The organism is Chryseobacterium sp. FP211-J200 (assembly GCF_001643375.1).
GTDB lineage: Bacteria > Bacteroidota > Bacteroidia > Flavobacteriales > Weeksellaceae > Epilithonimonas > Epilithonimonas ginsengisoli.
The window spans coordinates 1-54,788 of sequence record NZ_LSHB01000023.1; the positions used below are offsets into that span (position 1 = coordinate 1).

Consider the following 54,788-nt stretch of genomic DNA (forward strand, 5'->3'; position numbering starts at 1 on the left):
CGTACATCGGCTTTGGGCGGTCATATTGACGCTTGTGACGAATGCGGAAATATCAGCATCAGCTACAACTCCTGCCGAAACCGGCACTGCCCGAAATGTCAGGGCAAAAACCGGGAGAAATGGATTGGAAGCAGAGAGGCAGAACTGCTTCCTGTGCCTTATTTGCATGTGGTTTTTACGCTTCCGGAAGTTTTAAATAAAACCGCACTTCATGCTCCGAAAATGTTGTATGATATTTTATTTGAATCGGCTTGGGAAACGCTGCAAACCTTTGGTGAAAATCGAGGTTTAAAGATGGGAATGATCGCTGTTTTGCATACTTGGGGACAGGATCTGAGTCTGCATCCGCATTTGCACTGCATCGTTCCGGGTGGCGGCGTGGATGAAAACGGAGTTTGGAAAAACATCAGAAGCGACGGTAATTTTTTGTTTCCTGTAAAGGCTTTGAGCAAAGTTTTCAGGGCTAAATTTTGTGAGAAACTGAAGGGTCGGTTATCATTAAAATGTAATAAAAATCAGACGGAAAATGATGAAAATCAATTTGAAAACCGAAAAAATGAAGCAGAAACTTATGAAAAACTCAGACAAAAACTTTGGGAAAAACCTTGGATAGTTTTCGCTAAAAAACCCTTTGGCAGCCCGAAATCTGTGGTGGAATATTTGGGAAGATACACTCACAAAATCGCGATCAGCAACCAGAGAATCAGGAAAGTTGATGCTGAAAATGTAACGTTGGAGTACAAAGATTACCGCCAGAAAGGCGTCAAAAAGCAGATGGTTTTGAGCCATGAGGAGTTTATCCGCCGTTTTGCGATGCATATTTTGCCGAAAAGATTTGTGAAAATCCGCCATTACGGTTTTCTCAGCAGCACGTGGAAACGGATGAAGCTTAAAAATCTGCAACAGAATTTAGGCATTCAGCCCAAGGAAAAACTACCACCCAAAGCTTTTCAGCCGAAATGTAGTTGTTGCAAAGTTGGGAGTTTGGTAACGATTGCGACGTTCGATTTGCGCGGTCCGCCACGTTGGTTTTTGGGGATGAGTCAAAACTTTGAAAAGCCTAAAATCTAGCATTTTGGGTAAGGGAATTTATGCCCGAAAGTAAAGGAAAACACGATAAAACCTGGAAAAACCACCAAATTCACCAACAAAAAAAGAGACCTTTCTGAAAGTCTCCTGTATATCTTTAAAATCCTTCGTCGGTAAACCCATAATGCTGAAAAAAGCTCCCGAAGCTTCCGTTCAACAGGGTTTTCATTGTTCGTGCTTCGCACGCAACGAAAACTTAGCTATTATAGGCAGTGGTTATTTGTGAGCTATAAACCTAATTCAATTGATTTGATATTAAACAGATTTATTTGCCCAATTTTATCCTCATGTACAACAATCGTTAACTTTGCAGGATGTTTAAATTTCATTTCACTTAATTTAAACGTCCAAAGCATAATTTTTAATAAGTCTTCATCGCTGATATTCTTATGTTCCTTAATTCTAGTTATTCCAGAACCGAAAATTGGAACTGATACCGTTTTTTGAGCATAAACGCGATTTACTCTATCCCAAAAGTTAATTAAAAATTCAATGTATTCAGGCATAGTAAGAATTGCCTTGTTATGTTCATCAAACTTAGTAAATGCTGTCAAAATAAAATCTTCATAGACGAAAATGGTACTTAATTTGAACTTTACCAGTTTTCCTCCAAGTCTTCTATAAGTTTGATTATCAATTATGTCTAATTCGTCTGAATTAGCTACTATAAAATTATCAAGCTTATCTACGTTGTCAAGGAAATTCTTTTTTACATAAATTCCGTTGAGCGAACTATTTGATATTATTTTATCATCTACTACAGTGTCAAAATATTCATTAAAAGGAATTACTTTAAAACCTTGTTCATTAAATAAATTGCCAGATTTAATGTGTACTTCACTTCCATCTATATGTCAATATTAATACTTGCAAGATTGTTTGCTCGGTACCAAATAACTAAATAAATTACAATAAGTACACCGAAAGTTATATAGCCAAAGTATCTTAGACAATCTTTGTATTCATCTGGAACAATATTAAAAAGTAATACAAATGATAAAATACCGGAAATTACTGAAAAATAAAACCAAAATTTATTTCTAACATTTTTATCTAATAATTTAACTTTCATAGTTTTAGTTGTAAAAATAGTCATTAGCTTCTTTCCCAGAATCTACTCTGAAGTTCGTATTGTTTAACGCTGTTCGAATAGTATCTTTACTCATTGGTATATGTAGTACGGGAACTTTTGATTTTGAATCTCTAAAAATAGGTAACTTATTCCATAAAGTTGTTACGGTACTATTCAAACTTGTTTTACCACTAGTGAGTAAATCATCTTTAGTTTTTAAATCAGGATATATTACAATTATAGGAAGTCCGAGAGTATTAATGCCGTAATCTAGTTCTTCTTTTAATGCTTTTGAATTCATTGTGTCATTACTTAAAAATAGAACGATATTTTTGGAATTTTTTAGTCTTTCTCGAAGTCTTGGTTTAAGTGTCGATTCCCAATCACTACTGTCACGAACATTGTAAGTTGTGTCATGAGCATTGTTAAAAGGAAATGAACTGTCCGAACCTTTCCATGCTTTTAATATATTGTAATAGCAAAAATCTTTAGTCGCATTTGCTCCAAGTGAAGATTCGTTAAATGGTTCGCTGACATAAAATGCGGTATAATTGTAAATTTTACTCATAAATTTATACTTGTTTTGGTTTTAAGTGTTGTTGTAATACCATTGCCTATAACACTCAAATATACGCAATTATCAATATGGAATCAAAATTTACTTTTTTTTCAAAGTATTGGTTTTCAAATCTATATTTAATTATAATCAATTGTAATTACTTACAAATGTTTAACATAATTGGTATTTAAAGAATCGTGTTTTGAGATTTTAGTAGTGTAATCTCACCCATCTTAAATACATTCAAAAGTAGAATTTTTGAATGATAATTTTTCAAAAAATATTTTAAAATTTAAAAAAAAATATTTTTTTTGATTGCTAAATTTTTCTACATTTATAAGTAATCAGGAACATTTCTTTTCATATGAAAGATTCAACTGAGAGTTGAGCCTTTAATACATTCTTAGGAGAATTTGAAAATCTTAAATTTCGCTTTATTAAATTCTTATTTGATTTGAGAATTAAAAGAACTTTCCATTTCTTTGAAATTTTCGGCTACCTTCCCCATATCTTTTCCTACTTTCTCGTTTAATATTTTTGCATAGATTTGTGTAGTTGCGATATTCTTATGTCCCATCATTTTGCTCAGACTTTCAAGCGGAACACCTTCACTGAGAATAAGGTAGCAAAAGTATGGCGTGCCAAATGGAATGTTACTTTTTTGTTTTCAAGACAGGAAATCAATTGGGATATCTTATTAAGGCTCTCATTGCAGTTATTATTGGCAGGTACTGGGAATAACAGTCCATTTTTGGAAAAACCTTCATATTTATTGATAATCATTTTTGGAATATCTAAAAGCATCACATTGGATGAGGTCGATGTTTTTTTCCTGCGAATGATAATCCATTCCTTGCCATCAAAAAACTTTTGAATATTGCTTTTTTTCAATCCTTTTATATCAGAATAAGAAAGCCCAGTGAAACAGCTGAAAACAAAAAGATCTTTTACCAGTTCGTCTTTCTTTTTAGCACATTCAAAACTAACAAGTTGTTCCAACTCACTTCGTAAAAGATAACCACGATCTCTGTCTTTCTTAGTGTTTTTGTATTCACTGAATGGATTGCTGGAAAGATGTTTCCTGCTTATTGCCAGTCGGCACAATGTTGTTAGCCCGATCATATAGACCCAGATTGTATTGTGTTCCAGACTTTGGTCATTACGAAGATAGTAATCGAATTCCTGAATAAATTCACAATCAATAGTTTTGAAAGGAATATCAGAAGTTTTGTATTTTGAAAGAGCAAAACTTCTGAGGTGAATCAAAAGACTCTTGTATTTCCCTAGAGTACCGTATGCCCTAAGTCCACTATCTACTTTTTTCTCAAAGTCCAGTAAAAATTTATCGTAGAATTTAAAAAATGTCAGCTCTCCGCTGTCCATACCAAGAAAAACATCTTTCAGCTTATTGCTGTTCACACTTCCATCACTATCCATAATTTTTGAGTGGCACCTTTCAATACCCAAACGTATGCTGTCAAGTCTAGTGTTTAGACTCTGTGCCTCTTTGCTTTTGCCTGAAACCCTCCCGTATTTCAAGTCCCACGCAGAAGCAGAAATATCCAGTTTTGCACTGAATGTGGATTGCTTGCCATTGACAGTTATCCTGCACATAATTGGCACAAGTCCGTTTTTCTTTGGTGCATTCTTTTTAAGGTAGAATAATACCTTGAATGTTGATCTCTTTGTCGCTTCCATAACTCACGATTTCTTAATGTTAAAATTAAAATATATAGAGCTTGGAAACAATATGAAAAAGAATGCAATAAACTGAAAAACAGTTATTTAAAAATCATTTAGAGATTTTTTAAAGTAACGATTTAGTAACCCAACTTTTGTATTCTCGTGCATTTTATTGCTTTCTACTGCAATACCAAAAAGTGAAAAACAGTTACAAATCCTTTATTTACAACTGTTTTACCTGTTTTATATCTTTGATGTTTTTTATCTAAAACTTTATTTTAAAATCGTATTTTTGCAATCTATATTTTATATATAACAATGCTAGAGAAAATTGATGACCTATTGGTAGAAGTGCAGAATTTCCGATCTTCCACCAAAGATGAGATAGAACAGTTCCGATTAAAATTCAATGGAAAAAAAGGGATCATGAATGATTTCTATGATTCTTTGAAGCAGATTCCTAATGAGCAAAAGAAAGATTTTGGACAGAAGATCAACATCTTGCGAAACGCTGTGAATGATAAGCTTGAAGATTTAAAATCATCTTCGGAAAGTAAGATTATTCTTGAAAAAGAAGATCTTACAAGACCTGCTTTTCCTTTGGAATTGGGTTCTCGTCATCCAATCAATCTGGTTAAAAACAGAATCATTGAGATCTTCAAATCTATCGGTTTTGCAGTTGCAGACGGACCTGAGATCGAAGATGACTGGCATAACTTCACCGCATTGAATCTTCCGGAATATCATCCGGCGAGAGATATGCAGGACACGTTTTTCATTGAGCAAGATCCTGATGTTCTATTAAGAACACATACTTCGTCTGTTCAGATCCGTTATATGGAAGAGAACGAACCGCCGATGAGAATTTTGGCGCCAGGAAGGGTTTTCAGAAATGAAGCTGTTTCTTCCCGTTCGCATTGTATTTTCCACCAGATCGAAGGACTTTATATTGATGAAAATGTAAGTTTTGCAGACCTTAAACAAACCATTCAATTCTTCACGACAGAACTTTTCGGAAAATCGAAGATCAGAATGAGACCTTCCTATTTCCCTTTCACAGAGCCAAGTGCGGAAGTAGACGTTTATTGGGGATTGAACTCTGAGACCGATTATAGGATCACGAAAGGAACTGGTTGGTTGGAGATCATGGGTTGTGGAATGGTCGATCCGGCGGTTCTTAAAAACGTGAACATCGATCCAGATAAATTCTCAGGCTATGCTTTTGGAATGGGAATAGAGAGAATCGTCATGTTGCTTTATCAAATGAGCGACATCCGAATGTTCTTCGAAAATGACGTGAGAATGTTGGAACAATTTAAGAGTTTATAATCATTCTATTAAATATATTAAAATCCTGTGAAAATCCAATTCACAGGATTTTTTTTCATACTTTTATAATATATCATCTGCTAAATCACATTTTATACTCAAATACTTATCAAAAAATTTAGCCGATAAATCAATATCTTTATGATATTGCTTATTTTTGCATTTTATAAATATTATTTAAATAATGCTTATATTCAAAAAAACAAAACCGACCACAAATGACCTCTAATAAAGACCTTTCTAAATCATCAAACTTTAAATTCAGAAAAATAGTTCATTACTCTCTTATCATTTGTATTCTTTTTGATACAGTTGATCATCGCAGGGTATTTTTATAACGAATTTGTAAACAGAAAAAATCTGACCTTCATTGAAAACCAATTGAAAGATGTCCGTTCTTTGGAAGATCTGACAGATAATTCCCGAAAGGAGCTTATCAATTCTCAGGATTATTTTCAAAAATATCTGATCACTGACGACAAAAAATTCTTGAATTCCTATTTCCAATCCGTCAACAGACTTAGTCAAAACCTAGATAGCATCAATCAATTCAAGGATAAAAATCCGAGATTGCGAAAAATTGTTTCCAGAAAGCAAGAAGACACCATTGAATTAAGAAAATTAAAACTTCTCGTAGATTCCAGCTTTCAATTTTCTACAAAATCGAATTTTAAAATGCAAGATGAATTGCCAAAATTCAAAAAGATGGATTTTAATTACAATTTCGAGAAATTTGACATTCAGCAGCAAACCTATGCAGATACCATTGAGAAAAAAGGTCTATTTGGAAGGCTTGGTGACGCCATTGCAGGAAAAGTGAATGTGCAGAAAGAAAGCACCGTGATCACCTTGAAAAATGGACAAACTACGGACGCTTCCAAAATGAATCGGAACTGGACAGTCTCATGAGATCGATCAACAATCATTATTCTAAAGAGGTACAAAAGATACAGGTCAACGTTACCAAGAACAATGATAACAACGGAAAGTTCTACAAAACCTTCAATAACATGCTGATCTACAGCAACGACCTGATGAATATCTACGAATTTGCAATCAGAGATTCCAAGTTCGAATTGGAAAAAGAACTGGCGACTCAGAATTCTGCAAGCAACAAGATCAGAATTTATCTGGTTTTGGGATCCATGGTTCTGATGTTCATTGTTTCGATACTCATCATGTACTTGACACGGATGGCATTTATCTATGAAAAAAGATTGAACTCTGCCAATCAACAAATTAAAGAGAATCTCAATTTCAAAAATAGGATATTGGGAATGCTGAGCCATGAATTGAGGTCACCACTTAAGATCATTGGTATTTTCATCAAAAGGATCCATAAGAAAACCGAGGACGAAACGGTAAAAGAATATCTGAAATCGATCAGTTTTACGAATGATACTTTACTGATGCAGGCCAATCAGATCTTGGAATATACAAAGAATCAACAAGTGCAAAACAAGTTGATTCCTGTCACATTCAATCTTAATAATGAGATCACCTCTATACTAACCGCAATCGAACCTTACATAGAAACGAGAAATAATAAATTTGTCATTAATAAAGATATTGATCCTGATATTGTTGTGCACTCTGACAATACGAAGATCAACCAGATCTTTATGAATATTCTTGGGAATGCCAATAAGTTTACGGAGAACGGCCAGATCACAGTGAACACTTCTGCAAAATATCTGGATGAAAAAACGGTAACTTTGACAACAGAGATCGTCGACACTGGTGCGGGAATTTCAAGATCCGACCTGGAGAAGATCTTCGAACCGTATTATCAAGGCGTATTGTCAGAAGATGTGGAAAATCTGGGTGCAGGTCTTGGATTGAGTTTGTGTAAGGAGATCGTAGAACTTTATTCCGGGAAAATTTCGGTAGACAGCGAATTGAATGAAGGTACAACGGTAACCTTCTCTATCAATTTGAATATTAATAAATGAATCAATTAGATAAATCGATCACTTTTCTATTGGCAGATGACCACAGTCTTATCAGACAAGGAATCGTATTCATGTTAGAGGAAATGGAATTGGACTTTGATGTACACCATGCTTCCACCTTGCAAAAAGCCTTGGAATCTATCAAAGCCAACCCTATTGATATCGCCATCATCGATGCCCATTTTCCTGATGGAAACAGCTTGTCTATCCTATCTGAAATTAAAAACATCCGACCTGAAACCAAGATCCTGATATTCTCTGGAATTGATGAGAACACACAGTCTCTTAAATTCATCAACGCTGGAGCAAACGGATTCTTAAGCAAACTGAGCGAAGAAGAGGACGTGAAAAAAGCCATCTTTGAGATCATCCAGAAGGGCGAATATATCTCGCCTACCACACAGGCACTGCTAATGAGTTCTTTACGCAACAAAAACTTGATCAATCCTTTACATTCCCTTACGGAAAGGGAATTGCAGATTGCAGAAATGTATGCAGAAGGTTTGGGAAATCTAGAGATCGCCAACAAGCTGGACATCAAACAAAACACCGTGAGTACGCTCAAGAAAAGAATATTTGATAAGCTGGGAGTCGATAATTTTGTAGAACTTATTGAACTGATGAAAGATCACCATTAATCACTCTATTCATTTTTCACAAATAATCTGAGACCTATTTTTCGAAAGAGGTCTTTTTTGTAGATAAATATCTACAAGCTCATCGATATACATCTAAGCTGTTTATGACATTCCTATTCGAGATGTTGGTATTTTTGTACCAAGATAATCGACAATAAAAACACAAATGAAAATTGGATTCTGAAAACACAAATGATGAGACCACAATTGTTGACGATTCTGAAAGCAAATGATGAACAAGGATTGCATCACAACATTGAAAAATATTGTAAGTGATTCTAAAAAGGGCAAAAACACAAATTAAAAAAGCCTAAAACAAATGATGAAAATAAGTATCAGATTTTACAGAGTCTTACGGCTCTGTAAAAGATACTTACAAAAACGAAACACAAAGATTCTGAAAATACAAAGATGATTTTAAGACACAAATGATGACTTTTTTATGATCATAATTACAGATCTTTCGGCTCTGTAATTATGATCTTTTTAGTAAAAAACAAAGGTCATGATTTGAACAATATTCCGAAAAAGGCGATCAATACGATCAATTTAAAAATATTGAATAAAAAATCATTAATTTTTAACCACAAATCATTTTAATTGTTTACATTTATATAACACAAATGAACAATGAAAATCAATAATAAAAAAGAGATCGCAATTGCGATGTATGGATTTTTCCTACTTATTTTAGTAGACCTTGTATTTCTTGTATTTGCAAAAAAGATATTTGTGATATCCAATTTGTACCTGTACGGTTCTTTTTTTTCACTTTTACTTTTTCGCATCTGGAAAATTGTTACACTCAAGATTTTCTCTTTGGAGGTTTCGGAGCATATTTTCTCCATCAAGTACACACATCCTCCTGTTAAAAGTAGACAGCCTGCATTAGAAGTGCCATTGCAAAAAGTCGTTTCTGTAAAAACAGAAAAAGGTGTCATGAATTACATAATGGTCATCTGAATCAATTCGAGAAGGGGAATCAGAAACTTCTATTACAGGCTTGGCAGACTTCCTGAAAATCAAAATGACAAGTTCCAAAAAATATCAGAATTCATTGCGTCCGCACGTACGCAACCAGAAGTAGCATAACCATTTACCTAATATTAAAACATCAATTTATCCATAAGGAACTTAACCTTTCCTGATCCTGTGAAAAAGATTCGCAGGATTTTTTTGTTTAAAAACCATACTCAAGCGAAAATATCCTACATCAATTTCGATAGCGTTCTGTTTGTCCAATTTTGAAAAATAAATAATTGCTAACTTTAAAAATAAAATTAAATATGAAAACAGAATTCGAAGCAGTACCGCTTACAAAGAATGAATCCAAAAAACGTTTCGAAATAGAAGTTGACGGATATTTTGCTTTTATCAATTATGGCGAAACAGATAACCAAATTGCATTGGTCCATACAGAAGCTGATCCAGAATTGGCAGGAACTGGTGCTGCAGCAGCCGTCGTAGAGAAAACCTTGGAGTTCATCAAAGAAAGTGGCAAAAAACTATTACCCTTTTGTCCGTACGTATTTGCATTCATCAAGAAACATCCAGAATGGAAAATCATTGTTGACGAAAAATTTGCTGCTTACGATAAACTTTAAAATCAGAACCTATGAAAATATTTGCATTTGCAGGAAGTAACTCTTCCACATCTATTAATAAAGAGTTGGTAAAATTCGTACTGAAACGTTTTCCGAACGAAGAAATCAATCTGATCGACCTCAATGATTATCTGATGCCTGTTTTCTCTGTCGATCTTGAGAAGAAAGGCTTTCCAGAGGAAGCACATAAGTTTCTAAAAAACATAGAAGAATCTGATGTCATCATCTGTTCTTTGGCAGAAAACAACCGTTCGTACAGCGCGGCTTTCAAAAATATCTTTGACTGGGCTTCCAGGATCAATGTGAAAGTTTTCCAGGACAAACCAATGTTTCTGATGACGACTTCACCAGGCGGTTATGGCGGAGGAAATGTGATGGCAGAAGCTTCAAAATTCTTTCCACAATTCGGAGCAGATATCAAGGAAACTTTTTCTTTGCCTAAGTTTTACGAAAATTTTGACCTGGAAAATGGCATCGTAGAACCGGAATTACTAAGTACAATTGAGTCAAAAATTGAAAACTTCAAAGATCAGATCTAATGGACACACACGAATATAACGCTGACGAAATAACCGTTCTTTGGAAACCAAAAGTATGCATCCGTGCAGGTGTTTGCGTAAAAATGCTTCCAAAAGTTTACAATCCAATAGACAGACCTTGGATCAAAACAGAAAATGCGACCGCAGAAGAACTCAAAGATCAAATTACGAAGTGTCCATCAGGCGCTTTGAGCTATAAATTAAATTCATAAAAATGGGTGTGAAAGTAAAAGCGACCTTAGGGACAGAAAAATATTATACAGAAGTTATCGCCGGAGAAAATACATTGATAACGGATGAACCTGTTGACAAAGGTGGAGGAAATAAAGGCTTCAATCCTTTTGAGATCCTTGCAACCTCGCTCGCAAGCTGTACTGCAGCAACACTACGAGTGTACATCGACAGGAAAGGCTGGGACATCCCGACCATCAATGTGGAAGTGGATCTGGAAAATTTTCCTCAAACTAGAACGGCTCAGTTTTGTAGGATCATCGATTTTGGAGCCACAGAAGTTAGCGAAGAGATCAAAGACAGACTTTTCAAAATTGCAGACGCCTGTCCCGTCCATAAAATATTGACAAATAATATCGAAATTTTAACTAAAATCTAAATAAAAATGCTGGAAATAAAACAAAATAACAAAGATACAAAAGGTGAATTCGTAGCATTCTTTGACGGAAAACAAGCTGGGTTGATGACTTACTCTTGGGCTGGCGCAGAGAAATTCATCATCGATCACACAGAAGTACTACCGGCTTACAATGGTAAAGGTATCGGAAAGGAATTGGTCTACAAAGCTGTTGAATTTGCGAGAGAAAATAACTTGAAGATCATTCCGCTTTGTCCTTTCGCAACCGCGACATTTAAAAAGAATGAAGAGATCAGAGACGTATTGTAATGATAAATTATAAGTAATAAATGATAATATAAATCCATTTCAAATTTTCTAAAAATGGATTTATTTTTTTAATATCAACTGGATATGCAGCCCGACTTATCTCATCTTTTCTATTTTTTTATTTGAATCGATGAACCACTTCTTTAGGTTTGAGTGGAACTCTTTTTTTGCGGCTGGAATGCTAAGGCCAGAAAAAGCGGGAGCGGAAGGCGGAAAAGCTGCCCAAATTATTTAAAACCAATTCTTAACTCTGTTATAATCCAGGAAATAAGTAATCCTTAAAGAAAAATTGTTGATCATCGGTGCATCAAAAAGTTCATTGAAATTATTTTTGAATCGCATTCTTGAAACTTCCAGATAGTTGCTGGTGGCATTTCTGTACAGCAAAGTTAGTTGACTGCCCGGCGCAAACCACCACGAATAGCGCAGATCCACATTCCAGGAGTTGTAGGTCCTAGCAAGATTTGGGCTGTAAAATGTATTTTCATTCAGCCCTCCATCATTTTCCAACGTGTAAAATTGTTTGTACGTAACATCAGAAAAATAGTGGCGGAAAGCGAGGGACAAAGACATTTTTTCATTGAAGGTATATTGTCCGGTCAAGGAGTTTTCATAGGTGCTTCTCTGACGTCTTCCCATATAAATTTGATTGTCCTCTTTTCCTGCAAACCCAACTTCGTTATTGCTAAAAATAGGATTGAATTTCCATATCAAATTGAGCTGATCCGAAGCTCTGTAACGAAGATATAATGAAGGAATCACAAGATTTCGACCTTTCTGGTCATAGGCGTAATAGTCAACGGAAACATTGTACTGAAGTTTTTTTCGACTGTCACTTTCGAAGAATAACCAACTGTCAAAATAGCCGGGGACCTTCAAATATCTACCAAAAGTTCTTGGCTCGTAGATGTCTTTTTCTCCGTACGGCGTGAACTCAACACCACCACCAAAACTTTGAAACTTCTTGTTGGTGAATGAGTTATTATGATTGAAAACTAATTTTTGATTAAGGAAAGGTTCCAATCTGTGATAATAATTTAGATTGAAATTCAGGTACATATTGTTGAGATTTCCTTTTGGCTGAAGGATCCTGTAGCCATACCAAGCATTATGATTTCCATAATTGGTCAGAGTCGAAAATCCCAGGTCATTGATATCCCAGTTTTTATCAACCAAATTAGCATTCACTTCGAAGCGGTGATTACCGGAAAATTTCCCGACACCTGCGCTTCCTCTCGCTCCAAAAGTAGTTCCGTTATCTCTTACCCAACTGCCTTTCAGATTTCCGTAATAATTATATGTATTGCTTTTGTTGGTAATGTTCCAGAGCAATCCAGTCGCGTTGGCATCACGGAACTCGCCCATTCTCATCGTACTCGTATTGACAAAAGTGACAGACGAATTGCCGCCAAACCGCTGATCGAAGACCAAAACATTATAATTGGTCCAAGGCTCAACGGTTTCTTTTCTCGTTGCTCCGGTTTCATTATTTTGAATGGTTGCTTCCATCTTCTCGGTCACACCATTGAAAATTCCGATTCCGAGACCTTTTTTAGTCCTTCCTGAGATTTTAAAGGCATTGAACAATTTTACTTTTCCTGGATATTCCGTCAAGGTTTCATTTTCGCCGACAGTTGGATAGATCGATGGTTCGCCTCCTACTCTTCTGGAATAGAACATATCGCCTTTGCTGAAAAGCTCTGTACCTTCCATAAAGAATGACCGTTGCTCGGAAAATTGTTGCTCAAAAGGTGTTAAATTTAAAATCGAATTATCAAAGTTGGCCTGTCCAAAATCTGGGATCAAGGTCATATCGAAGGTGAAAGCATCATTGATCCCATATTTCAGATCCATTCCGCCATTCACATTCATTTCTGTTTTGCCATCAAAATTGTTGACATAAGTTGAAAAATAAGGCGTGAAGGAAAGTCTGGTCGGGGTTTTTACGTTTTCGATTCCATTGAGCACACCATCATACAAAGTATAATTTCCCTTTTGATTGTCCACGTGATTCCAATCGTACATCGTATTGGTTCTCTTGATCTTTCTGATCATATTGAGACCAAATTTCTGCAAATCTTTTTTAGGAAAACGAAGCTCGAAAAAAGGAATTTTCATCTCAACCGCCCAGCCTTTTTCATTGATCTTCACAGCGCTGTACCAAACGGCATTCCAGGACATATCCTCATTCTCGGTCGTCAATTTGCCATCGACCTGAACACCAGCAGCGGTAACGATGAACTCCAAACTCTGCTGGTGATCATTATAACCATTGATGATGATCCCGAAAAAATCGTCATTGGCTATGTTGTCTCTCTCCGTCAGTTCCTTTAAAATTTTGGAAGGATCAGGATCGAACATTTGGGCGGCAATGTACAACCCTGTATCGTCGTAGAGGAACTTAACTTCGGTTTTCAAACTGTCTGGCTGAGGCTTTCCGTTGTTTGGCTGACGTTCTACAAAATTGGTCGCAACTGGAACATTTTTCCAGATCTCGTCATCCAAAATGCCATCTATCTTTAAAGTTTGATCTTTCTTTAAAGCATTCAGATTTTTTCTAGAAATACTATCAGAAGTGATTGTTTTTTGTGCAGCGATCTGTCCAAAAAAAAGAATCAAAATGAAGATATTGAATTTGGTTTTCATAGTAAAGGTTATTCTTGAGTTAGACAAACTACAGAACAACTCTATTACATCAAAAATAAAAAAAATCAGACAAACGCCTGATTTTCAATTTAATATTGTTTATACAATTAGATTTCAATTAATATCAAATCCCATTCCTTGATTTTTGAAAAACCTTTGTCTGCTGTCACTATCGGAATTCCATAAACCAGAGAACTCGCAGCAATAATAGCATCAGGCAATTTAATTGAATATTTCCTTCTCAACTCAATTGTTTTCTCTTTAATCTTTGAATTCAATTCAATCTCAAAACAATCATTGATTAGTTGTTTCAATTGGGTTTCGTCAGATTTTGTGATTCCCTTATATCCAAGTAATTCAATTTCAGAAATAAAAGAAACGCCAAAATTATATTCAAGAAATGGTTCTATTATTTTGTTTCCTTCGTGAATATAAATCAGAAAATTGGTATCCGCAATAAAATCAATCTTCATCTTCTCTTATTGCAATTTGATATTTCAAGCCGTCAATATCTCTTTTTAATTTCCCAAAATGCTTTGCCAGATTTCCTTGAGAATTGCTTTTTTGAAGCTTTTCCTTGAGAATTTTTGAAACATTTTTGGAATTATTTTTATCTATAATTAATGTCATTTGCATGTATTTATTTAATCAAATTTACAATTTATTTCAATACATTATAATTCCAAAAATATTAAAACTTATATCGTCTAATTAAGGTTTGTAACCATCCTTCAAAGTCACCGTTCTGTTGAACACCAAAGTCTCATCAGAAGAATCTCTGTCCTTCATATAATAACCAATTCTTTGGAACTGGAAATGATCTTCTAAAGTGGCGTCTTTCAAACTCGGTTCAGCAAATCCGTGCGTCACTCTCAACGATTGAGGATTGATGAATTGGATGAAATCTACTTCCTTCTCCGCATCCGGCTGTTCTGTGGTGAACAATCTCTCGTAAGTTCTGATCTCGATCGGCAAAGCATGTTTTGCAGAAACCCAATGCAGCGTTCCTTTCACTTTTCTAAGACTTGCCTCGGTTCCACTTCCCGATTTAGAATCTTCATCATAAGTTGCAAAAATCGTAGTGATCTCGCCGTTCGCATCTTTTTCAACACGATTGGCTTTGATGATATAACCCGCTTTCAGACGAACTTCTCCGTCCAATTTCAGTCGGAAGAATTTCTTATCAGCTTCTTCTTTGAAATCTTCTCTCTCGATGTAGATCTCTCTGGAGAAAGGCACTTGTCTTGTTCCTGCGTTTTCGTCTTCAGGATTATTTTCCGTTTCCAACCATTCTTCTTTATCTTCTGGATAATTTTCGATGATCAATTTAACAGGATTTACAACCGCCATTACACGGGTAGCCACTTTGTTAAGGTCTTCTCTCACACAGAATTCAAGTAACTGAATATCAATCAGGTTCTCTCTTTTTGCAACACCAACTTTCTCGATGAAATTTTTGATGGCAGTCGGTGTATAACCTTTCCTCCTCAAACCAGAAATTGTTGGCATTCTTGGATCATCCCAACCAGTAGTGATATTTTCTTGAACCAATCTTTGAAGTTTTCTTTTCGAGGTCACCATATAAGAAACGTTCATCCTTGCGAATTCTCTCTGCTTCGGCGCCACACTTTTGTTATCATAAACCTGACCCAAATACCATTCATACAATGGGCGGTGGTTCTCAAATTCCAATGAACACAAAGAGTGCGAAATTTGTTCTATGTAATCGGATTGGCCGTGTGCCCAATCGTACATTGGATAGATCTTCCATTTTTCGCCGGTTCTGTGGTGCGGTTTTTTCAGGATCCTGTACATCACCGGATCACGCATATTCATATTCGGGGAAGCCATATCGATCTTGGCGCGCAAACTCATCGCACCTTCCTCAAATTCTCCATTCTTCATTTTCTCGAACAATTCAAGACTTTCTTCAACAGGACGATCTCTGAATGGCGAATCCACACCTTCCTCAAAAGGATTTTTTCTCTGTGCTGTAATATCTTCAGACGATTGCTCATCTACATAAGCTTTGCCTTGTTTGATAAGTTCCAAAGCCCAATTGTACAGTTGTTCAAAATAATCTGAGGTGTACAATTCCTGGTCATATTGGAAACCCAACCAATCGATATCTGCTTTAATGGAATCTACAAATTCCTGCTCTTCTTTTGCAGGATTGGTGTCATCAAAACGAAGGTTGACAGGCGCATTATATTTCTGTCCCAAACCGAAGTTGATACAGATCGCTTTTGTGTGACCAATGTGAAGATATCCGTTTGGTTCCGGCGGAAATCTGAAACGCAGTTTAGACAAGTCCAAGCCGTTTTCCAAATCGTCTTCTATAATTTGCTCAATAAAATTGAGGGATTTTTTTTCTTCTTCTTCCATAATCTGAACGTGAAGTGCAAATTTAACTTAATTTCCTCAAAAAATAAAACGAATCCTGTTTATAAAATTTCATCATTTTCAATATAAAAAAAGCTTCCGTAAACCCTGTTTATTGGCTTTTAAATGTTAAATTTGTGTGAACTTTAAACATTTGGTCATATAGAGTTCATTTTTTTTTAATTTTGACATATTAATAAATCGAAATGAATCGTAAAAAAATCCTTTTAATTGATGATGAACAGGACATCTTGGAAATCATCTCTTATAATTTGGAAAAAGAAGGCTATCAGGTTTTCACTGCCGGAAACGGAAATGAGGGAATCGCCAAAGCAAAAGAGATCTTGCCAGATCTTATCTTACTAGACGTGATGATGCCTGAAAAAGATGGTATCGAGACCTGTCAGGACCTTCGCAAGATCAAAGAACTTCAAAAAACATTGATTGTTTTCTTATCAGCTAGAAGCGAGGAATTTTCCCAATTAGCTGGCTATCAAGCCGGTGCCAATGATTACATTGTCAAATTGATCAAACCAAAAGTTCTGATCTCCAAAGTGGCAGCACTTTTACAGCTAGGTGCCAATTCCAATGAGAATTCAAACTATATCGAGATCGGCGATCTGATCATTGATAAAGACAACTTCAAAGTTTCAAAGGCCAAGGAAGAGTTTTTGCTGCCAAAAAAGGAATTCGATCTGCTTTATCTTTTGGCTTCTAATACTGAAAAAGTATTTAAAAGAGAAGAAATTTTGGAAAGAGTTTGGGGCAACGACGTGATCGTTGGAGAAAGAACAATCGACGTCCATATCAGGAGATTACGAGAGAAGCTGGGAATCAATACGATCCAGACGCTTAAAGGAATAGGTTATAAATTAGTAGTTTAAGGTTTTCTGAAAAGAAAATCTTTTTTTTGAAATGAGATTTAGAAATTCGGTAAAGATCAATTGGATATCTGCTGCAGCATCATTTTTACTGGTCGCTGTTGTGGGCGTTGTGGTTCTGATGTTTGAATTTTACACAGATGATTCCTATTTCAAAACCCGTGATTTCAATTATTTCCTAGCCTTCACACTTTGGTTTCTGTTCGTCCTCAATTATTTTGTGTTGGAATTCCTATTCAGTTTTTACAGCAGAAATCAAATCAGAAGAATCACCAATATCCTTCCGGAAGACATCATCCATGATTACGACACAGATCTAGGCTTCAAAGAACTCGGCGAAAAGATGCACGAGATGAATCAGAGAAATGCCGAAATGGACCTGATGAAGGAAATGGAAGACTACCGGAAAGAATACATCGGAAATGTTTCGCACGAGCTGAAAACACCACTGTTTTCCATCCAAGGTTATATAGAAACATTGCGTGATGGCGGTGTGGAAGACCTCAGCATCCGCGACAAATACCTCCAACGAATCGACAGTTCTGTAGAACGACTTCTGAATATAGTGAAAGACCTGGACATGATCAACCGTTTCGAGGCTGGACAGATCGAACTGAAATATTCTACTTTTGATATTAATCATCTGATACAAGAAGTCTTTGACCTCTTGGAAATGGAAGCCGAAAGACAATCGATGACCATGCAACTTCAAACGACACAGTCGCAATTATTCGTTTTTGCTGACAAACAGCGAATCTCGCAGGTTTTGATCAATCTCATATCAAATGCGGTAAAATATGCCAACCGAGAAGAAGCTCAGATCATCGTTTCCACCAGAGAAGGTGTCCAAAATATCCACATCTCTGTAGAAGACAACGGAATGGGGATCAAGCCAGAAAATCTGCCAAGGATCTTCGAACGTTTCTATCGTGTGGAAAGCAGTAGAAACCGGAAAGAAGGTGGATCTGGTCTTGGACTCGCTATCGTAAAACACATTATGGAAGCCCATAAACAAACGATAAGTGTAGAAAGCGTCTACTTATCTGGCACCAAATTCAAGTTCAAACTGGCCAAATCTTCTATTGAAAAGATCAGGAAAATAAAGGCCAATTTCATCGAATAATTTTAAGTTCCAAAAACGCTGAATTTATAAAAATCTTTTTTGAAAAAAAATTTACAAGAAATTTTTATGGAATTTCATTTGTTTTATATTTGCATCATTAATCAAGCTAATAAAGTTAAAGTAAAACAACAATGGTTTATAAGATAAGAGTAATTCTAGACGCAAAGGATACGATCTTCAGAGACATCGAGGTGAAAGGCAAACAGACACTTTGGAATCTGCATCTGGGTATCAAAAGTGCGTTCAGCTTACCAGGTGAAGAGTTGTCTTCTTTTTATTTTTCTGATGATGAATGGAATGAAGGAAAAGCTGTTCCTTTGGAGGACATGAGCGATGACGGTGATGGAGAGATCATGTCAGACGTTTATTTACCGGAAGGTTTCCCTGCGGTTGGAGAAAAGATGAGATTCCAGTACGGATTCATAGAGCTTTGGGATTTTTTCTGCGAGCTTTTGGAAATTATCGATGAGAAACCAGCGGTCAATTATCCAATTACGGTCTATAGATTTGGAAATGTGCCTTTGAAAGCGCCTAGCAAAACAGGTTCTGCCAACGGAAAAAGCAAAAATTCTGCAATGCCTTTGCTGGAAGATGATTTTGGAGACTTCGAATCTGAGTTCAAAGCTTCAAGTTTTGAAGACGAAGATGATGACTACAACGATGATGAGGAAGAAGATGGCTACAACGACGTTTTCGAAGAAGACGATGAAGATTAAGAATCTTTTCTAAAAATATATTTAAAAAGCCCGAATTGTTCGGGCTTTTTTATTTATAAAATTAAGATTATTCTCAAAAAAAAAATTTTTACTAAAGACCGTCCGTACATTCAACATCACCTCTCCTCTCCTTATTCTTCATCAGCACATCAAAGGTTTTCTGCAACTCGGCGATTGAACAATTTTTCATCTCTTTGTTAGGGACATTTTCAGATTGTGGATTGCTGGTAGCATTGGATCTCAAAGTATATTTTTTCTCAAGACATTGAATCGTTTTATTGTCAACAAGGTAAAAACGTTGCTCCGTCACATCATCTTTTGTGATAGGTTTTTCGGGAGTTCCACCGTCAAAACTCCAGACCGTATCATCTTTGAAAATAAAATAAGGCTTTCCCTCATTCACAAAATAATTTTCAGTAGAAGAGAAATGACTGTCCGCCTGGAAATGCTTGATGGCTTTTAAAACACCTTTATCAGAATAATAGACCACATTTCCAGAGATCTCGTCACACTCATATTTGAAACCTACCGAATCCAGCTTCTTCTCAACCAATTGGGAATTGACCTTGCTATATTCATGTTTGATGCCATCTACGGAACTGAGATCGTTCTCCAGACTAAGTGAATGCGATTTTACCTTTGAGCTGATAGCATTGGAAGAATTAGAAACATTTTTGTCCTTTTCATCCTTGCAGGAAATGGTGAAGATAAGCGCGGAAATTAATAATAGATTTTTCATTGATGAATGTTTTGAAGTTGTAAAGGATACTAGCAAAAAATGTGCAATTGGCCTCAAACAAAAAAAATGCCCGCATTTCTGCAGACACTTTCTCTAACTAAAACTAAACTTAAAACTTAATATTTTCTTAAGGATTCCCGTACATGTTGGATTCTCCACCGTCGATGGCGATCACCTGACCGGAAACGTAGCCATTCTCATCACTTAGAAGATAAGCTACAAGGTTTCCGACATCTTTCGGGTCACCCAATTTTCTTGTTGGATTGTGTGATGCATATTCTGCTTCAGCTGCTTTCGGGTCACTCGGATTTACTTGATTGAAGGCTTCGGCAACCATTGGCGTTAGGATTGCTCCCGGTGCAATGGCGTTGGTCAAGATATTATATTTACCATATTCCAAAGCGGCATTTTTCGTCATACCAGCTACGGCGTGTTTTGTTGCGACATAAGCCGTCTGATTCAACACACCACGGATTCCGCCTACCGATGCTACATTCACGATTCTTCCACCTCCATTTTTCTGAAGTTCCGGGATGATGTATTTCATGCCGTAATAAACACCAAGAAGATTGATATCAATCACTTTTTTGAAGACATTGATGTCGTAATCTACCAATGATGCTTGTTTCCCTTCGATGCCGGCATTGTTATAAAGTCCGTCTACTTTCCCGAAGGTCTTCACAGTTTCATTTACATAATTTTTTACCTGTTCTTCAACAGAAACGTCCGCTTTCACGGTTAAGAATTTGCTTTCCGGATACTTGGATTCCAATTCCGATTTGGCTTTTCCCAAAGCTTCTTCGTTATAATCTACCAAGGTGATGTCTGCTCCTTTTGAGGCCAACGACTCTGCAGCTGCAAGACCTAGACCCATGGCTGCACCTGTTACTATGATTGTTTTTCCTTTAAAATCTGACATGATATTGTATTATTGTTTCATTGCTTCATTATACAACAATGACACCTTTTGATTTTTAATTGTCTTAAAGTTTTCATAAAATTTAAGTCCTCCATAAAACCCCAAACCAAACGTTCTAAATTCAATAAAAAATGATGAAAGAGATTTTATAAAACATTAACAAAGCTACATTTCTTGGCCTTTCTTATTTTTATTACATTTACAGAATAGACAAACAAGAATTCACAACCTCAAGAGAAACTAAGATGAAAAAGCTGATTCTTATCCCGGCACTCGCCGCTTTATTAGTATCCTGTAAAACCCAGCAATCAACTGAAAGAACAACTATGGAAAACCCGCAAGATTGGAAACGAACCACGAATATATATGAAGTCAATGTAAGACAATACACGCCGGAAGGCACTTTTGCCGCTTTCGAAAAAGAACTTCCAAGATTGAAGAAGATGGGTGTAGAGACCCTTTGGTTCATGCCGATCACCCCAATTGCACAGCTCAACAAGAAGGGAACTTTGGGTAGCCAATATGCGGCTTACGATTATACGACCATCAATCCTGAGTTCGGAACCTTGGAAAACTTCAAACATCTGGTGGACGAGGCTCACAAAATGGGCTTCAAAGTGATCATCGATTGGGTAGCAAACCACACTGGTTGGGACCACGTTTGGACAAAATCCCACCCAGAATATTACCTGAAAGATGCGGACGGAAGTTTCCACAAAGCCAGCGGAATGGATGATATCATCGAACTTGATTACTCTAATAAAGAAATGCGTCTGGCAATGATCGACGCGATGAAATATTGGGTCAAAGAGACCAACATCGATGGATTCCGTTGCGATCTTGCAAGCTGGGTAGAAGTTGACTTCTGGCAACAGGCAAGACCAGAAGTGGAAAAACTGAAACCACTCTTCTTCCTAGGTGAATTTGACGAGTTGGAAGCACCAGAATACGGGAAAGTTTTCGATGCCAGTTACAGCTGGAAATGGATGCACCTTTCCCAAGATTTCTACCAAAAACATTTGCCACTATCTGACTTGAAAAATCTTTTGGAGCAATATTCAAAGATCGGAGACAACTCCATGAGAGCTTGGTTCACGAGTAACCACGACGAGAATTCCTGGAACGGAACAGAATATGAAAAGTATGGCGACTTCGCTCCAGCATTGGCCGTTTTCTCTGCCACTTGGAATGGTGTCCCATTGTTGTACAACGGTCAGGAATTACCCATGAAATCCAAACGTCTGGAGTTCTTTGAAAAAGACCCGATCCCTTGGACAGGCAAATATGAATTGGAAGATTTCTACAAAACACTTTTCGCTTTGAAGTCCGAAAATCCAGCATTGAGAGGCGGCGACCCAGCGGTAACGACTTTCTGGGTGAACACCACTTCCAATGACAAGATCCTGGGTTACCTTAGAAAAAATGGAGACCGTGAAGTTTTGGTTCTGATCAATACCACCAAAGATCCTGTTAATTTCAAATTGGAAGATGACAACTCGGTTGGAAGCTTCAAAAATGTGTTTTCGAAATCAAAAACCGAACTCATCAAAGGTTCTGATGTAAGCCTTGAATCCTTTGGATACTTGGTTTACGAGAAATAGCCTTAATTAGACTTTAAGATAATAGAGTTTTTTTTTAACTTCATTCATCTAATCCATAAAAACCTTTCAGCTCAAATTGGAAGGTTTTTTTTAAAATCAAAACATATGAAAAAACTAGCAATCATTGGTTACGGCTGGTTAGGAAACCATATTGCAGAAAGATTATCGGACCGATATGAGATCTTCCCGACCACAACCACACCATCCAAAGCAGAAGAGCTCAACGCAAAAGGTTATCACGCCACTTTGGTCAGTTTCCCCAACGAGTTAGATACAGCAATGAAGGAATGGGAATTTGCGTCAGAATTGGATGCCATCATTATCAGCGTCCCATTTTCGGGAATCAGAGGGATTCAAATTTCAATGAATGACAAAAGGCAAAATCTCCTCAACTTCCTTGGCGATTACAAGGGACAATTATTTTTGATGAGCTCCACGGGCGTTTATCCTCAAACCGAAAAAGAATTTGCTGAGGATGACCAACCTGCTGAAACTGTCGAAAGCGAAAATTTTATTTTGGAACAATTCCCCCAGACCAACATCCTGAGATTGGCCGGACTGATGGGCGGCGAAAGGCTTTTGAAGAATTACAATATATCTGACCTTCATCTTTTGGTCAACCACATCCATTACGCCGACATCTGTTCCGCCGTAGAAAAGATGCTGGAAAAGCGAACACAATCCAAAGTCTACAACATCGTGGCGCCCATCCATCCTAATAAAGAGGAAGTCATCAATGCGCAGAAAGACCTACCCTACGCCGGCGAACGAACCACTGTTGGCAGAACCATCTCTCCTGAAAAGATGATTGCAGAATTGGACTTTGAATTCCAATATCCGGATCCGCGGTATTTTCATTTGTAAATATTTTCAGGCACTTTCCAACCTTTGGACTGTAAAATGCATCTTACCATAAAAAGACATTATTATGACATCGTCATCATTTTGAAACTGAACTATCGATAAAGATCAAACGATTGCATAAGGCGTAAAACAAATAAGATATACTTATGAAAGTTACCATCCCAAAACCGTGTCATGAAAACTGGGCCGCTATGACGCCCGAAGAAAAAGGCAGATTCTGCCAGGTCTGTTCCAAGAGTGTGAGAGATTTTACCAACGCATCTGACCAGGAAATTATCGATGACCTTTCCCAGAACTCAAACATCTGCGCCAATTTCCGGGTGGATCAGCTGGATAGAAACCTCAACTATTCTTTCCTCAATTCTTTGTTTGCAAAATTTGCGGTGGGTTTTGTACTCACATCTGGTGGCCTTGTCGTGGCACAATCGCAGACACAGCCACATCATCCCGTGAAAACAAATACGCCAACAAAAGTAACAGGTGAAATAGTAGTTGCACAAGTTCCTAAAAAACCTATCAAAATCGACAGAAACTCAGGTTTTGCACTTGGCAAGATCGCATCAACAGGCGTTAACCGACCAGATGCACCAATTTATATCCTTAATGGAAAGATTATCAACGAAAATACCTTTTACAAAATAAATCCCGACACCATCCAGAAAATGAAAGTTTTAAAAGGCAAAGACGCCACTTCCAAATACGGCGCAAAAGCAAAAAATGGTGTGGTGATCATTACTTTGAAGGGGAAAAAGAAAAAGAAGTAGGTTTTTGTTACTTATTTTAAATGAGAAAACCTCGTTGGCAGGTTTAATTTGAACATTATTTAATAAATCTATAATTTATCAGGAATCTTTAATCCTTTTTTGTAGTTCTCTATATTAGAATAACTTTCATATCTATCATAAAGCGACTTGAAAAACCAACCATTGATAATAAAAAGAACAAAACTAATTAATAAACTTAATAATATATTTTCCTTGCAATATTCAGTTGTTTTGCCAATTTTGAAATCATTATAATAAAATGCACCAAAAATAATTGCAATTAAAAAAGTAACAGAAATTGCAAGTTTTATTTTAGCATTATTTCGCCATTTCTCAATTTTTGTATCAATAAAATTATCAACTTTTATTGTGTAAATTTCCTCTTCTTGTTTTTTAATTTTTAAATGTGCCTCACTTAAATCGTTTTTATCTTTATCAATTTCCTCAATTTTGCGTTTATATTCGTTCTTTAATTCTATAACTTGATTATTTTGAGACTTAAATGTCTTAAAAACAATATCAATTTTTCTTATTTGTTCCTTTTCAATAATTTTCTGTGAGTCTGCCTCCTTTTGAAGTCTTTTAACAAACTCTTCTTTGTTTGTATTTGCTAATTGATTTATTTCTTCTATATCAATTAACTGCTTATTAGTTATTCTTGTTGCCACTCTTACTATGTCAGCATCTGAAATGTTTTCCTCAGCGTATTTGGATATATTATCATCTAATTCCTTCAACAATCTTGATTTGGGTAGATTTTTGTTAAGCGTTAATGAAATAGAAGAAGTTAAACCAATATTTGCGAGTTCTTCAACATCTATTTTGGTATTGATTGCAGGACTGCTTAACCAAAGAATATTTAGAAGATCATCAGCTTTTATTGTTTCAGGTTGTTTTTTATCTGTTATTCTTAAGTTCTCTACATAAAAAGAAGTTGAATTATTTACAAACCAACAATTGACCTTTTCAAAGTCATAAATATTACGACTTCGTTTCTTTTTAACATAAGTTATTATTGTAGCATCATGTAATGCACTGTAATCAGTATTTCTTACAGTTTTAAAAAAAGCATATTCTGATGAGTTTTTAGCTTCTCTAGTATAATTATCATGATTATAATAAATATTAATTTCAAAAACTTGTAATTCTCTAATCAAATTATCTGAAATTCTTTCTAGATCAACCTTTGATAGGTTTCTACGATCACATGCATTGTAAACATCTTCAGGATTAACCTTCCTTTGTAAAAAAGATCTATCAAAATTAGAAGCTTTGCCTTTTAAAAGATTTTCAGTTTCATCAATGGTACACTTAAATACGGAAATTTTATAACCTATCGATTTTGCAATTGAAATTAATGTTCTACACGTATGTGTTGATTCTGGAGTATTTAAATCAAGTAACCCGATAACAAAATTTGTATCAAGAACAAGCTCAACATCATTCTTAATATTTTCTGGTTTAAATTCTATATAACAAGTTAAAATTGATCCAATATAAATGTCCTTTATTAGATCATAAATAGGTTTTGACTTTTTAAAAAAATTCACAAATTGTGCTTCTATTGTATAATCTTCACCATTCATTTCACTATTGTCAGATAAATATTTCGATAAAGTAAATTTATTTTTTTCGATAAACTTAAAAATCGATTCAGAATCAATAATAACATCTTTATTCATTGATTCTTTAAATTCCTTAAATAAATTTTCAATTCTCTCAATATCTTCATTTTTTGAATTAATTACATCATCAAAATCTGTAAAAGAAAATCTTAATATTTGAAAACTGCCGTCATTATTTAGTACGAAATTAGTTTTTTTTTCAGTATTAATTTCTTTTGCGATTATGTGTAATATTTTCTTTAGAACGGGCAATGGAAAATCAATCGAGTACTCTTTATCAGCTGTATTTTTGATTTCAGAAATATTTTTCCCTTCAAAAATTCCTTGAGAATTTATAATTGATAACGTTCTTTTAATTAAAGGAACGAATATATCTATAGGACCTTTTATAACATCATTATTGTTTCTTATATATGCAAGTAGACTGTACGTTAATGCTCTATTTTTATTTTTCACGGTTTTGTTTTTTTTTAATTTATCTAATTTAAAATCAGACGGTACATATAGATTTAGTTTTCATCAAATATAAAAAATAATCAATCATTTTACCTTACCGATTTCCAAAAACGACAAAAAAAAAAAAAAATATAACCACTCTGCCAAAATGTCAAAAACCATCCAAAACCCAAAGCAAAAAAAACACACTTAGGTAACGGAAAGGTAACAGCGATGTAACGGAAACCATCTCCAAAGATACTCTGTCAAAATGACAAAAATCAATTGGAAGTTCATCTTCCAGAAAACAAAAAAGCAGTCTATGAAAGACTGCTTTTCTATTTTTTAAAAGTGAGAGAGTTTATAATTTGACCGCTTTCATAGTCGCTTCATAATTGGGCTCGTGGGAAATGTCGCTCACTTGTTCTTCATAAACGATCTTGCCAGTCGGATCTATCACCACCACGGCTCTGCTCAAAAGGCCTTTCATTGGAGAATCGGTCAATTCTACGCCGTATATCTTTCCAAAGTCAGACCGGAAGTCAGACAGCATCACCACATTTTTGATGCCCTCTGCCCCACAAAATCGCTTCTGAGCAAAAGGTAGATCTTTGGAGATACAAAGCACCACCGTATTGGGAAGGCTTGCGGCATCCTCATTGAAGTGACGGACAGACGCAGAACAAACACCTGTGTCTACACTGGGAAAAATATTCAGAATCAGGAATTTCCCTTTGTAGGAATCCAAATCTTGGTCTTTCATATCCACACCTGCCAAAGTGAATTTCGGCGCCGGCTTATTCACCGCCGGCAATTGGGAATAGGTATGCACGGGATTCCCACCCATCAGTATGGTATTGGCTGTCTTAGATTTTTGAGCAAAAAGAAAGGCCGAAACACAGAACAGCGCACCGAAAACTATTTTTGAGAACATATTTTTAATTTTAAACAAATTTATCTCTTTTTATTAAAGATTCAGATCAATAGAATTTTAAATTTAAAGTAAGAATCTAACAGCCTAAATCATTTAACAATCCATTAGTATTTTTTGGAATCATTCTTGAACCTACTCCCAGAAAATCCCCTATTATGGAAGCAAGTACAATCAAGACCATCGCAAAATACGGCTTAGGCGCCATGCTCATCACAGCAGGAATCGGACACCTGACGTTCGCAAGAAAAGAATTCCAAGCTCAGGTCCCAGAGTGGGTACCGTTGGAAAAAGATGATACCGTTGTCTATTCCGGAATCGTGGAAATCGCCATGGGAGCCGCCATCATCGCCGCACCTAAGAAATACGAATCGCTAGTAGGACAACTCGCAGCCGGATTGTTCACCGCCGTTTTCCCAGGAAATTATGCGCAGTACAAAGAGAGAAGAAACGCCTTCGGACTCAACTCGGACAACAAAAGATTCGCTAGGTTGTTCATGCAGCCAGCGTTGATCGCCTGGGCTTTGAAGTCTACTGATAGCAAATAATTTTACAACTTTTAGATCTTCGACTCCGCTCAGACCGACATCTAAATTGGATTCTAATTGAATGTCATGCTGAGCGGAGTCGAAGCATCTTCACAATAAAACGATAACTCAACAATATGTTGAGTTTTTTTGATTCCCGCATAGAATAAATCTATGTTAACAGCTTCCCAGAATCAATCTTTATCTCTAAATTTATTGTCATCAAATTCAAAAACCTAATTAACAACAATCAACAAACTATGAGTTCAGAACACCTCACCTTCAAAGACATATTCAAAAGCGAAAACGAGATCCCCGAAGAATACAAAGTTCCCATCATCCACCAAAGAGAATATCTCCTCAATGGCGAACTGGTACAATGGAACGGCGACATCACCGAAGTCTATTCACCCATCTGCATCCCAACAGAAAACGGACTGGAAAGAAAACTTCTCGGCAGCATCCCGAACATCAATCCACAAGACGCGATGGATGTTTTGGAAGCCTCTGTAAAAGCTTACGACAACGGACTCGGGGAATGGCCAACCATGTCGGTAGAAGGTAGGATCAAATGCATGCAGAAGTTCGTCTACCTCATGATCAAAGAACGTGACCTGGTCATCAAACTATTGATGTGGGAAATCGGAAAGACACTTCCAGATTCTACCAAAGAATTTGACAGAACGGTCGATTACATCAACCAAACCATTGACGCTTTAAAAGACCTAGACAGAGAATCATCAAGATTCCAACAAGCCGAAGGCACGATAGCCCAAGTCAGAAGAGCACCGCTTGGCGTAGTTCTGAGCATGGGACCTTTCAATTATCCGTTGAATGAGATTTTCACGACTTTGATCCCGGCTTTGATCATGGGAAATACTATCTTATTTAAATTACCGAAACACGGTGTTCTCGCCCATTATCCATTATTAAAAGCCTTCCAGGAAGCATTCCCAAAAGGAACGGTGAACACACTTTACGGAAAAGGCGCCAAGATCATCACCCCGATCATGGAAAGTGGAAAAGTGAATGTCCTAGCCTTCATCGGATCGAGTAAAGTTGCTAATGGATTGAAGAAACTTCATCCAAAAGTCAATAGACTAAGAGCAATCTTAAGTCTTGATGCAAAAAACGCAGCCATCGTTACAAAACACGCCAACCTTGACATTGCCGTCAGTGAGATCATTCTGGGTTCACTTTCCTTCAATGGACAACGATGTACTGCTCTGAAACTGATCTTCGTCCAAAAAGATGTCGCTGAGGAATTCACTCAGAAATTAACAGCCGCCGTTTCCGCTTTGAAACCAGGTTTGCCTTGGGAAAAAGATGTGAAGATCACACCACTTCCGGAAGTCAACAAACCGCCTTATCTGGAAGAATGCATCCAAGATGCGCTATCAAAAGGCGCAAAAGTCCTTAATGAAAACGGTGGTTATAACGAAGCTTCCTTCGTCTTCCCAGCTGTGGTCTATCCCGTGAATGACCAAATGAAATTGTACCACGAAGAGCAATTTGGTCCCGTGATCCCGGTAGTTCCTTTTGATGCTATCGATGAGCCAATCGATTATCAGGTCAACGCCAACCACGGAATGCAAGTCAGCATCTTCAGCGAAAATCCACAGGAAACTTCCAACCTCATTGACGCGTTTGTCAATCTTGTAAGCCGTGTCAACATCAATTGCCAAGCGCAAAGAGGTCCGGACGTTTTCCCATTCACCGGAAGAAAAGACAGTGCGGAAGGAACTCTTTCTGTCTTCGATGCGTTGAGGTCATTCTCGATCCGATCGTTGGTGGCTGCGAAAATCACAGATTCCAACAAAGAGCTTTTGAACTCGATCGTAAGAGACCACGATTCTAATTTCCTGAGTACGGATTATATTTTTTAATCGTATTAAAATTAAAAAAAGCCTTCTTCAAAGAAGGTTTTTTTGTGCATTGATTTTAAAAATATTAATTTTATAAAAAACAAACACAAGCATGAAATTATATTCTGCGATCATTTTCGTTTTGATCAATTTAAATCTGTCAGCACAAAATTTGATCCCATTCAACGACGGTGGAAAATATGGACTTTGCGATATCGAAGGTAAACTTTTACTGGAACCAAAATACGATGAGACTCGATTTTTTTCTGCAAAAACAAATGGCTACGCGGTCCAAGAAAATGGAAAATATGGTTTGATGGACAAAGATCTGAAGCTGGTGATTCCATTCCTATCTATCAATCCCATTTCCGAGTCAAAAGATGGTTATCTGGTTTATATTTCTGATAAGGAAGTACAATATTATTCCAAGAATTATCAACTGACACAAAAGAAGAACTTAGAAAGCAGAACTGGAACCTATGGCCCACTTGAGACCATTAAAGACGAAGATTTTTCCGATTCTTATTCCAATGAGAAAGTGTTGGCATTATTTAATAAAAAATATCCTAACAAGGGTAAGATCAATGTTGTCTCCGCAAATAACACCTACTACGAACTATGCTCAAAAACTGAAGGCGACTGCAATCCTTTGGGAGTTTTCCTCCCCAGGATCTCTGTATTTCTAATGAATAATGAAAAAGACGTCTATAAAAATGTAACTTGGAATCCTACCATCTCAAAATATATTATTTTAGTAAAAAATGGCTCCGAAGAATACGTGATCGATCAGGATAAAAAAGTGATTTTCCCATCCAAAGAATATGATAGACTTTACATTCAGAAAAATTACATTGGTTATAAAGATAAAAACTCAAGTTCCAAGAAAAGTGTTACACATTATTACATCATAAGCTCCGGAACCACTATAGAAAACAAATTTTCTGCTTTCAATCCTGCTAAAACTTTAACGATCGACGGTAGAAAATTTGAAATATTCCGAGCAACAATCAATGATTATAAAACGCATAGATCGGACAATGTCTATATTGGGGAAAATGGCAAATCCTATTTCAAAGTGGATTATGAGTTTGATAATTGACTCAACTGATTGCTTTTAAAAACAAAACACCTCTAAAAATATCCTAAAATCCTACAATCAATTTCAGTATTGCTTTTTTTTGCAGTATTTTTGAGGTTTAAATTTCTGAATTGAAAAAACTAGATCAATATATTGTCAAAACCTTTTTCGGACCTTTCCTTTTTATTTTCAGTGTGTTGTTTTTCATCTTCATTGTCAATATTATCTGGACGCAAATGTCTCAGTTGACAGGAAAAGGACTGAGCTATGGTGAGATCCTGAAACTTCTTTTCTACCTCGGAATGAGCGTTGTGAGTATGGTTTTACCTTTGACGATCCTGCTTTCTTCCATTATGACATTTGGGGATTTTGGAGAACGGTATGAACTTGCGGCGATGAAGGCTGCCGGAATCTCACTACTTAGGGTCATGATGCCTTTGCTGATCACTGTTTCCTTTCTTGCGGGCATTCTTTTCTTATTTTCCAATAATATCATCCCGGATTTTCAGCGGAAGGCGAAAAATATGTTATTCAACATCGTCTCTTCCAAGCCTGCCATCAACTTTACACCAGGTGTTTTCATCGATCAGATCTCCGGTTACTCGGTGAAGTTTGATAAGATCTATGGGGAAAATGGGGAAAAGCTGGAAGGTGTTTTCCTGCACAAGAACGCAAGTCCTTATGATGACCAGCAAACGATCATTGCCAAGAAGGGGAAATTTGCACCTGCTGTGGACAGGAATTATCTTAAACTGATCCTTTATGATGGCTATGTTTATGAAGACAAGATCTCCGGTAAACCTTTTGAAGAAAGAAAAAAACAACCCAATCAGTCGGTGAAATTTGACAGTTTGGTCTACCACTTTGACATCAGTGAACTGATAGAGAAAGGAATCGAAAAAGAAAAGATCACGGACGACTATCGTTTCCAGACCTACACAGAAGTAAATACCACGCTTGAAAAAAATAGAAAAAGCAATATATCGTCTTTAAGTTCAATGGCTTCCCCTGTGGTTACACAAACCAACAATTATATCCAATACATTGATAAATTAAAATCAAAGGATAAGGTCATCAAGGAACAGTACAAAATAGATACACTTAAAAAAGATAAAAAGCTGGAAGTGCTTTGGGGCGCGTACAACAAGATAGAGGCTTTGAAGTCTGCCGTAAATTCCAATGAAACAGGCATCAAGGAAACCATCAAACAGCACAACAAGATTGTGATGTACCAGCAGAGGATCGTCTCCTACTCTTTCACTTGTATTATTTTCTTTTTGATCGGTGCCAGTCTTGGATCCATCATTAGAAAAGGTGGAATGGGACTTCCCGTGATCATCGCGATCGTGATATTCATTATCTTCTACGTTCTGAATCTTACTGTGGAAAATATGTCGTGGAAAGGAAAGATCAATCCTTACATCGCAGCCTGGATCCCGAATATGGTCTTGTTCCCTTTCAGTGTTTGGATCACTTACAAAGCGTTGACAGATTCCCAGTTGTTTGATATCGAGAAGTACAAGGCGCTCTTCAAACCGATCATCGAGAAGTTCTCGAAACCGAAAGAACATCAGCGTTATCAATAAAATAAAAAGCCGAACTGAAATCAGTTCGGCTTTTTGTATGTTGTTCAATGATATTATTCAGAATAGCCTTTCAGAACCTGTCTGTAGCTCATTAGAATGGATGATTTGGAAATGAAACCTATAAACTCATTGTTGTGATTCACGACCGGCAAGTTCCATGTTCCTGTGTCATCAAAGACCTGTAGAATATCCAAAGGTAGATCTTCCGGCTTGATCAAAGCTGCAGGTGCTTTCATGATATTTGTGATAGGCAATGAGGCGTTGTTCTCCTGATCAAAAAGATATGGGCGGATATCATCCAGCGTGAAAACTCCTTTTAGTTTGTTAGTATCATCTACTACGGCAAAAAAATCTTTATTTCCATTTTTCACCAACTCGAAGAGGTCATTCATGGTCGCTGCTACAGGAATTACCTGAGAATATCGATCGATAAAGTCCTCGGTATGCAAAGAGAACAGAAGATTTTTGTCATGCTGATTGGTGAATATCTTTCCCTGGTCGGCCAAAGATTTCAGTTCCGGGGAAATATTAGAAAACCATTTTGCGATGAGGTAAGATATCACAGAAACGATCATCAGAGGAATGAAGAGATCATAACCGGAACTAGATTCCGCAATAAGAAAGATGGCAGTCAAAGGTGCGTAGAGAACGCCACTCATCGCACCAGCCATTCCCACCAAAACAAGATTGGTAACCGGCACCTCTTTGAATCCGATCTGCTGACAGATCACCGCAAACAAAAATCCAACAGAACCTCCCGCAAAAAGTGACGGCGCAAAGTTACCGCCATTCCCACCACTGAAAATCGTAAATGATGTAGCAAATGCTTTTAGGAGACAAACAAGGATCAGAAAAACGATGATCGTATATTCTTTGATATCAAAATATCTGAAAAAACTATTTTCAATGATCACATTTGCATGTCCGTTGGTAAAGGCCTTCACCGTATCATAACCTTCCCCGAACAGGGGAGGGAAAAGGACACAAAGAAATGATAAAATTGCACCTCCAAGCATTGCTTTTCGCAGGCGTGATATCTGGAGTTCTTTGAGAAAATGCTCAACCTTTTGGGAGATGATCACAAAATATCTGGCGTACAAACCAGTTACGATCCCAAGGATCAGGTAATAGGGAACATTTTTATAATCGAACGCTTCCCTGGTATGAAATCTGAAAAGTACATCTTCCTGAAGCAAGATCCTGGACAAAAGGCTACCACAGACCGCCGCAACGACCAAAGGAATAAAATCTGTAAACACCACGCCGGTCAATAAGATCTCAAATGCAAACATGATCCCGGCAATGGGTGCATTGAAGGCGGATGCAATACCAGCTGTAGCGCCCGCTGCCAAAAGCAGTGTCCGTTCTTTATAATTGAGTCGGTAGGTCTGCGCATAATTGGATCCGATTGCCGCACCAGTCACAGCGATCGGACTTTCCAATCCCGCCGATCCACCAAGACCAACCGTAATGGCACTTTGCACCATCTGAGAATAAGTCTTGACCGAAGAAACGATGCTCGAATTCTGTGCGATCTCGTAAAGGATTGCGCCAATTCCTTTTCTGTCCTGGCCTTTGAAGATCGTAAGCACGATGCTGGTCGTCAATACAATTCCTAAAAACGGAAAGATGATGTAGAAAAGGATCTGATATTCGAAGTGGACCTTGTTGGTAATGAAAAAGTGGATGTTGTGAACAATTGTTTTTAGAATAACCCCAGCCAATCCTGCCGTACAACCTACCAGAATCCCCGATAACAACAGAAACTGACTTCGGCTAAGCTTATTATTGAGCCAGTGCAGGATCAACTCATAACTACGCGCCTTCTCCAAGCCATATTGCTGAAAATCCCTTTTGAATTTGAGAAAACTTAGAAATCTTTTTTTGTTATGAATCTTCACTGATGCTAATTTTCTGAGTAAATAAAATGGAAATCCCATGCTTCCATTTTCAAATATTGAATGTTTCACAAATATACCAAAAGCAGATCGGAAGAGCATTGCCGCTGTTAAAAATAGTTGCGTATCCAGGCCTAGAAAAACCGTTTAAATATTTTATCGTACCTTACTGATGTTAATATTCGAAATCAATAATTAAAATACATATCTAAAAATTGTAATTATGAAAATAGGATTAATAGGATTTGGAAAGGCAGGAAAAGCAGTGGCCAACGTCATTCTTCAGCATCAGGATTTCACTCTGGAATGGGTTCTGAAGAATAACGACAAACTGAATCACCTGTCTGCCAAAGATATTCTAGGGATCTCCACATCAGACGATGCGCATATCTATTCTCAGCAGACCACGGACATCGAGACACTACTCACCGATCATCCCGTAGACCTCATCATCGATTTTTCTACAGAGGCAAGCATCTACTATTACGGCAAGATCGCGACCCAGAAAAAGATCAAGATCATCTCTGCCATTTCGCATTACGGAGATAATGAAACCAAACTGCTGAAAGAACTTTCTGCAGACACTGTGGTCTTCTGGTCACCCAACATCACTTTGGGCGTCAACTATCTTTTGTTTGCAGCGTCATTGCTCAAAAATATTGCACCTGGCGTGGACATCGAGGTGATAGAGGAACACTTCAAAGCCAAATCCGGCGTATCAGGGACTGCTATGAAGATTGCAGAAGTACTGGATGTGGAGACGGAAAGCATCAACTCCGTAAGAGCTGGCGGCATCGTTGGGAAACATGAGGTGATTTTCGGATTCCCTTATCAGACAGTGAGGTTGGTACACGAATCGATTTCGAGAGAAGCCTTCGGAAGCGGCGCCTTGTTCGTGGCAGAAAACCTGAAAAACAAACCGAACGGCCTCTATAATTTTGAGGACATCCTGAGACCTTACTTTTTCAGTCAATCTCAAAACAGTTTATCATGAACCGATCATTATCAGTTGACTCTCAGTTGTGAAATCAAATAGCCGGATGTACCAATCCGTTTTTTTGATGATTTAATTTAGAAAGCAACCTTATTCGGGTTGCTTTTGTTATTTTCAAGATTGCAGAAAAAGAAATTGAGACACTAGTTAAGTTCGTAATTAGAAACTACCATACTTAGAATGAAGTGAACCAGATCCTGTTCTGCTTCTTCTTTGTTGATCAATTTTTTCCTGTAATGGGGAGAAGAAAGGACTTTCTTTACTTTTTTATATTCCATGAATCCCTCACCTCTGATGTAGGTATTCAAATTGCCATCTTTCTTTTTTATGATCTGGTCGTCCAGGGTTCTTACCTTAAACAACACTTCACGCAATTGCAATTTCTCAGCCTTGTCATATGAGTACCTTTCCACGATATTGATCTTAAAAGAATTCAATAGGATGTTATTGAAAACGACATTGGAACCACCCTCGCGAATATCGAGTTCAAGTGTATATTTCATTAATTTAGTTATTTTTTTATGAATTTAAATATTATTTAATGGAATTATTATGATTACGATCATATTTTAGAATTCCAATATAGAAAAACATCAAAGATAATATATCTTGATTAATTTATCGATAAGAGATCAAATAAAAACTAATAGATCCAATTGGTTTATGGTCCTGTTGTGGATTTAATCCAAGAATTAATGTGCTATAGCATATGAGATGATCACATCTTCCTTTGGATTGACAGTCTAAAAACTCTAAAATCAGTTCAATATAAGAAAACAAAAAAAAACTGCCCGATAGCAGGTTTTATATTTTAAAGTTCAATAGAATTTTACTTTTTGGTGTGAGCCACTCTCCAGACAATTCCGCTCACATCATCTGCCACCAGCAAAGAGCCGTCAGCGATCTGAAGGACGCCCACTGGTCTTCCGTAAACATCACCTTTAGCTTCATTGGCAATGAATCCGGTAAGGAATGGCTGATAAGGACCCGAAGCTTTTCCATTTTTAAAAGGCACAAACGCCACCTGATAACCCACCAGAGAAGAGCGGTTCCAAGAACCATGCTGTCCGATGAACGCGCCATTCTTGTACTGCTCCGGAAACTGAGTTCCTGTATAGAAGGTCAAACCTAAAGAAGCCGTGTGACTTCCCAAAGGCACATCCGGCACAATGGTTTTGGCCACCAGATCCGGCTTCTCCCCTTTTCTTCTTGGGTCTTCATTCTTTCCGAAATAAGCGTACGGCCAGCCATAAAATGCGTCAGGTTTTACACTCGTCAGGTAATCCGGAACGAGTTCATCGCCCAATTCGTCACGCTCATTCACGACAGTCCAGAGTTGTCCTGTGGTTGGATTCCAGCTCATGCCAACTGGGTTTCTAAGTCCGGCTGCGTAGATTTTTTCGCCACTACCGTTTGGGTTTACTTCCAGGATGTTGGCTCTTCGGACTTCGTATTCCATGCCGTTTTCGCCAACGTTGCTGCCAGATCCTACGGAGATGTAGATCTTAGACTGGTCTTTGTTGGCGATCAGGTTTCTTGTCCAGTGGTTGTTGTAACCACCTGCTGGCAGATCGACGATCTTTTTCCCGGGTTGTGTGATCTTGGTGTCGCCTGCTTTGTACGGATAAACGTAGAGTCCGTCGGTATTGGCAACATAGAATTTGTCTTTGATGATCAGCATTCCGTAAGGCTGATTCAGGTTGGTAAGGAATACAGAAGATGTTTCCGGAATGCCGTCTTTGTTGGCATCGCGGTAAAGGATAATGCGGTTGGCCGATTTGCCACCTACCTCAGCATCGCTTTTTCCGCTAATATCATTTTTGATCTTGTCTGCAGTCGAACGTTCCGAGTTACAAAACACCACGAAGATGTCGCCATTCTCACCCTGGATCATATTCCTCGGGCTTTTGATACCTTCCGCAAAACGCGTCACCGTGAAACCTTCCGGTGCAGTGGGCGCTTTATCCTTTGGCCATCCGATGACGTTACTGAATTTGTTCTTAGAACTTTTCTCATCCGGCGGCGGCAGTTTCAGGGTATCGGTTTGGGTCACGGCTTCCTCGCTTGATCCGGAACCGTCGGTCTTTTTGGTTTCTTTACAACTGGAAAACAGCACGGCAATGGCTGGTAGAAGATAATTTTTCATAATATTTTGAGATTTGGTATTTAAGAATTCTAAAGCCTCAAAAATTACAAAAACCGTTCCCTAACGGGAAGATGACTGTTAAGATGTTTTAATATGCGGTTTGGGAAAACAAAAAAACCTGCTCAGCGGCAGGCTTATATTTAGTATAGATATATTTAAGGTTGAGGACTATTCTCTTTGTTCACAACTGGCTGCAGGTTGGAGTTCTTTGCAGCTTTCACCAGTTCGTTCACATCGTTGTAGAAGAGTTTCCATTCTGTAACGTCTTTCATTGCGGTCAACAGTCCGAAGAAAGATTTCAGGGTTTTTTCCAGATCTTTTCGGATGCCCGAGGCACTTTTCTGGTTGCGAAGGTCAGCATTGGCGCCAGCCTGTTCTGCAAAGATGGTTTCGAAAGCGGTCTGCTTGTCTTTCATCTCAGCAAAAGCAGTTGTAAGAGAAAGTGCTGCGAGTTTCTGTGTATTCTCCGGTTTTTCCAGTTCCTCGATGAGTTTTTTCATCTGGGCAGTTTGGGAGGAGTAGCTCATCCTGTCTAGATTGAGACCGAACTGTTTGAAGATTTGATAAAGGTCTTCTGCGGATTGGTAGCCTGATAAGCTTACCATTTTTCGATAACTGTTGAGGAAAGCTTTCAGAGTTGTGAATGCAAGGTCTCTTTCATTATCGCTATTTGCAACATCATTTCCTTTTCCGCTGAAGGTCATTTTTGTGTAAACGGCATCGTAATCTGCATACATCAGCTTCAGTTCTGCCAGAAGTGGATGACCATTGATTACGGGATAATTTCCTGAGTCAGAAGTGTTAATTGTTCGTTGCGCGAGCGTCGCTAAGTCTTTCGTGCTTAGCTTTCTTAAAGTGATTTTCATAAATCAAATGTGTTTTTGTTAAAAATTTATTTAATGAATTCCGTTTTTAAATATATTATTTTTTTAATTTCCGGCAAAACATTTTATTTAAACTAAAAACATTTTGTGTTTTAGTCTAACCAACCTGCTTAGAGAAAAAACAAGTTGAGGTTTTGTTTAATTGAGTTGTTTTGGTAAAAAACACTTTGTGTTTTAGTTTAATTGAGTTGTTTGGAGAAAATGACAGTTGTGGTTTTGTTTAATTGGGGTGGTTGGGGATTTGATAGTTTTTGATTTTTTAATTGCAGTAGAAATACGGATTGCTGGGAATTGGGATTGGTTTATTTTTGAGATTATGGTTTTCCGTAAATATTTCTTAAGATTTATAATTAATTTTATCGCAAACTAAAAAACAAGGCATCGTGGAAATTATTTTAATTTTTATTTTATCACTTCTCTCAATTTATCTTTACAGTAAGCTAAAAAAACTCAAAGATGAAATTAAAACTAGAGATACAAAACTTAGCGAACTGTCTGTAAAAAACAGTCAGCTTGAGACAAGGATTCAATCAGCTAATCGAGAGAATCAAAATCTACAGACTACCAATCATCGGATGAAAGATAAAATTGCGGAATTAAGTAAATATCAAAGTATCATCGATGTAAAAATTGAGTGCGAATACCTTCTGAAAAAAGCTCAAAAAGATTATGAAAAACTGAGACAGCAAGGAAATCAAGAATTATTGGAAGCTCAGGATAGTGCTAGAGAATCTAGAAGATCTGTCAAAGAATTAACAGAAAAGAAACAACGAGAAATCGAATTGCTATATGAAAATGCTGTACGAGAATCGAAAAGAATTATTGAAAACGCAGAAAACAAAGCAGAAACAATTGGCGGCGATGCCTACCGAAGTCTGAAAGAAGCTAATGAGATTGCGGATAGAATCCAAGCAATGAAAAATGTAATCAAAGGATATGGAAATGAATACCTAATTCCCAATTACACACTTCTAGATCAGCTTGCAGAAGATTTCAGCCATAAAGAGGCAGGCGAAAATCTCAAAAAACTTCGTCAGAATAACAAGGTAATGATTGTTAACAGACAAGCTGGAATCTGTGATTATGTGGATAGAGAGCGACAATTAACAGCCGTCGATTTTGTAATTGATGCTTATAATGGGAAAGTTGATTCAATTTTGGCGACGGTAAGAAAAGATAATTATGGAATTTTAAAACAGAAAATTGAAGATGCTTTTCAATTGGTTAACTTTAATGGGAAAGCTTTCAGAAATGCAAGGATATCTGAAATTTATCATAAGGCAAGATTGGAAGAACTTAAATGGGCTGTTGTTGCACAGGAATTAAGAGCAATGGAACTTGAAGAGCAAAGAGAAATCCGTGAACAGATCCGTGAAGAAGAAAAGTCGCGTAGAGAATTTGAAAAAGCAATGAAAGATGCTGAAAAAGAAGAACAGACTTTAAAAAGATTGATTGAAAAAGCCGAAGCTCAGGTTTCACAAGCAAATGAAGAACAGAAAGCTCTTTTTCAGCAAAAATTGGAAGAACTTCAAGGAAAACTAATAGCAGCTGAAGAAAAAAATCAACGAGCAATTTCGATGGCACAACAAACTAAAACCGGTAATGTTTATATTATTTCAAATGTAGGTTCGTTTGGTGAAGATGTTTATAAGATTGGAATGACGAGACGTTTGGAGCCTTTAGATAGAGTTCGTGAATTAGGAGATGCGAGTGTTCCGTTTGAGTTTGATGTTCATGCAATGATTTATTGCGATGATGCACCGGCTTTGGAAAGACAGCTTCACAAAAAATTCCTTAAAAATCAGCTTAATAAAATTAATCCACGAAAAGAATTTTTCAGACTTGAACTAAGTGACTTGAAAAATCATATTGAAAGAATTGGCATCAATTGTAAATGGACACTTCTTGCCGAAGCAAAACAGTATCGAGAAACTTTGAAACTGGAAGAAGAAATGAAAACGAACAAAGCAATGGAGGCTGAATGGGAACGTTTCCAAGAAGTTGCAGATCCAGTTACATATGATGAAGTGATTGAGGAAGTATAATTCTTAATAATTTGTTACTTAACGCTGGCGCGAGCTTCAAGCTCGTGCCTTTTTAGTTGCTCGCGCTAGCTTATTATTAAATTTTGTAGTTTTACTATAAACACAAAAAGATGAGTAGAAAGTATAAATTCAATGAAAAAGATGGTGCCTACTTCATAAGTTTTGCAACCGTATTTTGGATAGATGTATTTACTAGAATAGAGTATTTTAACATCATCATTAATTCTTTAGACTACTGTAGAAAAAATAAGGGAATGATTATCTTCGGCTACTGTATTATGCCAAGTCATATTCATCTAATATTTCGTTCTGATAATGGAAAACCTTCAGAATTAATTAGAGATTTTAAAGGATTTACTTCAAGAAATTTATTAAAAGCCATTCAAGAAAATAATCAGGAAAGCAGAAAAGAATGGATGCTTTGGATGTTCAAAAAAGCTGGAGACAAAAATTCCAATGTTAAAGAATATCAATTTTGGCAACAGAACAATCAACCTGTAGAAATCTGGTCATTAAAAGTATTTGAACAAAAGTTAAACTATATCCATCAAAATCCTGTTGAAAGTGGTTTTGTTATTGAACCTTGGGAATGGAAATATAGTAGTGCGAGAAATTACTGTGATGATTTTGATGAAGTTCTTAAGATTGATGTGAATTTATAAATGTTGGACACGAGCGAGACGCTCGCGCCAGCTTCAATGTAACTTTCGTCGCTAGTGCGAGCTTCTAGCTCGTGCTCATTAAGCAATTAAACCAAAAAACCTGCTTCACAGCAGGTTTTTCATTTATATAAAGCAAAAATCTTAATGTCCAGACTTAGCATCAGCATCCTGTTTCACGTGACCCAGATATTTGGTGCAATACGCCCCGAAGATCAGGATAAACAGGTAACAGAAGACAGGGATCACAAAGGAATGCTGAACGCCAAACTGATCGGCCAAAAGACCTTGGAAAATCGGAACGATGGCGCCTCCTAAGATGGCCATTACGACCAAAGAAGAACCTTGGCTTGTGTATTTTCCTAATCCGGAAATCGCCAGCGTATAGATATTAGAGAACATGATCGAGTTGAAGATCCCAATTCCCAAAATGCTGTACATTGCCAGTTCGCCGTGGTTCAGCATCGCTGAGATCAATAGCAGAACGTTGATCCCTGCAAAGATAGAAAGTGTTCTTGCCGGAGCAGATTTCCCGATGAAGAATGCAACGAAATTCAGTGCAATAAATACCAGGAAGAAACTAACCTGTGCAAACGTCAGATCCACAATACTGAAAATCACAAGGAAAACAGCAATGGCTGCGCCCAGCATATAGATGGCTTTTTTGCCTTGGCTGATTGAATGATTCAGAGAGATCGCACCTAGAAAACGCCCGATCATTGCGCCGCCCCAATACAAAGCTAAATAGTTCTTGCTCACGACCTCGGAAAGATTCATGACCTGTGGCTGCTCAAGGAAACTGATGATGAAACTTCCGACCGCTACTTCCCCACCAACATAGCAGAACATGGCGAAAACACCGAACTTCAGGTGGTTGTATTTCAAAGCACCGTAACCTTTTACGATCTCTTCGCCTTTTACTTGAAAGTCAGGAAGCTTAACTCTTGAGATCAATAAAGCGACCAACAATAGGATTCCGGCAAATATCAAATAAGGAATCTTAGTGGCTGCTGCAGAGAAAGATCCGTCTGCCTCAGAGAACAATTCGAAAATCAAATGGCCGCCCAAAACCGGAGCAATGGTGGTTCCGAATGCGTTGAAGGCCTGCGTCATATTCAGTCGGCTGGATGCGGAATCTTCCGGACCCAACAACGAAACGTAAGCATTCGCCGTGATCTGCAACACCGTAAATCCTAAACCTAAGATAAACAAAGCGCCTAAGAACAATGGATACGAAGACAAACTCGCTGCAGGATAAAACAAGACGCAACCAAAAGCTGCAAGGAAAATTCCGAAAAGGATTCCTTTTTTGTAACCCACTTTATCGATCGGGTCACCTTGTGAGCTGGAGATCAAAAAGTAGATCAGGGAACCTATAAAATAAGCGCCAAAAAAACAGAACTGCACCAACATCGATTGGAAAAAGGTGAGTTGGAAAAGCTGTTTCAGGTAAGGGATGAGAATGTCATTCATACACGTGATGAATCCCCACATAAAGAACAAAAGGGTAATCGTTATCAGAGGAACGGTATAATTCCTTTTGGATCCAACTTCATTACTTATCATATATTTTAATTTAAAAAGAGGCTAAAGATAGCCTCTTTTGTTGATATTTACTTATTTTGAGACAATAAATTTGTCATTAAAAAGGCTTTAATAATCTATCTCAAAAGTCTTCGACTCCGCTCAGACTGACATCGCTAAAAAAATTAGCACTTTAAATGTCACACTGAGCGGAGTCGAAGTGTTATATTTTTAAGGTTTCAAATCTTCAAACTGTTTGTCTGCAGGGAAAACGTGCTGTACTTTTTCAACCACCAATTCTTTTGGAAGCGAGAAATCTGCGGTTTGTTTGATGTCCAATGAAGATGCACCGACAGACACTTTGTAATTTCCTGCTTCTGCAACCCACGCGGATTTTGCAGTGATGTAGGAAGCTAAGTTTTTCGGATTCAAAGTCAAAGTGATGGTTTGAGACTCTCCCGGTTTCAAATCTTTTGTTTTGGCGTAGGCTTTCAACTCAGATTTTGGTTTGTCGATGGATTGGTTGGGTGCAGAGAGGTATAATTCAATAACCTCTTTTCCCGCTACTTTTCCGGTGTTCTTCACCTCAACCGTTACTTCTAGCTTATCATTGAAAGTTTTAGAATTCAGTTTTAAATTACTGTAAGCAAAATCCGTATAAGATTTTCCAAAACCAAATTCGTAAGAAGGTTTCACATTGAAGGTATTGAAATAACGGTAACCCACATAAACACCTTCCTCATACGTCACCTCTTTCGGATTATCCGCAGGAATTCCAGGGAAATTCTTAGCAGAAGCGTGGTCTGCATAATTCACTGGGAAAGTCATCGTCAGCTTTCCTGAAGGATTTACTTTTCCGGAAACCACATCTGCAACTGAATGTCCGCCTTCCTGACCAGGTTGCCAAGCCAATAAAATCGCATCTACTTTATCTTTCCAAGAAGCCGTTTCGATGACACCACCGATGTTTAAAATCACCACCACTTTTTTCCCTTTTGCGTGGAACGCTTTTGAGATTTTGTCCAGCATTTCGATTTCTTCTGTCGCTAGATTGAAATCTTCGTTCACTACTCTATCGCCGCCTTCACCAGAGTTTCTTCCTAATGTCACAAAAGCAATTTCCGAAGTTTCAGCTTTTTTAGCTAGGAAAGCATCGTCCATTTTCATTTCAGCCAATCTTCCCGGAAGTCCGAGAATTCCTTTTTTCTTTCTTTCGATTAATTCTGCTGCGGCTTCTTTTTCTGCGTGAGGTTTATACAAATCAACCAATTCTTTGTCCAATTTGTAACCTGCAGAATTTAAACCTTCCAATAAGGAAACCGTATGTTTATTGTTTACACTTCCACTTCCCGTTCCACCTGTAATCCAAGCGTAAGAAGTTACCCCGAATAACGAAACTTCTTTCTGTTTATCGGCAAAAGGTAATGCATTTTTTTCATTTTTAAGCAAAACCATTCCTTCCGCAGCAGCATTTCTCGTCACTTCTGCATTTTGGGTTAAGTTTGGTTTGTCGCTGTATTTATATTGTGCAAAAGTTGGTGTTTTGAAAATGTATTCCAAGATTCTTTTTGCATTAATATTGGCAACTTCCTGAGACAATTTACCTGAATCCAAAGCTGCCAATAATACTTTTTTCTGAGTCGGAATTCCTGGCATCAAAAGGTCGTTTCCTGCGTTCATTTGTTTTACGACATCAGAGATTCCACCATCTTTAATCGATTCAAATCCTGGAAAACCTCCGAACCAGTCGGTCATAACGATGCCTTTGAAGCCCCATTCGTTTCTTAAAACCTGAGTCAGTAAATCTTTAGAATCTGAAGTGTAAACACCATTCAGTTTATTGTAAGACGACATCACGGTCCACGGCTGAGATTCTTTAACGGTGATTTCAAAATTTCTCAGATACAGTTCTCTCATCGCTCTTTCAGAAACGTGAGCATTGATGGTTAAACGATTGGTTTCTTCGTTATTCGCAGCAAAATGTTTAATAGAAGTTCCCACACCTTGAGACTGAATTCCGTTCACAATCGCGGCCGCAGTTTTACCGGCAACAAGTGGGTCTTCGGAATAATATTCAAAGTTTCTTCCGTTCAATGGATTTCTCTGAATGTTCAAAGCCGGTGCTAAAAGTACGTCAACACCATATTCTTTCACTTCATTTCCCATTGCTTTTCCAACTTGCTCCAAAAGAGTTTTATTCCAAGTTGAAGCTAAAGCTGTTCCTACAGGAAATGCCGTTGCATAATAGGTTTTAGAATCATTATCTCTCGTTGGCTGAATTCTCAAGCCAGCCGGACCATCCGCAACAATTGTCGCCGGAATTCCGAATCTGTCAAAAGAATCCGTTCCACCAGCCGCTCCGGGAACCAAACCTTGTTTTGAATCTCCAACAGGACCTGTCAGAACTTCAATTCCGGGCATTCCGGTTCCTATAAGAAGATTTACTTTTTCTTCGTTGGTCATCTGCTTGATGATGGCATCGATTCTTTTGTCCACCGAAAGACGCGTGTCTTCCCAAACATCTAATTTTCCATTTTTGTTGGAATCTTTAAATGTTTTTCCGTCAACAGTTACCGTTGTATTTTTAGTCTGAGCATTCGCAAACGGCGATGCAGCCAATAAAGCCAGGAATAATCCTGAATATTTTGCTTTCTGAGAAAGTCCTATCAACGTTGATATATTCTTCTGCATAATTCTATATTTTTTTTACTTTTTGTTATTGAATAATTTTAATTTTGAGTAGAAATCCTCGAACATCAGTCGAGTGTCGAGTTGTGTGTAAACTCTGATGTTTCTGCCTTTCGGATTATCTTCGTAAAGTCCGCTATCATTGATTTTCGGCACTTTTTTGACGACGTAAGAACTTGAAGATGGGTCGGCTTCAAATGAAGACTGTAAAGCAGTCAGCAACACCAAAGGCGAATCTCCCATAATATAAGTTTCACCGATTTTCAGATTGAATCTCTGAACCATTTCCATCAGGTCTTCAATCTTTTTGGTTAAATAAGCTCCAGTTTTTCCTTCCGATTTTACTTTGGATACAAGTTCTGCATAAGACATCAAAGTCTGTCGGTAGGCATTCCTCGGAATTTGCCAGATATTTAAATTGGATTAGTTGAAAACAACCTGCGCTGCTTTGATGTCAATTCCGAGATTATATTCCAAAGGCGTGTAACCCGGAGGCGGCGTTGCCAAATCAGAATATTCTGGACCGCCAATCCAAACAACAATGATTTTGTCTGCGATTTTTGGTTCCATTAAATAAGCACTCGCTACTTCCGTCAAACCTGCACCGCAAACTATGAACAAAGGATTTTTCTCATCCGCTTTCATTGCTTCTGCAACAATGGCTTTCGCACCTTCGGAAACATTGGGTGTTTTCAAATCCTTCAATGGGTCATTGGAACCTTGCAGAACGTTGAACTTGTTTTTCAAATTCATTACTTCTAAAGTTTCGTTGACTTTCTTCACCGCATTTTCGGCGGTATTTTTTGATGCATCAAACGGGTCGCCTGGTTTCAAGTGTGAACCGATGACTCCTTTGATTTCTGTCGAAGGCGAAAGAATCTGATGAACGAGTTGAAACAATCCGTCCGGGTCGCCACCAAAATCATTGTCAACAATAACTCTGTATCTTGGCTCTACCAATTTGTCCATTTGCGGAAGTACGGACGTCGTCTGAGCCGTCAAAGTGACTGTGGCAAACAATGATAAAACTATGGTAAATAAAGATTTCATAATGATATTTTAGTTAAATAACTGTGGCACAAACTCATTGAGATACGTTCTCCAGTTGCTCCACGTGTGACCGTCTTCAGATTCTACATATTGGTATTTGAACTTCATTTTATCTAGTTTCTGACGGTATTCTTCTACATTTTTGTACAGGAAATCGGTATTTCCGATGGCTATCCAATAGAGTTTGTAAGCATTGGCCTGCTGTATTTTCAGCTTCGCATCCAAATCCTGATAAATAGGACTCATATTTATGTCCGGGGGAAGAATGGCCGGCGAAAACAAGCCTACATAATCAAAGGTTTTCGGCTGATTGGCAGAGATGTACAACGAATGAAAACCACCCATCGAAAGTCCAGCAACTGCGCGGTTTTTGGCATCACTTTTTGTCCGGTAATTCGATTCTGTGAAATCCATCATTTCCTTAAAATAGGTTTCCATCTCGCCAGAGAAAATATCGGATGTTTTCATTTCGATTTGATACAGACCTTTTGAAGACTCACCTGGTGCAGCGGAATTGCTGGTATGTCCGTTTGGCATTACTACAATCATTGGTTTTGCTTTTCCCTGAGCAATCAGGTTGTCCAAAATCTGAGATGCTCTTCCCAAAGTCATCCACGCTTCTTCGTCGCCACCCATCCCGTGAAGTAGGTACAAAACAGGAAATTTTTCCTTTGAAGTTTCATAACCCGGCGGCGTGTAAACCGTCATTCTGCGGTCTTCTTTCAAACCTTTTGAAGCGTACCATCTTTTGGACACCGTTCCGTGCGGTACATTCTGAACTTTATAATTTTCGGATTGTTTACCATCCACCAAAATCATACTCATCACAGACGAGACATCACGAACCTGATACGAGTTGTTTGGGTCATTGGCTTTTACGCCATCTACAACGAATGAGTACGTGTAAATATCCGGCGACAAGCCTGATTCAGAAAGGCTCCACACGCCGTCTCTTCCTTTTTGCAGATCCAGACTTCCAGCCTCAGTTCCTTTTGCCGGCATCCAGTTGCCCTGAATTTTTACGCTGCTTGCTTTGGGAGCCAACAGACGAAAGGTGACAGTCTTGCCATTGACTTCCGGTGACAATAAGTTTTTCCTGCCACTGAAATCCAGGTTTTCCTGAGCATTCATCAGCAATGAACCAATAACTAGCGTGTATAAAGTGTATCTGATTTTCATAAGCTATTTTTATACTAAGTAAACCTTTTATTTTGATTTAGAAATTAAAGCTTACAGAAAACTGACCTGTCAATGGCATAATGTAAGTTCCCGTCAAAAGTGTTCCGTAGTACGGGCTTGCATTGGTAATCAATTCGGCACCATTGATAGTTCCACTCGCTCCTCGTTGGTTCAGGAAGTTGATAACCGTTGCGCCAAAGTTGATATTTTTGTTCACCGTATAACTTACTCCACCGAAAGTTTCCCATCTTGGGGCAAAATATAAAGCATTGGTCAGGTTGGCATATTGTTTTGAGAAATATCTGAAACTTGCCCAGAATCTCCATTTATCAACCGTATAACTTGGGTCAATCTCCATCAAGGTTTTTGCAACACCTAACACATTGTTGTCACTGTAATTATAAGCCGTTCCGAAAGCATCAAAATTAAATTTCTTGTAAACCGGATTTTGGAATGTTATTAAATAATGGAGGTTGAAACCTTTAAAAGGCGTTAAAACAAAATCCGTTGTCCAACCCAAGGTCTGGATATCGTAATAAACCGTTGTATTCTGTGCCTGTGAAGTATTGGCTGGATTTACAAGGTTGAATCTTTCAAGATTGTTGTTCTTTTTGAGATATGTTGCCTGAGAAATCAACTGTATAAAATTGGTATTCCAGAAAATCCCGAATGCGCCCAATGGACTTTTGATCTTATTGGTATTCGGTTCAAAAGCCTGAGAATAACTTTCCAGTCTTCTGTTTTCTTCCGTGTAAAGGAAATTTGCAATCACACCAAAATTCTTGCTGATGTTGTATGTTGCATTCAAACTACCTGCAATCTGGTAAAAACTTTTGTTGATTTTGTCGAACTGACTTGCATCTGTAAAATTGAAACCAACTGTTCTAGGAGTCAAAGAAATTCGCCGTCAACAGTATGATTTCTCAAATGAAGCCCATAGCTTAAATTGAAGTTATCGGAAACTTTCCATTCATCTGTTCCATATACCGAAATCTTGTTTTCCGTTCCGCTGTGAAATTCTCCGCCAGCGTTGTAGTTGTAATATCCGTCAGAATCTGTTCCCGGGCCAATCAATCTTTGCGGTTGAGGCTCAACAGTCTGGAAATAAAATGACCTGTTGGATTTGAAATCATTGACCTTGTAAAATTGTTCCAAAACACCGAACGTCACATTATGATTACCGACCTGTTTGCTCAATGAAAAACGTCCTGCGATGTTTGTAATGGGTGTGCTGGGTGTATGCAAAGCAAGCTGTGTTCCTACATTTCCGGTATAAGCCTGACCATTGGAAGCCAAAGTGTATCCGTCGCCTGCCTCCGCATTGAAAATACTCAATGGAATCACATTGGTGGATTTGGCGATTGCAAAGTGTGCTCTGGTAGAGAATTTGAAATCCCAGCCATTATTCAGCAAATAATTTCCGACGATGTCGATATTATGAGATGTATTTCTGCTGTCGTTCCCACTCAAACCTGCCCAATAGGTATCTCCGGAAAGGATATCCTTCATTTTCACCTCTCCGTCTCGCAAGACATAAGAATCTCTACCGATTTTGAAATTGTCCAGTTCCGTCACTTTACCATTCTCACCATATTGGAAAACAGCATAATTCCCTACATTGTATGAATCTGAATATTTGTAAGCAACAGTGATCTTTCCTTTATTATCATTAAAATATTTGGTCAATCCAAATCTGAAGATCTTGGTCTCATCTACATTCCTTGCAAATCCTAATTTAAAGGTACTTGGATCATAATTAAGGAAAGCTCCAGCTGTATAGGTCCAGCCGTTTTTGGATATCGGTCCGGACACATTCACATCTCCTTGCAACCACCCGAAAGTACTTGTTGTAAATTTTCCTTTTAATTTAAAATCTTTGGTTCCAGTCTGAGAATAAGAGTTCACGGTAAAACCAAGGTCGCCCATTGTATTTGCCAGTTGGTCCATTTTCAACAATCCTGTTTTCTCCAAGCCTACACTCTGTCTCCAGGTTTTGTTGGGAAGTTCCGGCCAGAAGAAATAAACGGCAGGCAAATCATTTTCAAGGATGGTAATTCCGCCAACTGTTGATGGCAGACCGATATTCACATCTCTCGGACTTGTGTTGTTGGCTGCATTCAACATGACGTTTCTGTTGTTGTCTTCTTTGGAAGAAGCCGTCACCGTTTTTACGCCTTTTTCTGTTTTGGCCGCTTTGACTGCATTTTTCACCGCAAGACTGTCTGTGGTTTCCTGCCCATAAACGGACGCAAAAGAAAGCACCAATCCGAGAGCTGAAATTTTTATTACCGATTTTCTCATTTCAAGTTATATATATATTTATTTTCTTTAGTTTCAAAGAGCTCTATCGCATCAAAATCACAGACCACATTTATTTTTATTCAGGATAATTTTATTGTAGTTATTGACAAGATTCGACTTGTTTATTAGATATCCAATTGCACTAAAAAAACAAAATCAAGACAAAATTCATTGCTTCAAATAGAAGCATTATAATAGTACATTGTTTATTTTAATTGGACAAATAACTATTAATAAAAATTAATATTGAACACAACCAATTATTCATCAATTAGTTATAATCAAAAAAACTTACAATCAAATCATTGCTTTATATAGAAACAATGGAAATATCATTTCAGATAATCGCCAAAAACTGACTCGAATTCCTAATTTTTGTTTTTCTTCATTTTTTTATTAATATTTTTGTAACATTGACACCAGAAACTAATGAAATGGACTCTAAAGAATTAATTTTACAACGATCGAACGAAGCAAAAGACATCTATATCCCTCACCTTTCGGCAGATCCTGTAATTTTTGGATTTGATCAAAACGAATTGAAAGTTCTCCTCCTGAAAATGAATTACAGAAAACTATGGTTTTTACCTGGTGGCTATGTAAAAAAGGACGAAGATCTGGACGACGCCGTATTGAGGATACTAAAAGATAGAGCTGGCGTGAATGCTGTTTCCTATCTAGAGGAATTTGGAGTTTTCGGAAAGAAGAACAGAAGCGAGGATTACTTTGAAGACTTCGATGAAACGCTTTTTCACAAACAAAGATTTGTAACCATTGGCTATTACGCCTTATACAATCCTTCAAAAATAGATCTCACCATTGATGAATACAGTGAAAGCTGCGAGTGGATCTACCTGAGCCAACTTCCTGATATAGAAATGGCTATGGACCATAAGGAAATAGTGGAAAAGGCTTTGTTGACATTACGAGAAAAAATATCGATCAAACCAATCGGTATCAATCTACTGCCTGAAAAATTTACACTTTCTGAACTTCAAAAGTTATACGAAGCAATTCTTGGAAAGGAACTTAACAGAGGAAATTTCTACCGAAAAATAAAGAATCTTGGAATCCTGAAAAAACTGGACGAACAAAGAAAAGGTGGAGCACACAAAGCGCCAGACCTTTATTCTTTTGATGAGGAAATTTATAGAAAGGCTTTGGAAAATGGTTTGATCAGCTGGTAATCCAATGATCTAATTCAGGTTACTTTCAGGTTTCATATCATATTCAGATTCCCACTTTTCCAGAAGATCAAGAATAGGTAAAAGTGCCAAACCCTTCTCAGTGAGGCAATACTCTACTCTAGGTGGAATCTCTTTAAACTCTTGCCTCGTCAAAAGATGGTCAGTTTCCATTTCTCTCAATTGATCGGTCAATACCTTTCTGGAAATCACAGAGATGCGTGCAGCGACCTCTCCAAATCGCAGTTTTCTATTATTGATCACCAAAACGATAATAGGTTTCCATTTGCTCCCCAAAGCTGACATTGCCTTGCCTAATGGGCAACTGCACCCAAGTGTTTTTTGCTGTCTCATATCTTTTTTGGTGTATTTATCACCAATTGTTACCGCCAAGTTACTACTTTTTTCCATTCATAAGATACAAATACGAACTATTATTAGTTACTTTGTATAACAATTAATCAAATAACAAAATTAAAAATGAGTTTAGACGCATTATTCAAGCCTTTTACATACAAAAATCTTCAACTTAAAAACAGGATCGTCATGGCTCCAATGACGAGAGCTTTTTCTGATAATGGCGTACCAACACAACAGATTGCAGATTATTACGCGAGAAGAGCTGCTTCAGAAGTTGGACTGATCCTTTCTGAAGGCACTGTGATCAACAGACCAGCCTCAAAAAACATACAGAACATCCCGGATTTTTACGGAACCGAAGCTTTGAACGGATGGAAAAATGTCATCGACGCTGTTCACGAAAATGGCGGAAAAATGGGACCTCAAATCTGGCACGTTGGCGACACGAGAAGTTCTCCGGACTATCCAACCGTTGAGATGGAAAAAGCGGCTACTATGACCCTGGAAGATATCCAGGATACGATCGCTCAATTTGCAGCTTCCGCCAAATCAGCAAAAGATCTGGGATTTGATGTTTTGGAAATCCATGGCGCACACGGCTATCTGATCGACCAATTTTTCTGGGAAGTGACCAACACAAGAACAGATGAATATGGTGGAAAAACTTTGAAGGAAAGAAGCAAATTTGCTGTCGATATCATCAAAGCAATTAGAGCTGCAGTGGGAGCAGATTTCACGATCATCATCCGACTTTCCCAATGGAAACAGCAGGATTACAAAAGCAGATTGGCAACAACTCCAGAAGAAATGGAAGAATGGCTTCTGCCAATGAAGGAAGCAGGTGTAGATATTTTCCATTGTTCACAACGCAGATTCTGGGAGCCGGAATTTGAAGGTTCTGACCTTAATTTTGCAGGTTGGGCAAAGAAATTGACAGGACAACCCACCATCACAGTTGGGTCAGTCGGTTTAAATGGTGATTTTATGAGTGCATTTGCCGGACAAGGTTCTGAGAAAAGTGACCTATCAGAATTATTGAAGAGACTTGACCGTCAGGATTTTGACCTAGTAGCAGTAGGAAGGGCAGTTCTAAGCGACTTCGAATGGGCTAAAAAAGTGAAAGAAGGAAGACTGGATGAGATCTCAGATTTCGCGGGAGAGAGTTTAGGTGTCCTTTATTAATTATAAAAATTGATCAATAAAAGCGACTTATTTTTATGATAAGTCGCTTTTTATTTTAATTTGATCACCATTTATTTAGCATGACCCTTTTTAAATAATAATATTCAAAGACCATTATACAACTTTGAAAACCCACTTAAGAGCGACAATACCCTTTTTCACTACTTGATTAAACAAAAAAATCCCCAAATGAATTGGGGATAAAAACTAATAACCATGAAAACCTTTAAAAGAATTTCCGCTACAAAAGTATGAAAAGTATCCGTAGTTCTTGCTAATAAAAGATGTTAATTGTATGGTAAAAAAACAGACTTATATCATAAATTTATCGTAATATTTATTTTTTCTGGTGAAATGTAAACCATGAACACATTTTTTTAAAATCAACGTGAAAATTTAACTTGAAAGTGATCTAAATCATAAACTATGCTGAATTTTAATAAATAAGTTTGTATTCTCCGTGAAAGAGGAGTTTCATCATTTGTGTTTTTTAGCTTCCCATTTTTGGGAAGCTTTTTTGTTGAAAATGATTCGCAAATAATCCAGTTGTCAAATTTCCAAGTTCAAAAAAAAGTGTGAACTTTCAGTACTAAAAATTATCTTTTAACAAAAGATTTGCCGTTTTTTTATAAGACAAAAATAGATTCTAAGTAGGAAAAAAATCTAGCAGAAAAACTGCGATAATGACGAACTTCTGAAACTTCTGGAATTTGAGAACAGAAAAGATGTTGGACTGAATTTGATGAGGCCAAGTTTTTTTTGGATTAAATTCACTATTTTTAATAAAAAACATAATGAAAAAAAACACGGTCACTTTCCTACTTTTGCTCATCCAAATCTTTACTTTCGGTCAAGAAAAACTACTCAAAGACCTAGATAATGATGGTATCGAAGACATTATCTACATGGACTCGATAAAATCTACGATTGTCTGCAAATTATCTACACAAAAATTTAAAGCCATATTCAGCAAACCAATCGAAACATTAAATACTATGTCTGGCGTAGTTCTTACAAAAAATGGTTTTGAGTTTTTTAACGATTGGATGCGGGCGGGCAACAAAAACCAATTCCGCTAGGATCCCAAAACCAAGAACGTCCAGCTTATCGGGATGAGCCGCTACGAATTCGGGACACACGGTGATGGTGAAGGAGAATCCAGCATTAACTTATTAACCAGCGATTATATAGGAAATTGGAGCTACTACGATTTCTTAGCCAATAATGAAAATGGCCAAATCGTGAAAATGCCAACTATTAAAACCAGAATGAAATTTAAAGAAACCAATCTGGAAGATTTTGGGGAAGATACTTACTTTGAGTTTTCCGAAAGATGCTCGAAGCTTTTCTACCAACAAAAAGAAAAAATGAAAAGAAAGTAATTGCAGCCACTAAAACAGTCATTCAAAAATTTGTTGATGAAGGCGAAGAATTATAAATTTAAAATAATAATGAAAGCAAAAATATTTTTCTATCTCATCATCGCAATTCTCGCTACCATTGCCGCCATCTCATATTTTGTAAAAATCGATACGGGAATGACTTGTGGAGAATCTCCGGTGGTACGTTGGAAATTCGCTATTTACAGAGGCGAGTGCGATGATGAAACAGGTTGCCATTTCTCAAAAATGGAAGAAAATGGAATTTTAGAATATGTCGGGTTAAAAAAAATATACTGTTACGGCGACGACATTTATACCCTCGACAAGACCAGTTTAAGCGAAAACAATTCAGGCGACCAAGATACCTTACCCAAAATATCAAAACCAATGGCAAACGGATTTGTAAGAGAATATTCTGCCGATAGCTCAGAAATTTATGACAGCAAATACGAGAACATCAACGGCTGTAAAAAAGTAATCGAATGGAAATCTTACGACAAAAATTTGAAATTAAAATCGGAATGGATAAAAAAATACAAAATCGACAGCACTCAAACCTGTGATTTTTCAGCTTATACCGTTGTGAAAAAAGAATATCAAAACGAAAAATTAATTGCAATAGAAGAATATTTTGCACTTTCAGAAGCATCAGAAGAAGAACCTTGTGGAACTTGGAAATATTACGATTCAAACGGAAAATTAATCAAAACCGAAAATTTTAACTTGAAAAATAAAAAACAATAAAACACCATAAACACAAACCATGAAACTCAAATTAATCCTACTTCTTCTCCTACTACCCTTTTTCAGCAATGCGCAAACCCTTGCAAAAACTAATTCGGGGATAAAAATTTACAGCTATCAATCTTCCGTCTTTGAAAATAAATTCTGGTTGACAATGTATAAAATTGATTGGGACTCAAAAACAATTCAATATGCTCAAATTCATTTTAATGAAGGAGAGAAAATATCTGATTTAAAAAGTGTCACACAAATATTTAGAAATGCAGTTTCCGCAGATAAATTTATCTTTATAAGCCCCGATAAAATAAAAGTGGAGAGGATGCGTAGAAATAGAAGCTGGCTCAATTTTGCAACACCAAGAGTCAAAAGTTCGTCGGCAGAAAGATATTTCATTAATGGAGACACACTTACTTTTGGTAAAGGAAAAAAGGCCGGCGAATATGTTTTTGATAAAGAATTAACACTTCGGTATCAACAAGAAAAAAAAAACAACAAACTGAAAATTAATTTAACCTGAGTTCGG

52 protein-coding genes and 1 pseudogene are annotated in these 54,788 nt (G+C 37.3%); 30 read left to right on the forward strand and 23 right to left on the reverse strand.

The window, feature by feature from the left end; translation table 11 throughout:
• The coding region (locus AXA65_RS07970; RefSeq protein ID WP_063969594.1) for an IS91 family transposase at window positions 1-1,071 on the forward strand (1,071 nt) is incomplete at its 5' end.
• Window positions 1,072-1,316: 245 nt separating this feature from the next.
• On the opposite strand, the gene AXA65_RS07975 is transcribed toward AXA65_RS07970, so the two are convergent.
• The 3 genes and pseudogenes from AXA65_RS07975 to AXA65_RS07985 all read right to left on the reverse strand — a co-directional run bounded on the left by AXA65_RS07975 (window position 1,317) and on the right by AXA65_RS07985 (window position 4,418).
• A complete protein-coding gene (locus tag AXA65_RS07975) occupies window positions 1,317-1,940 on the reverse strand; it encodes a macro domain-containing protein (RefSeq protein ID WP_228391648.1) in 624 nt (207 codons plus the stop codon).
• Window positions 1,941-2,165: 225 nt separating this feature from the next.
• Window positions 2,166-2,729 carry a TIR domain-containing protein gene (locus AXA65_RS07980; RefSeq protein WP_063969595.1) on the reverse strand — a complete coding sequence of 188 codons (564 nt, stop codon included), beginning with the start codon at window positions 2,727-2,729 and terminating at the stop codon, window positions 2,166-2,168.
• A gap of 436 nt (window positions 2,730-3,165) precedes the next feature.
• A pseudogene (locus tag AXA65_RS07985) lies at window positions 3,166-4,418 on the reverse strand (site-specific integrase).
• A gap of 303 nt (window positions 4,419-4,721) precedes the next feature.
• On the opposite strand from AXA65_RS07985, the gene pheS reads away from it, so the two are divergent.
• The 10 genes from pheS (at window position 4,722) to AXA65_RS08030 (ending at window position 11,363) form a co-directional block, all read left to right on the forward strand.
• The gene (pheS, locus tag AXA65_RS07990; protein WP_063969596.1) at window positions 4,722-5,732 is read left to right on the forward strand and encodes a phenylalanine--tRNA ligase subunit alpha; all 1,011 of its coding nucleotides are present in this window, start codon (window positions 4,722-4,724) and stop codon (window positions 5,730-5,732) included.
• Window positions 5,733-6,035: 303 nt separating this feature from the next.
• Complete coding sequence (locus tag AXA65_RS20145; RefSeq protein ID WP_228391641.1) at window positions 6,036-6,641, forward strand: CHASE3 domain-containing protein; 606 nt, start codon at window positions 6,036-6,038, stop codon at window positions 6,639-6,641.
• Window positions 6,638-7,684, forward strand: a complete 1,047-nt coding sequence (locus AXA65_RS20150; RefSeq protein ID WP_228391642.1) for a sensor histidine kinase — start codon at window positions 6,638-6,640, stop codon at window positions 7,682-7,684. The genes AXA65_RS20145 and AXA65_RS20150 overlap by 4 nt, the downstream gene beginning before the upstream one ends.
• Window positions 7,681-8,322, forward strand: coding sequence for a response regulator transcription factor (locus AXA65_RS08000; RefSeq protein WP_063969597.1), 642 nt, complete (start codon window positions 7,681-7,683; stop codon window positions 8,320-8,322). Before AXA65_RS20150 ends, AXA65_RS08000 begins: the two co-directional genes overlap by 4 nt.
• Window positions 8,323-8,952: 630 nt before the next feature.
• Window positions 8,953-9,285 (forward strand): hypothetical protein, encoded by a 333-nt coding sequence (locus AXA65_RS08005; protein WP_063969598.1) that lies wholly within the window; start codon window positions 8,953-8,955, stop codon window positions 9,283-9,285.
• 323 nt (window positions 9,286-9,608) lie between these two features.
• Complete coding sequence (locus AXA65_RS08010; RefSeq protein ID WP_063969599.1) at window positions 9,609-9,926, forward strand: GNAT family N-acetyltransferase; 318 nt, start codon at window positions 9,609-9,611, stop codon at window positions 9,924-9,926.
• Between the two features lie 11 nt (window positions 9,927-9,937).
• Window positions 9,938-10,465: an NADPH-dependent FMN reductase gene (locus AXA65_RS08015; RefSeq protein ID WP_063969600.1), complete on the forward strand. Its 528-nt coding sequence runs from the start codon at window positions 9,938-9,940 to the stop codon at window positions 10,463-10,465.
• Complete coding sequence (locus AXA65_RS08020) at window positions 10,465-10,677, forward strand: (4Fe-4S)-binding protein (RefSeq protein WP_063969601.1); 213 nt, start codon at window positions 10,465-10,467, stop codon at window positions 10,675-10,677. Before AXA65_RS08015 ends, AXA65_RS08020 begins: the two co-directional genes overlap by 1 nt.
• A 2-nt stretch (window positions 10,678-10,679) precedes the next feature.
• The gene (locus tag AXA65_RS08025) at window positions 10,680-11,075 is read left to right on the forward strand and encodes an OsmC family protein (protein ID WP_063969602.1); all 396 of its coding nucleotides are present in this window, start codon (window positions 10,680-10,682) and stop codon (window positions 11,073-11,075) included.
• A gap of 9 nt (window positions 11,076-11,084) precedes the next feature.
• On the forward strand, window positions 11,085-11,363 hold the full coding sequence (locus tag AXA65_RS08030; RefSeq protein ID WP_063969634.1) for a GNAT family N-acetyltransferase: 279 nt from the start codon (window positions 11,085-11,087) through the stop codon (window positions 11,361-11,363).
• Window positions 11,364-11,594: 231 nt separating this feature from the next.
• Here AXA65_RS08030 and AXA65_RS08035 read toward each other — a convergent pair whose 3' ends face one another.
• From AXA65_RS08035 to AXA65_RS08045, 4 genes are all read right to left on the reverse strand, one after another.
• On the reverse strand, window positions 11,595-14,009 hold the full coding sequence (locus AXA65_RS08035; RefSeq protein ID WP_063969603.1) for a DUF5916 domain-containing protein: 2,415 nt from the start codon (window positions 14,007-14,009) through the stop codon (window positions 11,595-11,597).
• Window positions 14,010-14,116: 107 nt separating this feature from the next.
• A complete protein-coding gene (locus AXA65_RS08040; protein ID WP_063969604.1) occupies window positions 14,117-14,482 on the reverse strand; it encodes a type II toxin-antitoxin system VapC family toxin in 366 nt (121 codons plus the stop codon).
• Window positions 14,472-14,639: a hypothetical protein gene (locus tag AXA65_RS19880; RefSeq protein ID WP_165596581.1), complete on the reverse strand. Its 168-nt coding sequence runs from the start codon at window positions 14,637-14,639 to the stop codon at window positions 14,472-14,474. Before AXA65_RS19880 ends, AXA65_RS08040 begins: the two co-directional genes overlap by 11 nt.
• An 81-nt stretch (window positions 14,640-14,720) precedes the next feature.
• The gene (locus AXA65_RS08045; protein ID WP_063969605.1) at window positions 14,721-16,394 is read right to left on the reverse strand and encodes a glutamine--tRNA ligase/YqeY domain fusion protein; all 1,674 of its coding nucleotides are present in this window, start codon (window positions 16,392-16,394) and stop codon (window positions 14,721-14,723) included.
• 203 nt (window positions 16,395-16,597) lie between these two features.
• Between AXA65_RS08045 and AXA65_RS08050 the strand changes: the two genes are divergently transcribed.
• The 3 genes from AXA65_RS08050 (at window position 16,598) to AXA65_RS08060 (ending at window position 19,111) form a co-directional block, all read left to right on the forward strand.
• A complete protein-coding gene (locus AXA65_RS08050; protein ID WP_063969606.1) occupies window positions 16,598-17,275 on the forward strand; it encodes a response regulator transcription factor in 678 nt (225 codons plus the stop codon).
• 31 nt (window positions 17,276-17,306) lie between these two features.
• Entirely contained in the window at window positions 17,307-18,395 is a 1,089-nt protein-coding gene (locus AXA65_RS08055; RefSeq protein ID WP_063969607.1) for a sensor histidine kinase, read from the forward strand.
• A gap of 131 nt (window positions 18,396-18,526) precedes the next feature.
• Window positions 18,527-19,111, forward strand: coding sequence for an IS1096 element passenger TnpR family protein (locus AXA65_RS08060; protein WP_063969608.1), 585 nt, complete (start codon window positions 18,527-18,529; stop codon window positions 19,109-19,111).
• 91 nt (window positions 19,112-19,202) lie between these two features.
• Here the strand turns inward: AXA65_RS08060 and AXA65_RS08065 are convergent, their stop codons facing one another.
• Together AXA65_RS08065 and AXA65_RS08070 are read right to left on the reverse strand one after the other, a co-directional pair.
• The gene (locus AXA65_RS08065; RefSeq protein WP_063969609.1) at window positions 19,203-19,850 is read right to left on the reverse strand and encodes a hypothetical protein; all 648 of its coding nucleotides are present in this window, start codon (window positions 19,848-19,850) and stop codon (window positions 19,203-19,205) included.
• Between the two features lie 127 nt (window positions 19,851-19,977).
• A complete protein-coding gene (locus AXA65_RS08070) occupies window positions 19,978-20,769 on the reverse strand; it encodes a glucose 1-dehydrogenase (protein ID WP_063969610.1) in 792 nt (263 codons plus the stop codon).
• A 245-nt stretch (window positions 20,770-21,014) separates the two neighbouring features.
• Here AXA65_RS08070 and AXA65_RS08075 point away from each other — a divergent pair, with 245 nt between their 5' ends.
• The 3 genes from AXA65_RS08075 to AXA65_RS08085 all read left to right on the forward strand — a co-directional run bounded on the left by AXA65_RS08075 (window position 21,015) and on the right by AXA65_RS08085 (window position 23,998).
• On the forward strand, window positions 21,015-22,370 hold the full coding sequence (locus AXA65_RS08075; protein ID WP_063969611.1) for an alpha-amylase family glycosyl hydrolase: 1,356 nt from the start codon (window positions 21,015-21,017) through the stop codon (window positions 22,368-22,370).
• 105 nt (window positions 22,371-22,475) lie between these two features.
• Entirely contained in the window at window positions 22,476-23,234 is a 759-nt protein-coding gene (locus tag AXA65_RS08080) for an NAD(P)-binding domain-containing protein (RefSeq protein WP_063969612.1), read from the forward strand.
• 146 nt (window positions 23,235-23,380) lie between these two features.
• Window positions 23,381-23,998 carry a TonB-dependent receptor plug domain-containing protein gene (locus AXA65_RS08085; protein WP_063969613.1) on the forward strand — a complete coding sequence of 206 codons (618 nt, stop codon included), beginning with the start codon at window positions 23,381-23,383 and terminating at the stop codon, window positions 23,996-23,998.
• A gap of 68 nt (window positions 23,999-24,066) precedes the next feature.
• Here the strand turns inward: AXA65_RS08085 and AXA65_RS08090 are convergent, their stop codons facing one another.
• Both AXA65_RS08090 and tpx read right to left on the reverse strand, forming a co-directional pair.
• On the reverse strand, window positions 24,067-26,079 hold the full coding sequence (locus AXA65_RS08090) for a hypothetical protein (protein ID WP_063969614.1): 2,013 nt from the start codon (window positions 26,077-26,079) through the stop codon (window positions 24,067-24,069).
• Between the two features lie 340 nt (window positions 26,080-26,419).
• Window positions 26,420-26,992 (reverse strand): thiol peroxidase, encoded by a 573-nt coding sequence (gene tpx, locus AXA65_RS08095; RefSeq protein WP_086048127.1) that lies wholly within the window; start codon window positions 26,990-26,992, stop codon window positions 26,420-26,422.
• 155 nt (window positions 26,993-27,147) lie between these two features.
• Between tpx and AXA65_RS08100 the strand changes: the two genes are divergently transcribed.
• The 4 genes from AXA65_RS08100 (at window position 27,148) to AXA65_RS08115 (ending at window position 32,045) form a co-directional block, all read left to right on the forward strand.
• Entirely contained in the window at window positions 27,148-27,537 is a 390-nt protein-coding gene (locus tag AXA65_RS08100; RefSeq protein WP_063969615.1) for a hypothetical protein, read from the forward strand.
• Between the two features lie 239 nt (window positions 27,538-27,776).
• Entirely contained in the window at window positions 27,777-29,402 is a 1,626-nt protein-coding gene (locus AXA65_RS08105) for an NADP-dependent glyceraldehyde-3-phosphate dehydrogenase (protein ID WP_063969616.1), read from the forward strand.
• A gap of 91 nt (window positions 29,403-29,493) precedes the next feature.
• Window positions 29,494-30,480: a WG repeat-containing protein gene (locus tag AXA65_RS08110; protein ID WP_063969617.1), complete on the forward strand. Its 987-nt coding sequence runs from the start codon at window positions 29,494-29,496 to the stop codon at window positions 30,478-30,480.
• A gap of 110 nt (window positions 30,481-30,590) precedes the next feature.
• Entirely contained in the window at window positions 30,591-32,045 is a 1,455-nt protein-coding gene (locus tag AXA65_RS08115) for an LptF/LptG family permease (protein ID WP_063969618.1), read from the forward strand.
• Between the two features lie 53 nt (window positions 32,046-32,098).
• On the opposite strand, the gene AXA65_RS08120 is transcribed toward AXA65_RS08115, so the two are convergent.
• Entirely contained in the window at window positions 32,099-33,946 is a 1,848-nt protein-coding gene (locus AXA65_RS08120) for a chloride channel protein (protein WP_086048130.1), read from the reverse strand.
• Between the two features lie 220 nt (window positions 33,947-34,166).
• Between AXA65_RS08120 and AXA65_RS08125 the strand changes: the two genes are divergently transcribed.
• Window positions 34,167-34,937 (forward strand): 4-hydroxy-tetrahydrodipicolinate reductase, encoded by a 771-nt coding sequence (locus AXA65_RS08125; protein WP_063969620.1) that lies wholly within the window; start codon window positions 34,167-34,169, stop codon window positions 34,935-34,937.
• Window positions 34,938-35,080: 143 nt separating this feature from the next.
• On the opposite strand, the gene AXA65_RS08130 is transcribed toward AXA65_RS08125, so the two are convergent.
• The 3 genes from AXA65_RS08130 to AXA65_RS08140 all read right to left on the reverse strand — a co-directional run bounded on the left by AXA65_RS08130 (window position 35,081) and on the right by AXA65_RS08140 (window position 37,949).
• On the reverse strand, window positions 35,081-35,440 hold the full coding sequence (locus tag AXA65_RS08130) for a hypothetical protein (protein WP_063969621.1): 360 nt from the start codon (window positions 35,438-35,440) through the stop codon (window positions 35,081-35,083).
• 326 nt (window positions 35,441-35,766) lie between these two features.
• A complete protein-coding gene (locus tag AXA65_RS08135) occupies window positions 35,767-37,083 on the reverse strand; it encodes a PQQ-dependent sugar dehydrogenase (protein ID WP_063969622.1) in 1,317 nt (438 codons plus the stop codon).
• Window positions 37,084-37,238: 155 nt separating this feature from the next.
• Window positions 37,239-37,949, reverse strand: a complete 711-nt coding sequence (locus AXA65_RS08140; protein WP_063969623.1) for a DUF6261 family protein — start codon at window positions 37,947-37,949, stop codon at window positions 37,239-37,241.
• Window positions 37,950-38,542: 593 nt separating this feature from the next.
• Between AXA65_RS08140 and AXA65_RS08145 the strand changes: the two genes are divergently transcribed.
• Window positions 38,543-40,012: a DUF4041 domain-containing protein gene (locus tag AXA65_RS08145; RefSeq protein ID WP_131797791.1), complete on the forward strand. Its 1,470-nt coding sequence runs from the start codon at window positions 38,543-38,545 to the stop codon at window positions 40,010-40,012.
• Window positions 40,013-40,122: 110 nt separating this feature from the next.
• The gene (locus AXA65_RS08150) at window positions 40,123-40,674 is read left to right on the forward strand and encodes an REP-associated tyrosine transposase (RefSeq protein ID WP_063969624.1); all 552 of its coding nucleotides are present in this window, start codon (window positions 40,123-40,125) and stop codon (window positions 40,672-40,674) included.
• Window positions 40,675-40,815: 141 nt separating this feature from the next.
• On the opposite strand, the gene AXA65_RS08155 is transcribed toward AXA65_RS08150, so the two are convergent.
• The 7 genes from AXA65_RS08155 to AXA65_RS20170 form a co-directional block, all read right to left on the reverse strand.
• Complete coding sequence (locus tag AXA65_RS08155; protein WP_063969625.1) at window positions 40,816-42,237, reverse strand: sugar MFS transporter; 1,422 nt, start codon at window positions 42,235-42,237, stop codon at window positions 40,816-40,818.
• Window positions 42,238-42,426: 189 nt separating this feature from the next.
• On the reverse strand, window positions 42,427-44,886 hold the full coding sequence (locus AXA65_RS08160) for a glycoside hydrolase family 3 N-terminal domain-containing protein (protein ID WP_063969626.1): 2,460 nt from the start codon (window positions 44,884-44,886) through the stop codon (window positions 42,427-42,429).
• Window positions 44,887-44,901: 15 nt separating this feature from the next.
• Window positions 44,902-45,255 carry a hypothetical protein gene (locus AXA65_RS20155; RefSeq protein WP_228391643.1) on the reverse strand — a complete coding sequence of 118 codons (354 nt, stop codon included), beginning with the start codon at window positions 45,253-45,255 and terminating at the stop codon, window positions 44,902-44,904.
• A 51-nt stretch (window positions 45,256-45,306) separates the two neighbouring features.
• Window positions 45,307-45,933 (reverse strand): nucleoside hydrolase, encoded by a 627-nt coding sequence (locus tag AXA65_RS20160; RefSeq protein ID WP_228391644.1) that lies wholly within the window; start codon window positions 45,931-45,933, stop codon window positions 45,307-45,309.
• A 9-nt stretch (window positions 45,934-45,942) separates the two neighbouring features.
• Window positions 45,943-47,112, reverse strand: a complete 1,170-nt coding sequence (locus AXA65_RS08170; RefSeq protein ID WP_063969627.1) for an esterase — start codon at window positions 47,110-47,112, stop codon at window positions 45,943-45,945.
• A 37-nt stretch (window positions 47,113-47,149) separates the two neighbouring features.
• Window positions 47,150-48,007: a hypothetical protein gene (locus AXA65_RS20165; RefSeq protein WP_228391645.1), complete on the reverse strand. Its 858-nt coding sequence runs from the start codon at window positions 48,005-48,007 to the stop codon at window positions 47,150-47,152.
• Window positions 48,004-49,413 (reverse strand): hypothetical protein, encoded by a 1,410-nt coding sequence (locus AXA65_RS20170; protein WP_228391646.1) that lies wholly within the window; start codon window positions 49,411-49,413, stop codon window positions 48,004-48,006. The genes AXA65_RS20165 and AXA65_RS20170 overlap by 4 nt, the downstream gene beginning before the upstream one ends.
• Before the next feature lie 434 nt (window positions 49,414-49,847).
• Between AXA65_RS20170 and AXA65_RS08180 the strand changes: the two genes are divergently transcribed.
• Window positions 49,848-50,600: an NUDIX hydrolase gene (locus tag AXA65_RS08180; protein WP_063969628.1), complete on the forward strand. Its 753-nt coding sequence runs from the start codon at window positions 49,848-49,850 to the stop codon at window positions 50,598-50,600.
• Between the two features lie 9 nt (window positions 50,601-50,609).
• On the opposite strand, the gene AXA65_RS08185 is transcribed toward AXA65_RS08180, so the two are convergent.
• Window positions 50,610-51,008, reverse strand: a complete 399-nt coding sequence (locus AXA65_RS08185) for a winged helix-turn-helix transcriptional regulator (protein WP_228391647.1) — start codon at window positions 51,006-51,008, stop codon at window positions 50,610-50,612.
• A 69-nt stretch (window positions 51,009-51,077) separates the two neighbouring features.
• Between AXA65_RS08185 and AXA65_RS08190 the strand changes: the two genes are divergently transcribed.
• The 5 genes from AXA65_RS08190 (at window position 51,078) to AXA65_RS08210 (ending at window position 54,782) form a co-directional block, all read left to right on the forward strand.
• Window positions 51,078-52,139: an NADH:flavin oxidoreductase gene (locus AXA65_RS08190; RefSeq protein WP_063969629.1), complete on the forward strand. Its 1,062-nt coding sequence runs from the start codon at window positions 51,078-51,080 to the stop codon at window positions 52,137-52,139.
• A 794-nt stretch (window positions 52,140-52,933) separates the two neighbouring features.
• Window positions 52,934-53,218: a hypothetical protein gene (locus tag AXA65_RS08195; RefSeq protein WP_063969630.1), complete on the forward strand. Its 285-nt coding sequence runs from the start codon at window positions 52,934-52,936 to the stop codon at window positions 53,216-53,218.
• Window positions 53,219-53,251: 33 nt separating this feature from the next.
• Window positions 53,252-53,521: a hypothetical protein gene (locus tag AXA65_RS08200; RefSeq protein ID WP_063969631.1), complete on the forward strand. Its 270-nt coding sequence runs from the start codon at window positions 53,252-53,254 to the stop codon at window positions 53,519-53,521.
• A 69-nt stretch (window positions 53,522-53,590) separates the two neighbouring features.
• Window positions 53,591-54,265, forward strand: a complete 675-nt coding sequence (locus tag AXA65_RS08205) for a hypothetical protein (protein WP_063969632.1) — start codon at window positions 53,591-53,593, stop codon at window positions 54,263-54,265.
• A 154-nt stretch (window positions 54,266-54,419) separates the two neighbouring features.
• On the forward strand, window positions 54,420-54,782 hold the full coding sequence (locus AXA65_RS08210; protein WP_063969633.1) for a hypothetical protein: 363 nt from the start codon (window positions 54,420-54,422) through the stop codon (window positions 54,780-54,782).
• Window positions 54,783-54,788: the final 6 nt, after the last annotated feature.

What these genes read in the sequence shown, in the direction of transcription:
- AXA65_RS08060 (WP_063969608.1), top strand. Translation starts at nt 18,527, where the DNA reads ATGGTTTATAAGATAAGAGTAATTCTAGACGCAAAGGATACGATCTTC.
- AXA65_RS08040 (WP_063969604.1), bottom strand. Translation starts at nt 14,482, where the DNA reads ATGAAGATTGATTTTATTGCGGATACCAATTTTCTGATTTATATTCAC.
- AXA65_RS08155 (WP_063969625.1), bottom strand. Translation starts at nt 42,237, where the DNA reads ATGATAAGTAATGAAGTTGGATCCAAAAGGAATTATACCGTTCCTCTG.
- AXA65_RS08100 (WP_063969615.1), top strand. Translation starts at nt 27,148, where the DNA reads ATGGAAGCAAGTACAATCAAGACCATCGCAAAATACGGCTTAGGCGCC.
- AXA65_RS08055 (WP_063969607.1), top strand. Translation starts at nt 17,307, where the DNA reads ATGAGATTTAGAAATTCGGTAAAGATCAATTGGATATCTGCTGCAGCA.
- AXA65_RS08005 (WP_063969598.1), top strand. Translation starts at nt 8,953, where the DNA reads ATGAAAATCAATAATAAAAAAGAGATCGCAATTGCGATGTATGGATTT.
- AXA65_RS20160 (WP_228391644.1), bottom strand. Translation starts at nt 45,933, where the DNA reads ATGAAATCTTTATTTACCATAGTTTTATCATTGTTTGCCACAGTCACT.
- AXA65_RS07980 (WP_063969595.1), bottom strand. Translation starts at nt 2,729, where the DNA reads ATGAGTAAAATTTACAATTATACCGCATTTTATGTCAGCGAACCATTT.
- AXA65_RS08035 (WP_063969603.1), bottom strand. Translation starts at nt 14,009, where the DNA reads ATGAAAACCAAATTCAATATCTTCATTTTGATTCTTTTTTTTGGACAG.
- AXA65_RS08025 (WP_063969602.1), top strand. Translation starts at nt 10,680, where the DNA reads ATGGGTGTGAAAGTAAAAGCGACCTTAGGGACAGAAAAATATTATACA.
- AXA65_RS08050 (WP_063969606.1), top strand. Translation starts at nt 16,598, where the DNA reads ATGAATCGTAAAAAAATCCTTTTAATTGATGATGAACAGGACATCTTG.
- AXA65_RS08140 (WP_063969623.1), bottom strand. Translation starts at nt 37,949, where the DNA reads ATGAAAATCACTTTAAGAAAGCTAAGCACGAAAGACTTAGCGACGCTC.
- AXA65_RS19880 (WP_165596581.1), bottom strand. Translation starts at nt 14,639, where the DNA reads ATGACATTAATTATAGATAAAAATAATTCCAAAAATGTTTCAAAAATT.
- AXA65_RS08170 (WP_063969627.1), bottom strand. Translation starts at nt 47,112, where the DNA reads ATGAAAATCAGATACACTTTATACACGCTAGTTATTGGTTCATTGCTG.
- AXA65_RS08110 (WP_063969617.1), top strand. Translation starts at nt 29,494, where the DNA reads ATGAAATTATATTCTGCGATCATTTTCGTTTTGATCAATTTAAATCTG.
- tpx (WP_086048127.1), bottom strand. Translation starts at nt 26,992, where the DNA reads ATGTTCTCAAAAATAGTTTTCGGTGCGCTGTTCTGTGTTTCGGCCTTT.
- AXA65_RS08150 (WP_063969624.1), top strand. Translation starts at nt 40,123, where the DNA reads ATGAGTAGAAAGTATAAATTCAATGAAAAAGATGGTGCCTACTTCATA.
- AXA65_RS08190 (WP_063969629.1), top strand. Translation starts at nt 51,078, where the DNA reads ATGAGTTTAGACGCATTATTCAAGCCTTTTACATACAAAAATCTTCAA.
- AXA65_RS08195 (WP_063969630.1), top strand. Translation starts at nt 52,934, where the DNA reads ATGAAAAAAAACACGGTCACTTTCCTACTTTTGCTCATCCAAATCTTT.
- AXA65_RS08210 (WP_063969633.1), top strand. Translation starts at nt 54,420, where the DNA reads ATGTATAAAATTGATTGGGACTCAAAAACAATTCAATATGCTCAAATT.
- AXA65_RS08000 (WP_063969597.1), top strand. Translation starts at nt 7,681, where the DNA reads ATGAATCAATTAGATAAATCGATCACTTTTCTATTGGCAGATGACCAC.
- AXA65_RS20155 (WP_228391643.1), bottom strand. Translation starts at nt 45,255, where the DNA reads ATGTCTTATGCAGAACTTGTATCCAAAGTAAAATCGGAAGGAAAAACT.
- AXA65_RS08160 (WP_063969626.1), bottom strand. Translation starts at nt 44,886, where the DNA reads ATGCAGAAGAATATATCAACGTTGATAGGACTTTCTCAGAAAGCAAAA.
- AXA65_RS08080 (WP_063969612.1), top strand. Translation starts at nt 22,476, where the DNA reads ATGAAAAAACTAGCAATCATTGGTTACGGCTGGTTAGGAAACCATATT.
- AXA65_RS08070 (WP_063969610.1), bottom strand. Translation starts at nt 20,769, where the DNA reads ATGTCAGATTTTAAAGGAAAAACAATCATAGTAACAGGTGCAGCCATG.
- pheS (WP_063969596.1), top strand. Translation starts at nt 4,722, where the DNA reads ATGCTAGAGAAAATTGATGACCTATTGGTAGAAGTGCAGAATTTCCGA.
- AXA65_RS08135 (WP_063969622.1), bottom strand. Translation starts at nt 37,083, where the DNA reads ATGAAAAATTATCTTCTACCAGCCATTGCCGTGCTGTTTTCCAGTTGT.
- AXA65_RS20170 (WP_228391646.1), bottom strand. Translation starts at nt 49,413, where the DNA reads ATGAGAAAATCGGTAATAAAAATTTCAGCTCTCGGATTGGTGCTTTCT.
- AXA65_RS08125 (WP_063969620.1), top strand. Translation starts at nt 34,167, where the DNA reads ATGAAAATAGGATTAATAGGATTTGGAAAGGCAGGAAAAGCAGTGGCC.
- AXA65_RS08045 (WP_063969605.1), bottom strand. Translation starts at nt 16,394, where the DNA reads ATGGAAGAAGAAGAAAAAAAATCCCTCAATTTTATTGAGCAAATTATA.
- AXA65_RS08200 (WP_063969631.1), top strand. Translation starts at nt 53,252, where the DNA reads ATGAGCCGCTACGAATTCGGGACACACGGTGATGGTGAAGGAGAATCC.
- AXA65_RS08065 (WP_063969609.1), bottom strand. Translation starts at nt 19,850, where the DNA reads ATGAAAAATCTATTATTAATTTCCGCGCTTATCTTCACCATTTCCTGC.
- AXA65_RS08105 (WP_063969616.1), top strand. Translation starts at nt 27,777, where the DNA reads ATGAGTTCAGAACACCTCACCTTCAAAGACATATTCAAAAGCGAAAAC.
- AXA65_RS08185 (WP_228391647.1), bottom strand. Translation starts at nt 51,008, where the DNA reads ATGGAAAAAAGTAGTAACTTGGCGGTAACAATTGGTGATAAATACACC.
- AXA65_RS08205 (WP_063969632.1), top strand. Translation starts at nt 53,591, where the DNA reads ATGAAAGCAAAAATATTTTTCTATCTCATCATCGCAATTCTCGCTACC.
- AXA65_RS08010 (WP_063969599.1), top strand. Translation starts at nt 9,609, where the DNA reads ATGAAAACAGAATTCGAAGCAGTACCGCTTACAAAGAATGAATCCAAA.
- AXA65_RS08075 (WP_063969611.1), top strand. Translation starts at nt 21,015, where the DNA reads ATGAAAAAGCTGATTCTTATCCCGGCACTCGCCGCTTTATTAGTATCC.
- AXA65_RS08020 (WP_063969601.1), top strand. Translation starts at nt 10,465, where the DNA reads ATGGACACACACGAATATAACGCTGACGAAATAACCGTTCTTTGGAAA.
- AXA65_RS08145 (WP_131797791.1), top strand. Translation starts at nt 38,543, where the DNA reads ATGAAAGATAAAATTGCGGAATTAAGTAAATATCAAAGTATCATCGAT.
- AXA65_RS08085 (WP_063969613.1), top strand. Translation starts at nt 23,381, where the DNA reads ATGAAAGTTACCATCCCAAAACCGTGTCATGAAAACTGGGCCGCTATG.
- AXA65_RS08015 (WP_063969600.1), top strand. Translation starts at nt 9,938, where the DNA reads ATGAAAATATTTGCATTTGCAGGAAGTAACTCTTCCACATCTATTAAT.
- AXA65_RS20150 (WP_228391642.1), top strand. Translation starts at nt 6,638, where the DNA reads ATGAGATCGATCAACAATCATTATTCTAAAGAGGTACAAAAGATACAG.
- AXA65_RS08180 (WP_063969628.1), top strand. Translation starts at nt 49,848, where the DNA reads ATGGACTCTAAAGAATTAATTTTACAACGATCGAACGAAGCAAAAGAC.
- AXA65_RS08130 (WP_063969621.1), bottom strand. Translation starts at nt 35,440, where the DNA reads ATGAAATATACACTTGAACTCGATATTCGCGAGGGTGGTTCCAATGTC.